Consider the following 57,303-nt stretch of genomic DNA (forward strand, 5'->3'; position numbering starts at 1 on the left):
ATTCTCCCGACATTCATTGAGCAACGCGTCAAACCGGCAGCCTTCATCGGCCAGATGCCGTTGCAAGCTGCGCAAACTCAAATGCAACGCCTGGGCGATCCGTTCGGCACTCGGCTCACCCTCAGGCAATTGCGCCTCGATGGCCGCGCGCACCTTGCGCTCCCAAGTCAGCGGTTGCAGCTGGGCGAGGGTGCGTTTGAGCACGGTTTCATTGTGTTCGGCCAACTCCGGGTTGGCGTCATCCAAGTGGCTGTCGAAGTCCCGCGCGGCAAACTCCAGGCGGTCTTCCTCGGCGCCAAAGAATACCGGTGCGCGAAACACCGTGTGCCACGGCGTGGGGTCGGCCGGCTCCGGGCGCTGCAGGTACACCGCCAGCGGCGCGTACTCACGGCCGAGCCGATTTCGGCAGGTGCGCACATAGATCGCTGCAAACGCATCAATCGCTTCCAGCGCCGGTGCCGGGCTGCCGGCGGGTTGCAGCAGGCGAAAGCAATAGCGCTCGCCCTCTCGACTAAGCTCCAGCGTCAGCGCATCGCTGACCACTTGGTGATAACGCACAATCCGCTCGAACACCTCGCGCAGGCTGCCGCTGGCCACCAACGCATAACCCAGCGCATGAAAGGTGGTCGGGCTGACAAACCGCGACACCCGCAAGCCGATGGCCGGGTCGCCGCTGGCCTGCACGGCCAGTGCCCATAACCGCGTGGTGGCCGACAACGGATAGCGCGCGTTGGGGTCGTCTATCTGCTGCGGGTCGAGCCCGGCTTGCGCACACAGGGCGGCGCTGTCGAGGTCCAGGGCGTCGAGCTGCTTGCGCAGGGCGCGGGTCCAGCTGGCGAGGGAAGTGGCTTCGGGCATGACGATTGGCGCTTGCGGTCAACAGGTTGGCGTGTGGGGCTGATGCCCTGGCGCACCGCTTGGGCCAGGATGCATCAATCAATAACCAAGAGGATGGAAGCATGGACGGTACTTCTGCAAGTCCCCAGCAGATGAACGCACAACAGCGTTCAGCGCATATCCGTGACGTGGTGCTCGCCGAAGGGGCCAGATTGCGCCAGCAACACCCCTGGTTGCGGCACCAGGACGCCCTGGGCGCGGGCATTCTGGCGTTTGCCTTGCTGGGCATGCTCGGCTCGGCGGCGCTCTACATCACCGGCCACATGGCGTGGTGGGTTTGCCTGCTGCTCAATGCCTTCCTCGCCTCGCTGACCCACGAGCTGGAACACGACCTGATCCACAGCATGTACTTTCGCAAGCAACGCCTGCCCCACAACCTGATGATGGGCCTGGTATGGCTGGCGCGGCCGAGCACCATCAACCCGTGGATACGCCGGCATCTGCACCTCAATCACCACAAGGTGTCCGGCACCGAGACTGATATGGAAGAACGCGCCATCACCAATGGCGAGCCGTGGGGCCTGGCGCGGTTGCTGATGGTGGGTGACAACTTCATGTCGGCGTTCATCCGCATGCTGCGCGCCAGGACCTGGAAGCACAAATTCAACATCCTCAAGCGCTCGCTGTTGGTGTACGCGCCCTTGGCGCTGCTGCATTGGGGCGCGTGGTATGTGTTTTTGGGCTTTCATGCGGCCAATGGCATCGCCAGCCTGATGGGCGCGCCGATCGCCTGGTCAGCCGGCACCTTGCAGGTGATGCAGGTGATCGACATCGCCGCCGTGGTGATCATTGCCCCCAACGTGCTGCGCACCTTCTGCCTGCACTTTGTCAGCTCCAACATGCACTACTACGGTGATGTGGAGCTGGGCAACGTGATCCAGCAAACCCAGGTGCTCAACCCCTGGTGGATGTGGCCGCTGCAAGCGTTTTGCTTCAACTTCGGCAGCACCCATGGCATCCACCATTTTGTGGTGAAAGAGCCGTTTTACATCCGCCAGATGACCGCCAGGGTGGCGCACAAGGTAATGCGCGAGATGGGCGTGCGCTTCAACGATTTCGGCACCTTTGCGCGGGCCAACCGCCTGGAACCGCAGGCCCGCACACAGGCCGGGCTCAATCCGGCTGAAACGGCGACGCGCTGAGCACCACGCCGGTCTCGTCCACGTACTGCTGCCAGTGGCCGATCAGGGTCTCGAGTTTGTCCGGGTGACTCAAGGCCAGATCATGGATTTCTCCGGGGTCCTGGCCCAGGTCATACAGTTGCCACGTCGCCGGCCCTGCCGGGCCTGGGATGTACACGGCTTTCCACTGGCCCTGGCGAATCGCGCGGCGGCCGAACAGCTCCCAGCCGGTGACGGTATGTTCGTCGTGCACCTGATTGGTCTCGCCGGACAAAAAGCCCAGCCACGACTTGCCCCGCAACGGCGCCACCGGCTTGCCGCGCCAGTGCTTGCCGGGGTGGCGTACACCGGCCAGGTCCAGAATCGTCGGCGTAATATCCATCACCGTGCCGAACCCATGGCTGATCCGCCCGTTGAGCGCCAGTGGCGGGTAGTGCACCAGCGCCGGCACCCGAATGCCACCCTCGGTGGTAAACGCCTTGAACAGCCGCGAGGGCGCGGTCGCCACCTGCGCCCATGACGGCCCGTACCAGACGTACGAGTTGGCACGGCCGATGTTTTCCAGGCTGTTGTCGTAATGCTGGTTGAGATAGGTCAACAGCTGCGGCCCGAACGTGGGGAAGGCTTCCAGCAGCGCGCCCTCGGCGCCGTTATCGGACATGAACACGATGAAGGTATTGTCCAGTTGCCCCTGGCGGCGCAGGTACTCCACCACCCGGCCGATGTTCCAGTCCATGCGCTCGACCATCGCCGCATACACTTCCATCGCGCGGGCCGAGAGCTGGCGCTGTTCATCGCTCAAGGCCGCCCATTGGGTGTTCAGCTCAATCAGCGGATGCGGCTCGACATGGGCGTCGATCAACCCCAGCGCCTTGAGCTTTTCCAGGCGTTCCAGGCGCAGCACTTCGGGGCCGGCGTCGTAGCGGCCACGGTATTTTTCGACAATGTCCGCCGGCGCCTGCAACGGCCAATGCGGCGCCGAAAACGGTAGGTAAGCGAAGAACGGCCGCGCCTGGTCGCGCTCCTTGAGGTACTGCAGCAGCTTGTCGCCAAACGCATCGGAGGAATAGAACCCCTCGGGCAGTTGCGCGACGAAGGTGTCGTCCTCGATGTACAGCGCCGGGGTGGATTTGAGCAAGCCTGGCGTGTCGTCGTCATAGGTCGGCTCAAAGCCATAGTGGTTGGCGGCGCCGGGCAACAGTGAAAACGACCGCTCGAACCCCCGCGCATGCGGCGCGAGTTCGGCGGTGAGGCCCAGGTGCCATTTGCCGCTCATCAAGGTCTGGTAACCGGCCTCGCGCAGCAGCTCCGGCAGCGCCACGACGTTGTCGTTGAGGTAGCCCTCGTAACCCGGTTTGCCGATCAGCTCCGGCGTGAGCGCCTCGGCCATGGTGCCGATGCCAGCGATGTGATGGTCGGTGCCGGTCAGCAGCATCGAGCGCGTGGGAGAGCAGGTCGGCGCGGTGTGGAAGTCGGTCAGGCGCAGACCCTTGAGCGCCAGGGCATCCAGGTGCGGCGTAGAGATTTCCCCGCCGAACGCGCCGAGGTCGGAAAAGCCCATGTCATCGGCCAGGATCACGAGAAAATTGGGACGTTGCGGCATCACGGCACTCCTCTTCAGCAGGCAATAAAGGCCAGCGGCAGGTCGCGAATCTGTTCGCGCACGGGCGGCTGATAGTGGTCATCGCTGATCAGTTCATGCAGCAGTTCTTCGCGCAGCTGGTGGAATTCGAAGCTGCTGCGCTGGCGCGGATGGGGCAGGGCGATATCGACGATTTGCTTGATCCGCCCAGGCCGGGGCTCCATCACCACCACGCGATCGGCGAGGAAAATCGCCTCTTCCACGTCGTGGGTCACCAACACCGTGGTGATCCTGGCGCGCGCGCGGATCGCCAACAGCTCTTCCTGCATTTGTTGGCGGGTCAGTGCGTCCAGGGCGCCGAACGGCTCGTCTAGCAGCAGGATGCGCGGGCTGGCGACCAGGCCACGGGCGATCGCCACCCGTTGCGCCATGCCGCCGGACAGCTGATGGGGATAGGCGCGGGTGAAGTCGCTCAGGCCCACCAGCTCGATAAAGTCGCTGATGCGGCGGTTGCGCTCGGCTTCGCTCAGCGGCTCGTTGACCAGACCCAGGCCGATGTTTTGCGCCACGGTCAGCCAGGGGAACAGGCGGTGCTCCTGGAACACAATGCCGCGCTCGCCGCCGATGCCGTCTACGGCCTTACCGTCGACCTGGATGTCGCCGCGAAACTGCGTATCGAGCCCCACCAACAGGCGCAGCAGGGTGGATTTGCCGCAGCCGCTGGAGCCGACAATCGCGACAAATTCGCCCTCGGCAATCTCCAGGTTGAATTCACGAATGGCTTCCAACGCGAAGCCGTCGACGTCGAAGGATTTGCCCACATGGTTGAAGCGGACGATAGGTGCGTTCATGCGTGTCTCCAGCGGGTGGCGCGGGTTTCGATGCGTTGGCCGATAACATTGAGCGTGGCGCCGGTAAGGCCGACCAGCAGCATGCCGCCCATGATCACGTCCATGCGCAGCAGTTGCTGGGCGCCGATCATCAGGCTGCCGATGCCGCCATTGGACGGCATGAAGTATTCCGCGCCGATGGTGCCGAGCCAGGCGTAGATCAGGCTCAGGCGCAGGCCGGCGAAAATCCCCGCCGCCGCGCCCGGCAACACCAGACGGCGCAGGCCTTGCAACAGGCTCAGGCGCAGCACTTGCGCTGCCTCGCGCAGTTGCGGCGACAGGTTCAGCACGCTGCGTTGGGTGGCGATAAACAGCGGGAAAAACGCGGCGAGTGCGATAAACACCGACTTGGCCAACTCGCCCAGGCCGAACCACGCGGTGAGCAACGGCACCCAGGCAAAAATGGCGATCTGGCGCAGTGCGGCCAAGGTCGGGCCGAGTACGCGCTCACTGCGTCGCGACAGCCCCAGCCACAGGCCCATGGCAAAGCCCAGGCCGCCGCCCAGCAGCAGGCCGCCCAGTGTGCGGCCCAGGCTTTTGCCCAGGGCGCCGGACAGGCTGCCATCCCGCACGCCGGCGCCTGTGGTTTGCAGCACCGTCCATGGGCTGACCAGAATATTGGCGTCCACCCAGCCCTGCTGCGTCGCCGCCTGCCACAACGCTACCAACAGCAGCGGCAGTAACCACGGTTGCAGGCGCTGCCAGCCTTGATAGCGCGGCCCGCGACGAATCTGCGCGGTGGCCGGGTGCGGCCAGTGCACCCATTTGCGATCCAGCCAGCCGATGCCGCGGTCCATCACCACGCCCAGCACGCCGATGACCACGATGCACACGAACACGATGTCGAGCATGAACAACTGGCGCGCCCAGACCATCAGGTAGCCGATGCCTTCACTGGACGCCAGCAACTCCACCGCCAGCAACGACGTCCAGCCGGCCGCCAAGGCCAGGCGTACCCCGGCCATGAATGCCGGCAGCGCGGCGGGCAGGATCAGGCGGCGGATCAGCAGGTGCGGGGGCAGGCGCAGCACGTGGGCGGCTTCACGCAGGTTGGGCTGGGCATCACGCACGCCGACCAGGGTATGCAGGGTGACGGGCACTACGATTGCCTTGACCAGCACCACCAGTTTCAGGGTTTCGCCGATGCCGAAAAACACCATGAACAGCGGAATCCATGCCAGGGTCGGCACTTGCGACAGCGCGCTGAAGGTTGGAAATATCAGGCGCTCCGCGCGGGCGCTGAACCCCAACAGCGCGCCCAAAAGGGCGCCTGCGCCGACACCGGCCAGCAGCCCCCAGAACAAACGCTGCACGCTGATCGCCAGATGGCTCCACAACTCGCCGCCGGCCAGTTCCACGGCGCTGCTCCAGACCAGCGAGGGCGGCGGCAGAATCTGCTCGCTCATCCAGTGATTGCGGCTGGCCAGCCACCACAGCGCAAACAGTCCCAGCGGCAGCAGCCAGGGTATGAGGCGTTCGCTCAATGTCGGCCAGCGCGGCGCGGCGTCTTTGCCGGTGGCCGCCAGAGGTAGGCTCAGAAGTGAAATTCGGGCCATGGAGGACCTCCGTTGTCGCCGTGGGCGTTATTTGATTTCGATCTTAGAAAAATGCAATCAAGATGATTGTGGGATAAGAAAAATCATTTAAAGCCTCTGCCCGACACGCATCCAATGCATTCGAAGAATATTTTCGATGCTGTTTATGCATATCCCTCTGGAGCCTGCGTTTTAGCTCGCATAGTCCAAAAAGCTATTAAATTGTGAATTTATAGTATTTAAAGTTTTGATCGGCCTGTGCCTACTTTCTGCTCCCCAGGCGACCGTCGCCCACCAGGAGCTGCGCTTATGAAACTGCCCTTCAAACGTCTGATCAGCCTGTTCGCCGGCACCGCCCTGGCCGGGTTGGTGCACGCTGCCGATCTCACGGAAATTCGCATCGCCGTGCCCGACCTCAGTGCGGGCAGCCAGCACAGCGGCGGTGGGGTGACCGATGTACTGCAAAGTCAGCAGATCTTCGAAAAGGCCTTTGCCGACCAAGGCATCAAGATTCAATGGAATTACTTCAAGGGCGCAGGCCCGGTGATCAATGAGGCCTTTGCCAACGGCCAGGTGGACCTGGCTTACCTGGGCGACCTGGCGGCGATCATCGGTCGCTCCAATGGCCTGGACACGCGCTTGCTCAGCGCCTCGGCGCGCGGCGTCAAGCATTACCTCGCCGTGGTGCCAGGCTCCGGCATCAAGACCTTGCAAGACCTCAAGGGCAAGCGCGTCGCTGTGTTCCGCGGCACGGCCAGCCAGTTGTCATTCGACACCGCGCTGGCCAGCCAGGGCTTGAGTGAGAAGGATCTGAAAGTCATCAACCTGGACTTCAGCGCCGCCATTGCCGCCTTGGCCGCCAAGCAGATTGACGCCACCTGGGGCGGTTCAGGCCTCACGGCGCTGCAAGCCAAGGGCCTGGCCGAAATACCGCTGACCACCAAGGACATCGGTGGCGCCGGCAGCGTGCAGGCGGTGCTGGTGGGCAGTGCCAAGTTTGTGGATCAGCACCCGCAAGCCGTGGCCACGTTGCTCAAGGCCCAGCAGCAGGCGGTGCAGTGGTTGACCGATGACAACAACAAGCAGGCTTACATCGACCTGGTGTCGGGGCTGGCCAGTTACCCGCCGGTGATCCTGACCAACGATCTGAAAGACCAGAAACTCAGCGAGATTTTCCCCTCGACCCTGGACCCGGTGTTCCTCGGCAAATTGCAGGACGCGGTGGACTTGGCGTCCAAAGAGCGGCTGATCCGCAAGTCGTTTCAGGTGAGTGATTGGGTGGCGCCGAACCTGGCGGCGGCGGGGCTCTGAGGCTGGTGGTGGCTGGGTTATCGCTATCGCGGGCAAGCCCGCTCCCACAGGGGAACGCCTTCCAACTGTGGGAGCGGGCTTGCCCGCGATGAGGCCTTCAAACCGCCACACTCACCTCCTGCCTGTCCACCGCCACCAACGTCTCGATCATCGCCTTGGCCGCCGGCGACAACCGCGACCCGGTGCGGCTGACAATCCCGCAACGCGCGCTCATGGTCTCCAGGTTTTGCGGCAGGTTGCGCCAGTGCAGCAGCACCAGCGAGCCCTGGGCGATGTCTTCGGCAAACGCCTCTTCAGTGCCCACGCCAATCGCATCGGACTGCAGCACGATCTTCACCAGCGCCGGGAAATGCTCGGTCTGAATGCTCGGTGAAAAGTCCATGCGCCCACTCAGGTTCGCCAGCAGTTTGCGAATGCCCTGGGAGATCAACGGTGAGGCCAGCGGGTAGTCGAACATGTCGTTGGTCGACAAGCTGTCCTTGGCCAATAGCGGGTGCCCCGGTCGGCAAAAAAACACCCCGCGCTTGGGCGTCAGTGCGCGGGTCTGGAAGTTCGGGTCGGCTTCGAACTGGCGAATGTCGGCGATAAAAAATTCGATCTCTTCACGGCTCAAGGCGCGGCTGAGTTTCTCCCAGTTGTCCACCTGGAAACTGGTACGGATTTTCGGGTGTGCACCGATAAACCGTGCCACCGCATCCGGCACCAGTTTCACGGCCGGCGCCGGGCCGGTGCCAAAGCGCAGGTCACCGGCATCGAGTTTGGTCATGCGCGTCACTTCACTGCTCAGCAGGGCGGCGCCATGCACCAGGCTCAAGGCGTGTTGCAGCACCACCTGGCCCTCGGGCGTGGGGCGTAGATCCTTGTTGCCGCGATCGACCAGCACACAGCCGAACTCCTGCTCCAGCCCTTGAATGCTGCGGCTGAAGGCGGGTTGGGTGATACCCATGGCGTCCGCTGCGCGCACGAAACTGCGGTGTTCGTTGAGGGCGATGAAGTAGCGCAGTTGGCGAAGATCCATATGCTTTCCCGGCATTTGAAAAATAGGTCGAAGGCATTTGCGACCCAGGGAGCTGAGGTTTTAAATGCAAGCTCTTATTCCGTCAACGAAGCATTGATTCATTTGCTAGATCTAAAATGCATATCAATAGAGCGTTGCCGGAAAGCATCCCCACCATCAGCAGGCACATGAGGGTCTTCACCATGAGCAACGCCGCATTAGCCGTTCAACCCGTCGCCCAGGCGCTGGACATCCACCCGGTTGCTGGCCGCATCGGCGCCGAAATCCGTGGCATCAAACTGTCCGGTGGCCTGGATGCCGCCACCGTCGACGCCATCCAGCAAGCGCTGGTGCAGTACAAAGTGATCTTCTTTCGCGAGCAGACCCACCTTGATGACCAGAGCCAGGAAGCCTTCGCTCACCTGCTCGGTGAGCCGATTGCCCACCCGACCGTGCCGGTGCGCGACGGCACGCGGTTCCTGCTGGAACTGGACGGCACGCGCGGCCAGCGCGCCAACTCCTGGCACACCGACGTGACCTTCGTCGACGCCTACCCGAAAGCCTCGATCCTGCGTTCGGTGCTGGCGCCAAAATCCGGTGGCGATACGGTATGGGCCAACACCGCCAGTGCCTACAACGACCTCAGCGTCGAGCTGCGCGCCCTGGCCGACAACCTGTGGGCGATACACAGCAACGAATACGATTACGCCGGGCGCAAGCCGGACGTATCGGTGGAAAAGCTTGAGGAGTACCGCAAAATTTTCACCTCTACGGTGTACGAAACCGAACATCCAGTGGTGCGTGTGCACCCGGTCAGCGGCGAGAAAACTTTGCTGTTGGGGCACTTCGTCAAGCGCCTCAAAGGCTATTCCCAGGCGGACTCGACGCAGCTGTTCAACCTGCTGCAAGGCCACGTCACGCGCCTTGAAAACACCGTGCGCTGGCGCTGGAATGCCGGCGACGTGGCGATCTGGGACAACCGCGCCACCCAGCATTACGCGGTGGATGACTACGGCACCCAGGAACGCATCGTGCGCCGGGTGACGCTCAAGGGCGACGTGCCGGTGGGTGTGCAAGGGCAATCCAGCAAAACCACCAAAGGTCTCTAAGCGAACCCAGTTCCAAATGTCGGAGCAGGTCTGTGTGGGAGCTGGCTTGCCTGCGATAGCATCGCCGGGGTGTGTCTGATACACCCAGGTGCCGGCATCGCAGGCAAGCCCGCTCCCACATTTGTTTTGTGGTGTTTACCAGACGCCTATCTGCACGACCTTCTCTGCCTCTGGCTCACCATACCGAAAGCGTTGGCCACGCAGCGCGATCTCTGCATGGCTGATAGTGGTGCGCCGCTTCAACCCGCGCAGCCAATCAAACAAATACCCCACGTGCGTCTCGCGCACCGCCGCATAGGCCGGGTCGGCGCCCAGGTCGTGCAACTCCTGTGGATCATTTTCCAGATCAAACAGCTGTGGGCGAAAGCCGTCATACGCGAGGTACTTCCAGTGCTCGCTGCGCACCATGGTCATGCGGCAGCGGTCGATGGGCTGCTCCAGACGCTCGCGGGCCGGGGCCTGGAACGCATAGTCGTATTCGGCGATGGCGTAGTTGCGCCAAGTGATGTCCTTGCCGTGCAACAGCGGGATCAGCGAGCGGCCCTCCAGGCGGTGGTCAGCCGCTGGCAGTCCCAGGGCGTCGAGGAAGGTTGGCAGGGCGTCGATGGTTTCCACCAGGCGTGCGTCCACTGAACCACGGCTGATGTCGGCGCTGGCGCGCGGGTCGCGCACGATCAGCGGAATGCCCACCGCAGGCTCCAGCAGAAATTCTTTTTCACCGAGGAAGTGATCGCCGAGGAAGTCGCCGTGGTCGCTGGTGAACACGATCAGCGTGTCGTCCCAACGGCCGTTGCTTTGCAGAAAATCGAACAGCCGCCCGAGTTGATCGTCGACCTGTTTGATCAGGCCCATGTAGGTCGGAATCACCGTCAGCCGCACCTCATCACGGGAGAAATTCAGGCTCTCCTGGTGCTGGCGGAAGGCGTGGTAAACCGGGTGATCGCTCGTGTGTTCAGGTTGAATGGGCGCCTGGATATGCTCGGCGCCATACAGCGCGTGGTACGGCGCCGGGGCGATATAGGGCCAGTGCGGCTTGATGTAGGACAGGTGCAGGCACCACGGCTGCTCGCCGTGTTCGGCGATAAAGTCGATGGCGCGGTCGGTGGTGTAGACGGTTTCCGAATGCTCCTGCGCCACGCGCGCAGGCTTGCCTGAGTGACGCATGTGCCAGCCGCTGAGGATTTCACCGTTTTCACCGGCGGCGGCATTGGCCCATTCATGCCACGGGTTGCGGCCGTCGTAGCCCTGGTCACGCAGGTAATGGGTGTAAGGCGCGGACTCGCGTTTGTCGTCGAACAGCGGGCTGTCGGGGTAAATGCCGTCGTGGCGCATGTACGCGTCAAACCCGACCTCATTCAGCGGCTCGGCCTGCGCGCTGTCGGGGTCGATCTTCAGGCGCTGCAGGGCGTCCAGATTCGGCGTGGCGTGGGTCTTGCCGACCAGTGCGGTGCGGATGCCATGGGGGCGCAGGTAATCGCCAATGGTCAGCTCTTCGAGCGGCAGCGGCACCGCGTTCCACGCCACCTGATGGCTGCTGACATAGCGCCCGGTGTAGGCCGACATCCGCGACGGCCCGCAAATGGTGCCCTGGGTGTAGGCCCGGCTGAAGCGCACGCCGGCAACGGCGAGGCGGTCGATATTCGGCGTGTGCAAATGCGCATGGCCGTAGCACGACAGGTAATCGCGGCGCAGTTGGTCGCACATGATGTACAGCACATTGCGCACGGGGTTTGGTTGAGACATGGGGCTTCACCGAACAGAACAAAGGTGACGGTTTTCGCTGTTCGGGTGGTGGGCTGGCAAGTGCATTTGAGGACTGGGTTTTATGCAGGGAATGCATGGGTGCTACTCAAACAGCGACATTCTCCAATGCACACACATCCTCATCCAACTCATCAATCTGCTTGATCTGCTCAATCATCGCCTCCGCCAACGGCGACAATCGATACCCCGCGCGGCTGACAATGCCATAGCGGGTGTAACGCTCCTCCAGGTCTTCCGCCAGCCCATCAATCGTCAAACACACCAGTTCACCCCGCGCCATGTGCAGCACATCGCTGTTGGCACTGACGATGCCGATAGCGTCCGAACGCAGCACCACGCCCATCAGGCTGTAGCCGTTTTCGCATTCCACATTGGGCAGGTAATCCGGCCGGCCGCTGAGGTCGACAATGACCTTGCGCAGGTTCGGCGGGCGGATGGTCACGGCCAGTGGATAGCTCATCAGCTCGGCGGCGCTTACGCTGTCGCGGCTTGCCAACGGGTGCCCGACGCGGCAGCAGAAATACCAGCGCCGCGCGCGCAGGCGGTGGGTGTGGTAGTCCGGGTTGGCCTCGAAATGGCGGGTGTCGGCGACGAAAAATTCGAACTCTTCGCTGAGCAGGCGCTTGCTCAGGCTTTGCCAGTCATCCACCTGGAACTGCACACGTGCCTTGGGGTAACGCCCGATAAAACTGCCGATGGCGCGCGGGATCAACCCGGCCGCCGGTGCCGGGCCGCAGCCGAAGCGCAATTCACCGGCCTCAAGGCCATTGAACTGGCTGATCTCGTTGGCCAGTTGCTGCGCGCCGCTGACCAGCCGACGCGCATGTTCGAGCAGCACCTGGCCTTGCTTGGTGGGCGCCAGGTCCTTGCGGCCACGGTCCACGAGTTGGCACCCGGCGCTGTGTTCCAGCGCCTGGATGCTGCGGCTGAACGCCGACTGCGAGAGGTTCACGGCCAACGCCGCCGCGACAAAACTGCGCTGTTCAGCGAGGGCGATGAAGTGGCGAAGTTGGCGCAGATCGATATGCATTTTTCACATCAAAAATATCCGGGAAATGCATTGGCTATGCATTAGGTCGACTCCTTATAAAGGCTATCTCTTATGCAGTAAATGTTCGTAAAAACATAAATAAATAACCTAATGGAATATTCGATAGGGAATATTTCCGAGGTCCGGAGCCGCTTATGAGTCTGTTGAAGTCCTTGCCGATGGCCATGTTACTGGCCGGCAGCACCAGTTGGTCGCCGACCCAGGCCGCCGAAACACCCGCGCCGGCAAGCAAGGGCGAAAACGCCAGCGGCCAGCTTGAGACCGTCACTGTGACCGCCCGGCGGCGTACCGAAAGCGCCCAGGAAGTGCCCACGCCCATGAGCGTCATCGGCGGCCAGGCGCTGGAGAGTCAGCGGGTCTATCGCATTCAGGATTTGCAGCAGTTGGTGCCCAGCGTCAACGTCGCCTATATGCATGCGCGCCAGTCCAGCGTGTCGATTCGCGGCTTGGGCAACAACCCGGCCAGCGACGGCCTGGAAGGCAGCGTAGGGCTGTACATCGACAACGTGTACCTGGGCCGGCCGGGCATGGCGGTGTTTGATTTGATGGACATCGAACAGCTGGAAGTGTTGCGCGGCCCGCAAGGCACGCTGTTCGGCAAAAACACCACCGCCGGCGTGATCAATATCAGCACCCGCGCGCCAAGTTTTACCCCGGAGCGCAGCATCGAAACTTCGTTGGGCGAGGACGGTTATTTCCAGACCAAGGGCACCATTTCCGGCCCGCTCACCGATGACCTCGCCGGGCGTTTCTCGGCCTATCGCACGCGCAGCGACGGCGACATCAAGAACGAATACAACGGCCACGACCTCAATGGCGGCTCACGCCAGGGCTTTCGCGGGCAGTTGCTGTACAAGCCCAGCGAGACGTTCAACCTGCGCTGGATCGGCGACTACAACGAGGAAGATTCCAGCGCCGGCACGCGCGTGCTGTACAGCACCGGGCCGACCATCAATGGCACCAACCTGTATCAATCGCGGGCAACGGCGGCGGGAGCGACACTGGTGGATGGCACCCACCGCAAGGTCAATCTGGACAACGACCAGCACGTCACCGTGTTCCAGGGCGGCACCTCTGTAGAGGCCAACTGGACCCTGCCCAGCGACTTCACCCTGACCTCGGTCAGCTCGTATCGCTGGTGGAATTTCACCCCGCGCAACGATGACGGCCTCAACGTGCCGGCGGCGTATAACGCCGGGGTGTCGGTGGAAGATAAACAATGGTCCCAGGAATTCCGCCTGGCCTCGCCTACCGGTGGCTTCTTCGACTATGTGCTCGGCGCCTATTACTTCGGCAATTCGCTGGATAACAAATCCTTCGCCTATTACGGGCCCAAGGCGGATATCTGGAATGGCACGCCAACCGGCGCGTTGAACAATGTGAGCAGCGTTGGCAACGGGCATATCCGCACCGACAGTTTTGCCCTGTTCGCCCAAGGCACCTGGCACCTCACCGAGCGCCTGGATTTCACCGCCGGCCTGCGCGGCACCTATGAAGAGAAAAGCGCCTGGGTCACGCGCAATGCGCCAGTGGGTGGCGCGGCAGTGACCGGCGCGGCGGCCACAGCGCGGCGCGGGCGTGCCGGGGTGTACGACTCGGGCGACCTCAGCCAGTACAGCGCAACGCCGTCGGGGCTGCTGAACCTCAGCTATCACTTCAATGAGAACCTGCTGGGCTACGCGACCTTGTCTCATGGCGAGAAATCCGGTGGGGTCAACCTGGCCGTGGGCTCCGCGCCGACCGCCGGGGCCGACTCACTGTTGATCGGCACCGAGCGCGCCAACAACGCCGAGCTGGGCTTCAAGAGCACGCTGTGGGACCGCCGCCTGCAGCTCAATGCCAACCTGTTCTGGACCCAGGTCAACGGCTACCAGACCAATGCCTACGACCAGGACAACCGCGTGCAATACCTGACCAACGCCGGCTCCGTGCGCTCGCGCGGGGTTGAAGTGGAAAGCACGCTGGTGCCGCTCAAGGGCCTGACGCTGAACCTCAACGGTTCGTTCAACGATGTGAGTTACCTGTCTTACAAAGATGCGCCGTGCCCACCGGAAGTCAGCCTGCGTCCGGGCGCGCCGGCGTCCTGCGACCTGACCGGCCACCAGGTGGTCGGCGCGTCCAAGTGGATCGCCAACGCCAACGGTGAGTACAAGTGGAACCTGGATAACGGCTTCGAACCCTACGTAACTGCCAGCTACGCGTTCCGCTCCAAAGCGGTGGGCACCGTGGAGGATTCCGACTACGGGCAGATCCCCGCCTACGCCGTGGTCAACCTCTCTACCGGCCTGCGCGGCAACTATCAGCAAGGGCAGTGGGACGTGTCGTTGTGGCTGAAAAACGCCTTCGACAAAACCTACTACACCACCCTGTGGACCGGCGGCAACGGCGGCTACGAAGGCCTGCTGGGCACACCGCGCACGTTAGGCGTGACCGGGCGCTATGACTTCTGATGTGCTGCGATAGGTGGCCGGGCTGAACACCCGTGTCACCAGCAGCATCGCCACCGCGGTTACCGTCAGCACCACCCAGGCGCTGACAAAGCCGCCGGTGAGTTGGCGCAGCCAGCCGGTGAGCCACGGTGAAATCGCGTTGATCAGAAAGCCCACGCCTTGCACGAAGGCGGCCAGTTGCCCAGCTTGGCGTGGGTCGCGGTGATGGTCGAGGGTCAGCAGCAGGCTCAGGGCGAAACACGCGCCCAGGCCGAAGCCGCACAGCGCCACCCACAGGTGCGGATAGTCCAGCGGCGCGATGATCAGGCCCAGATAGCCGATGGTTTGCGCCAACAGGCTGATGCCCAGCAACGGACGACGGTCGACACCGCGTTGCGCCAGCACCGGCATCAACAGCGCGGCGATCACCTGGAAGATGGTCATGAAGGCCAGCAACGAACCGCTCGGCAACACGCCCCAGCCCAGTTGCTGATAGTACGCAGGCAGCCACGCCACCAGGCTCATGTAGCCGCAGTTCACCAAACCGAAATACAGCGCCAGCAGCCACGCGCGACGATTGCGCAGGCCTTTGAATGCGGGCGCCATGTGAGGATTGCGCGGCGCACCCAACGGCAACCAGGCCCACAACAGCAACGCCCCCAGCGCCGGCAACAGCCACACGCCCAACCCCGCCTGCCATTGCTGGAAATGCGTGGCCACCACCGGGCTGAGCAGTGCGGCCAGCCCGCCGCCGGCCATCAACGACGCTGAATACACACCCATCGCCACCGGCACCCGGTGATGGAATTCACGTTTGATCATCGCCGGCACCAACGCCTGGATCAGCGCCACACCGGCGCCGCCGAGCAAGGCCGTGACCAGCAACGCCGACGCCTGGCCCATCAACCAGCGCGCCAGGCACGCCAGCAAAATCATCATCAAGCCCAGGGCGATACCGCGCCGCTCGCCCAGTCGCGCCTCTACGCGTACGCCGACCAGCGCCACCAGGCCCATGCACACCACCGGCAGGCTGGTAAGCAGGGCGCTGCTCTGGAAACTCAGGCCCGTGGCCTGGCGAATCTCGCCGAGCAACGGGCTGATGGAACTGAGGATCGGCCGTAGGTTCAGGCCAAGCACGACCAGCAGGCCCCAACCGGCGAGTCTGCTCATGAATGAAGGGTTGAGCGGCATGCAGGACCTTTTCGGTGTGCAAAAGAGGCAGGAAGTATGGGCAGCTCGCGAGGTATTCTGAAATTAAATATAACCATGCCAATCAGTGGCAAACGCAATGGTGAAGCGCCATGTTCGACCCCGTGTTGTTACGCAGTTTTGTCGCCGTGGTGGATTGCGGCAATTTCACCCGCGCCGCCGAGCGCCTGCACGTGACCCAGTCCACCGTGAGCCAGCAGATCCGCCGCCTGGAAGAGGCCGTGGCGTGCCAGTTGCTCGACCGCGATCAGCGCCGCGTGGTGGCCACCGCCGAGGGTGAGCGCTTGCTGGCGTACGCGCGGCGCATCCTCGCGCTGCATGAAGAGGCTGCCGACGTGCTGATCACTCAGCAAAGCGACGGCGTGCTGCGCCTGGGGGTGCCAGAGGACTTTGCCGCTGAACGGCTGATGCCGTTGCTGTCGTCGTTCGTGGTGGCCTACCCGCGCGTGCGCCTGGAAGTCACCAGCGGCCTCGGCCCGGAGCTGCAGCGTCAATACCGTGCAGGTGAGTTCGACGTGTTGCTGGTCAAGCAAATGGGTGACAGCGACGACTGCCTGGCGTCGTGGCCGGAGCCCCTGTGCTGGGTCGACAGCCGCAGCATGCCGTCCCTAGGACGCGACCCGTTGCCCTTGGTGGCGTTTCCGGTGGGTGGGTTGTATCGCAATGAAATGCTGCATCACCTGGAAGTGGGTGGCTGGCGCTGGCGCATCGGCTATTCCAGCGCCGGCCTGGCCAGCGTGTGTTCGGCAGTGGCGGCGGGGCTCGGCATCAGCCTGTTACCACGCCGGGTGGTGCAGCCTGGGCACGTGGTGCTCGGCGAGGACAGTGGGTTGCCCACGGTGCAAGGCGTGCGCCTGGCGTTATACGGCCGCAGCGGGTTGGGCGCAGCCGGGCAGACGTTGCAACGTCAATTGCTCGAGTTATGCGCCAACAGCCCAGCGTAAAGCTGTCGCCGAGCGCCGCGTTCGTGGCGAGCGGGCTTGCCCCGCGTTGGGCTGCATAGCCGCCCCAAAACCTGCCAAACCGATATGCCTGACACCGCGTTATCTCCCAGTGGGTCTGCTACGCAACCCAACGCGGGGTAAGCCCACCCCACAATCGATGCCTTCACTGAATATTTTTTATGCCTGAAAAGCATCGAAAAACAGCACCTTCGCCACAGGCCGCGCAGGCCGTGGCTTTGGCGTTTCAGGATGTTTCTCATATTCAGTTTAGATCTATGTATAACTTTAAAGATTACTTTAAGAGATAAGCGTCTGGCCCCGATGATTCAGCCCTCGACGGCCGCCAAGGCAGGCCTGTCGGTTTTTTTGTGTGAAGACCGTAGGGAGTGAATCAATGGGCAATGTCCAGACCGCCGCCAGTGCACCCGAGGCGCAATGGCGCCTGGCACCGGGTGGTGAGTTGGTCGACCTTGGCCGGCCGCATCGGGCGCCGTTGGGGCAGTTGCGTTTGCAGAAAACCCCGAAGCGCTTCTCGAGCCGTCGCGAAGGGCTGCTGCTCGGCTTGCTGGTGTTGGCGCTGCACGGTGCGGTGATCTATTGGGTGAGCCAGAAGCCGACGCCGGTATTGCCGATTGTGCCGCCGGAAATCCCGCCGATGACGATCGAATTTTCCCAGCCGGCGCCGCCGGTGGTTGAACCGCCACCACCCGTGCCGCCACCACCACCGCCACCTGTGGTCGAGCCACCGCCGCCGGTGGTGGATGAGTTGGCTGCCAAGCCGGCGCCGCCAAAACCGATTCCCAAGCCTAAACCCAAACCGGTGCCCAAGCCCGAGCCCAAGCCTGCACCTAAACCGGTCGAGCAACCGCCCGCGCCACCTACGCCGGCGCCACCTGCACCGCCCGCGCCAGCCGCGCCACCGTCGCCGGCCCCGGTTACACCCGCTTCGGCGAACGCCGCGTACCTGAAGAACCCGGCGCCGGAGTACCCGTCACTGGCCCAGCGTCGCGGTTGGGAAGGCACGGTGTTGCTCAGGGTGCATGTGTTGGCCAGCGGCAAGCCGGGCGAGATCCAGGTCCAGAGAAGCAGCGGTCGCCAGCAACTCGATGACGCCGCACTGACCGCCGTGAAGCGTTGGAGCTTCGTGCCGGCCAAGCAGGGCGATGTGGCCCAGGACGGCTGGGTCAGCGTACCGATCGATTTCAAGATTCACTAACTATTCGGCAGCGGTGTGTTGGACACGCCGCGACCTGCACAGAGGGAAAACATCATGGCATTAGCATCTCCAGTTGAATCCATCGAAAGCGCGGTGATCTGGCTGCTGGTGGCCTTTTCGGTCGCCACCTGGGGCTTCGCCTTGCTCAAGGGCGTGCAGTTCGGTCGCCTCAAGGCCCAGGATCGCAAATTCCACAAACAGTTCTGGGCGGCGTCGAGTCTCGACTCGGCCGCCGAACTGGCCGAAACCCAGCCCGGCGCCGCAGCGCGCGTGGCCCAGGCCGGTTATGCCGCGATCCAGGTCGGTGACACGCCACACGCCGCGGACCTGAGCCAGGCCATCAACCATCAGGACCGCCTCGAACGCGCCCTGCGTCAGCAGATCGTGCGTGAGCGTCGCTCGCTGGAAACCGGCCTGGCCGTGGTCGCCAGTATCGGCAGCACCTCGCCGTTTATCGGCCTGTTCGGCACCGTGTGGGGGATCATGGAAGCGTTGAAAGGCATCAGCGCCGCCGGCTCCGCCAGCCTGGAAACCGTGGCCGGCCCGATTGGTGCGGCGCTGGTGGCCACCGGTGTGGGGATCGCCGTCGCGGTGCCGGCGGTGCTGGTCTACAACTATTTCCTGCGCCGCCTGAAGCTGACGGCTGCTGACCTGGATGACTTTGCCCACGACTTCTACAGCCTGGCGCAGAAAAACGCCTTCCGCGTGCTGCTGCACCCTGCGCTGACCAAAAGCGCAGCCGGCAACCCGCAGAAAGTGAAGGAGGCGTCCTGAGATGGCCTTTTCCACACAAGACAGTGACGAGGTGCTGAGCGAGATCAACGTGACGCCGCTGGTGGACGTGATGCTGGTGCTGTTGGTGGTGTTTATCGTCACTGCGCCGCTGTTGACCAACGCGATCCCGATCAACCTGCCCAAGACCCAAGCCGTGGCGCCGGTTGAGCAAAAGGACCCGCTGGTGGTGAGTATCGACGGCGCCGGCAAACTGTTTATCAACAAGGACGAAATCCAGCCGGACCTGCTGGAATTCAACCTGCAGGCGGCCAAGGCCAAGGACCCCGATGTGCGGGTGCAACTGCAGGCTGACAATGGAGTGAACTACGGCGAAGTGGCGCGAGCCATGGCGTCTATCGAACGCGCGGGGATTACCAAGTTGTCGGTGATTACTGCACGTTAGTTTCAAATGCCTCGACAATTTTTTGGCCGTTTCCTTGGCAGGGTGCGGCCTTTTTTTTGCCTGGAATTCCGTTGAAGCTCGATGTGAAATGAGGTCTATGTGGGAGCGGGCTTGCTCGCGAATACGGTGGGTCAGTAGCAGATGCGCCGACTGATGCACCGCATTCGCGAGCAAGCCCGCTCCCACATTTTGATCTGCGATGGGTTTGAGATTTTGGTTATTAATAAATAGCTTCTTATTCCTTAACGAATATAACCCCCATCCCTATACTGGTCAGCAACGTTAAACGCTGCAGGAGGGCACACCCATGCACAGCGAGTCGATTCGTTATCTGATCGTGCCGGGCTGGCAAGGATCGCCAGAAGATCATTGGCAAACCCATTGGCAGAACAGCCTGCCCAACAGCGCGCGGGTGGAACAGGCCGATTGGCTGACGCCGCGTCGCGAAGACTGGGTGGCCGCACTCGCCGAGGCCATCGCCGCCGACAGCACGCCGGTGATCCTGATCGCCCATAGCCTGGGTTGCATCACCGTCGCGCATTGGGCCGCCACTGCGCCGGTGCACTTTTTGCGTCAGGTCCGCGGCGCTTTGCTGGTGGCTCCGGCGGATGTCGAACGCCCGGCCTGTTCACCGGCCTTGCGCAACTTCGCACCGATCCCGAGCGACCTGCTGCCGTTTCCCAGCCAAGTGGTCAGCTCCGACAACGACAGCGCGGTCAGCGCCCCGCGGGCTCTGGAGCTGGCGCGCAATTGGGGCGCGGAGGCCGGGATTCTGTCCGGCGCCGGCCATATCAATGTGAAGTCCGGCCACCAGCGCTGGGAGCAGGGCTTCGCCTACCTCTATCGCCTGCAAAACCGCCTTGAGCACCACGCCCGGCGTACTGCCTGAACATTTTTCAACGCCCCGTCCCTGAGTGGATTTGGGGCGGGAGCCTGCCATGAGTCATGAAACCTTCGGCCAGCCCTTGCTGACCTTCCCCGACGCCGAAAAAAGCCCGCTGAGCATCCGTGCCAAGGCCCTGGTGTTTGTCGACCCGCGCTCGCGCCAATTGCGTGAAGACTTGGAAAGCCTGGCGCCGCGCGCCTTGCCGGTGTTGATTCGCGGTGAGACCGGCAGCGGCAAGGAGCTGCTGGCGCGGCATATTCACCGTGGCAGCGACCGCACCGGGTTGTTTGTCTCGGTCAACTGCGGCGCGATCAGCCCCACTTACGCCGATGCCGAGCTGTTTGGCTACGCGGCCGGCAGCCACAGCGGCGCGGCGAGCAGTCGGGCCGGGTGGTTCGGGTCGGCCAACGGCGGCACCTTGTACCTGGATGAGATCGGCGACTTGCCGTTGCCGATCCAGGTGAAATTGCTCGCCGCCCTGGAAAATCACGAAGTCACCCGCGTTGGCGCCCACCAGCCCAGCCCGGTGGATGTGCGCCTGGTTGCGGCCACCAGCATCGACCTCGCCCAGGCCGTGGCGGCGGGCAAGTTTCACGAGCGTCTGTTCCATTATTTGAGTGAAGGCCAGCTCGACCTGCCCGCGCTGCGCGAGCGCGTGGGCGATATTCTGTCGCTGGCTGAATATTTTCTCGGCATCTACAGCCAGCGCCTGGACCTGCCGGTTCCGCTGATCAGTGATGCCGCCCAGCGTGTGTTGGAACTCCACAGCTGGCCGGGCAATACCCGCGAGCTGGAAAACGTTATTCACTTTGCGTTGCTGGTGAGCAGTGGTGATGAGATTTTGCCCGAACATCTCAACCTGCCGGTGGCGGGCTCGCCACTGGAACAGGTGCAGCGGATCTTCGCGAGTGCCAGCGCCGCCGAGCGGCAAACCTTGCTCAGCTTTCTAAATGAACAGCAGCTACATGAGCAAAATGGAATATCAAAGTGAATAAAAGATATTGTTCGGGAATAAAAAATCTAGGTATTGTCCACTCCACGCCGCGATAGCACTTCGCTGGCACACCATAAAAACGGTCGTCAGAGACGCCCCGGAATTTCGATAAGGACACTGCATGAAAAAGGTTCTGTTGTTTACCGCACTGGCGGCTGCCCTGACTGCAAGCTTCGCCCAGGCCAACGAGAAACTGGTGGTTGCCGCCACGCCGATCCCGCACGCCGAGATCCTTGAGCTGGTCAAACCGACCCTGGCCAAAGAAGGCGTAGACCTGGAGATCAAAGTATTCACCGACTACGTGCAACCTAACGTGCAAGTGGCCGAGAAGCGTCTGGATGCCAACTACTTCCAGACCCTGCCGTACCTGGAAAACTTCAACAAGGGCAAGGGCACCAACCTGGTCACTGTGGTCGGCGTGCACGTTGAACCTTTCGGCGGTTACTCGAAGAAGATCAAGAATATTTCCGAGCTCAAAGATGGCGCCACCGTGGCCATCCCGAACGAAGGCTCCAACAGCGGCCGCGCCCTGTTGCTGCTGCAAAAAGCCGGTGTGATCACCCTCAAAGACCCAAGCAACGCCCTGGCCACGCCGAAAGACATCGCCAGCAACCCGAAACACCTGAAATTCAAAGAGCTGGAATCGGCGCTGCTGCCACGCGTGCTCGACCAGGTTGATCTGGACTTGATCAACACCAACTACGCGCTGGAAGCCGGCCTGAACCCAGCCAAAGATGCGCTGATCATCGAAGACGCCAAGTCGCCGTACGTGAACTTCCTGGTGGCACGCCCGGACAACAAGGACAGCGACGCTATCCAGAAGCTGGCCAAGGCCCTGACCAGCCCTGAAGTCAAAGCGTTCATCGATTCCAAGTACAAAGGCGCCGTCGTACCGGCGTTCTGATGTAAACCAAACCCCCTTCAAGGTTTGAACGCCGACGGCTCACATAGCGTCGGCATTTTTTTTATGCCTGGAATTTGGAGTGCAATAAATGTGGGAGGGGGCTCGCCCCCGATAGCAGTGGTTCAGTCAATGCATCTGTGGCTGACATACCGCTATCGGGGGCAAGCCCCCTCCCACATTTGATCTGCGCAGGCTTACATGTTTTGTGTGTGGATCGCCCGGCGCAACGCCATCAGCCACTTCACCAGCTCCTGCGGATCAATCGGCTTCACTTCGTTCATGGTCAATCCCTCGAATCTCAGACCCCCCAACCATAGCCGCCACCCGGACAACCCGCGAATCCGGCGGTTATCTTTTTGGGTGATATCAATATGCTATTTGGGTATTTAAATTTTACTTTTTATACCTTTAAAGTTCGCGCTACCCGGCGTTACCCACGCCGGATCGGACTGCGCCCGCTGCATTACCCTTGCGGCGTCATGGACTCAAGATGACCTTCGATTTCACTTTTATCCTCAGCACCTTGCCGGCGTTTCTCAGCGCCGTGGGGGTGACGCTGCAAGTGGGCCTGATCGCTATTGCCACCTCGTTGCTGGTGGCACTGATCAACGCAGCGCTGCTGGTGTTTCGCACGCCGTACCTGTCGCGCCTGGTGGCGCTGTATGTGGAGCTGGCGCGCAACACGCCGCTGCTGATCCAACTGTTCTTTGTGTACTTCGCCTTGCCGGCGCTGGGGTTCAATATCTCCGGGTTCTGGGCGGCGATCATCACCATGACCTTCCTCGGCGGCGCCTACCTCACCGAAGTGCTGCGCGCCGGTGTGGAAGCGGTGCCGCTGGCGCAGATCGAGTCGGGCAAGTCCATCGGCCTGTCCGACTGGCAGCTGCTGCGCCATGTGATCCTGCCTCAGGCCGGCATCCTCAGCCTGCCGGCGCTGTTCGCCAATTTCATCTTTCTGCTCAAGGAGACCACGGTGGTGTCGGCCGTGGCGGTGCCGGAGATTCTCTACACCACCAAGAGCTACATCGCGCTCTACTACAAAACCTACGAAATGCTCGCCGTGCTGACGCTGATTTGCGTGCTGTTGTTTTTGCCGCTGTCGCTGCTGCTCAGTCGCCTGGAAAGGAGGCTCCAGCATGGCCAGTTCGGGTCTTGAGTTGTTGTGGGTGTCGTTGCCGCAACTGGGCAAGGGCGCTGCGCAGACGCTGTCGATTTCTTTCCTGAGCATCGCCTTCAGCACCGTCGGCGGGGTGTTGTATGGCGTGCTGCGCACGCTGAATAACACGCTGATCAACGCGGTGCTGCGGGTGTACCTGGAGCTGTTCCGGGCGATTCCGGTGCTGGTGTGGTTGTACCTGCTGTTTTTCGGTTTGCCGATTTTCTTTGGCCTGAGCATTCCGAGCTTCTGGTGCGCGGTGCTGGTGCTGTCGTTGTGGGGCGCCAGCGAGGTCGGCGAAGTGGTACGGGGCGCGCTGCATTCGCTGCCGCGTGGCCAGCGCGAGGCCGGGTTGTCGATTGGCCTGTCCGACCCGCAGCTGTACGGCTACGTGTTGCTACCCCAAGCCCTCAAGCGCATGACGCCGCCAACCATCAACGTCTACACGCGCATCATCAAGACCAGCTCGCTGGCGGTGCTGATCGGCGTGGTGGACGTGATCAAGGTCGGCCAGCAAATTATCGAACGCACCTATGAGTCAGTACTGATCTACGGCGTGCTGTTCCTGTTTTTCTTCTTTATCTGCTACCCGTTGTCAGCCGCCTCCAAGGTGCTGGAACGGCGCTGGGCCCAAGCATGAGCGTATTGATCGAGTTCCAGGCTTTCAACAAATTCTTCGGCGAGCAGCAGGTGCTCAAGGGCATCGACCTGAGCGTGCAAAGCGGCGAAGTGGTGGTGATCCTCGGACCCAGCGGCTGTGGCAAAAGTACCCTGCTGCGCTGCCTTAACGGCCTGGAAGTGGCGCACAGCGGCAGCCTGCGTTTTGCCGGCAAAGAGCTGCTGGACAAAAATACCGATTGGCGCCAGGTGCGCCAGGACGTGGGCATGGTATTCCAGAGCTACCACCTGTTCCCGCACATGAGCGTGCTCGACAACATCCTGCTCGGCCCGCTGAAAGTGCAAAAACGCGCGCCTCGCGAAGCCCGTGCCCAGGCGGAAAAATTACTCGAACGTGTGGGCCTGGCCGACAAGCGCGACGCCTTCCCTCGCCAGTTGTCCGGTGGTCAGCAGCAACGCATCGCCATCGTCCGTTCGCTGTGCATGAACCCGCAAGTGATGCTGTTTGACGAAGTCACCGCCGCCCTCGACCCGGAAATGGTCAAGGAAGTGCTGGAAGTGATTCAGGGCCTGGCCCGCGACGGCATGACCTTGTTGATCGTCACCCATGAAATGGCCTTCGCCCGCGCCGTCGCCGACCGCGTGGTGTTCATGGAGGCCGGTCGCATCCTCGAACACAACACCCCCGAAGAATTCTTTACGAACCCGCAAACCGCACGCGCGCAGCAGTTTCTGGAGAAGTTCTCCTTTGTTTCAACACTGCCCAAAAAGACCAAGGAATTGGAGCTGATATGAAAAAACTACTGCTGCCACTGTTTGCCGTCGCCTTACTGGCCGGCTGCGATAAAAAGGCCGAAGAGCCTGCCAAACCCGTCGCTGCTGCCAGCTACATCGACAAGATCAAGGCGCGCGACAAGCTGATCGTCGGCGTGTTTACCGACAAGCCACCGTTCGGTTTTGTGAACGAAGCCGGTCGTTACGTCGGCTTTGATACGGATATCGGCCGCCAATTCGCCAAGGATTTGCTGGGCGATGAAAACAAGGTCGAGTTTGTTGCCGTCGAGCCGGCCAGCCGTATCCCGTTTCTGCAAAGCGACAAGGTCGACCTGATCCTTGCCAACATGACCGTAACGCCGGAGCGCAAGGAAGCGGTGGACTTCACCAATCCCAACCTGAAAGTGGCGGTACAGGCTTTGGTGCCGCAGGACAGCGCGGTGAAAAGCCTGGATGACCTGGCCACCCGCACCACCATCGTCACCACCGGCACCACCGCCGATATCTGGCTGACCAAAAACCACCCGGACTGGAAACTGCTCAAGTTCGAGAAAAACTCCGAGTCCCTGCAAGCGCTGTCGGCTGGCCGTGGCGATGCGTACGCGCAAGACAACCTGGTGCTGTTCAGCTGGGCCAAGCAGAACCCGGGCTACCGCGTGCTGGAAGAAAAACTCGGTGATGAAGCACCGATTGCGCCGGCCGTGAAGAAGGGCAACATCGAACTGCGCGACTGGGTGAATACCGAGTTGGCGAAGTTGGGCGAGGAGAAGTTCCTGCTCAAGCTGTACGACCAATATGTGCGTAAAGAGCTGAGCGATGACACCAAGCCTGAGAGTGTGATTGTTGAGGGCGGTAAGTGGCAGGGTTGATCCCGCGCTGACTGTTCTACCGCTATCGCAGGCAAGCCAGCTCCCACCTTTGAGTGTGTTCGCAAATCAAAATGTGGGAGCGGGCTTGCCCGCGAAGAGGCCAGTGCAGTCACTGCACCTACTCCGGCCAATGCCACGCCGGGGCATCCAGCATTCCTTGCCCCACAATCCGCGTCTCGCCCATCACCTTCTCCAGCACAATCGAATTACACCCTTCATTCTGTTGCAACGCTGCGATCAACCGGCTGGCATGCGACACCACCCACACCTGGCAATGCTGGGACGCCTGGATAATCAAACGCGCCAACGCCGGCAGCAAATCCGGGTGCAAGCTGGTTTCCGGTTCATTCAGTACCATCATGGTCGGCGGCCGAGGCGTGAGCAGCGCCGCGATCAGCAGCAAATAACGCAAGGTGCCGTCCGACAACTCCGCCGCCGACAAGGGCCGCAGCAAGCCTTCCTGATAAAACTCAATCGCAAAGCGCCCGCCCTGCAGCGGCTGGATATTCAGGCGTGCGCCGGGGAATGCATCGCTGACCGCACGCTGCAATGCCTCGGGGTCGCCGATTTCGCGGATGGTCTGCAACGCCGCGGCCAAATCGCGCCCGTCGTGATGCAACACCGGCGTGCGCGTGCCTAATTGTGGTTGGCGAACGGGCGCGTCCACGTCGCTGCGAAAGTGATCATAAAAGCGCCAGCCACGGATGCTTTCGCGCAGCAACAACACCTCCGGCGAGCCGCGCAGGCTGCCGACCTGATCAAACAGGCTGTGGTAATCGGGTGTGTGCTGGGCCAGTACATCCCAGTTGCGCCCCTCTCGGGCCCGAACCATCGGCCCGGAGCGCTGCACCAGCAGGCTGGCGGGGCGATAGAGGTGGCCGGCCCAGATGCATTCTTTTTTTATTTCGGGGTCCAGGGAGAAATAACTGATACCGGGTGACGGCAACCCCATGGAGATGGCGTAGCTGAAATCTTCCCCGGCAAATCCCAGGCGCAGACGCTTCACGTTCTGGCGGGTGGTGGCTTGTACGGCGACTTCGCCCTCACGCATGCGTCGGCTGATGGTTTCCGGCCCGGCCCAGAAGGTTGAATCCAGCCCGCCTTCACGGGCCAGCGCATTGATGACGCCGCCCTGGGCGGTTTCCGCCAGCAGGCGCAAGGCGCGATACAGGTTGGACTTGCCGCTGCCATTGGGGCCGGTGACCAGGTTCAACCGGTCCAGGGGCGCCACCAATTTATTGATCGAGCGGTAATTGGCCACCGCCAGGGTTTTCAACATAGGGTATTCAGTCGAGGTGGGAACCATTGGAGTATGGGATCCTCCATGCAGATAAGGAACCCTGATCTAAGCTCACAGTCGCATACACACTGGCAAGTCGGCATCACGCAAAAGGAGCCTGCATGGGCGGTCGCACTTCGATAGTTTTACTCAGCCTTGGCCTCTTGGCGCTGCTGAGCGGCTGTGGTCAGGAAAAGGCCGAGCCCAAGGAGCATTCGCGGGTTTTTGTGCAGACGGTGCAGCCGGCGGATTTCGCCGCGGCGGTGACCCTGACTGGCGATATCCAGGCCCGTGTGCAAACCGATTTGTCCTTTCGCGTGGGTGGCAAAATCATCCAGCGCATGGTCGACGTGGGTGACCGCGTGACCGCCAAGCAAGTGCTGGCCAAGCTCGATCCCAAGGACCTGCAGACCAACGTCGATTCCGCGCAGGCCCAGGTTGTGGCCGAGCAGGCGCGGGTCAAGCAAACCGCCGCCGCCTTCGTTCGCCAGGAAAAACTGCTGCCCAAGGGCTACACCAGCCGCAGCGAATACGACGCCGCCCAGGCCGCGCTGCGCAGCAGTCAAAGCGCCCTGGCCGCGGCGCAAGCCCAGCTCGCCAACGCCCGTGAACAACTCGGTTATACCTCGCTGATCGCCGATGCGCCCGGTGTGATTACTGCGCGCCAGGCGGAAGTTGGCCAGGTCGTGCAGGCCACCGTGCCGATTTTCAGCCTGGCCACCGATGGCGATCGCGATGCGGTGTTCAATGTCTATGAATCGCTGCTGGTAGAGCCGCCGCCGGATGCACCGATCACGGTCAGCCTGCTGGATAACCCGAACATCAAGGCCGTGGGCAAGGTTCGCGAGGTCACGCCGGCGGTGGCGGCCAATACCGGCACCGTGCAAGTCAAAATCGCCCTGCAATCGCTGCCCAAGGGCATGCAACTGGGCTCGGTGGTCAGCGCCACCGCCAATGGCCCGGCCAAGGCCAGCATCGAGCTGCCGTGGTCGGCCTTGACCAAAGACCTCAACGAACCCGCCGTGTGGCTGATCGACGGTGACGGCAAGGCGCAATTGCACAAGGTCAGCGTGGCGCGTTACCTCACCGGCAAAGTGATTATTGGCGACGGGCTCAAAGGCGGCGAAAAAGTCGTGGTGGCCGGCGGACAATTGTTGCACCCCGGCATGCTGGTCGAGATCGCCCAGCAAGGAGCCCAGCCATGAAGCGCCTGACGGCTCTGCTCGCCGCCAGCCTGTTGGTGGCCGCCTGCTCCAAGAAAGAACCGCCGCCCGAGCCCGTGCGCCCGGTGTTGTCGATGGAAGTCAAAGCCGAAGACCAGGAAAACCTCGGCCGCTTCGCCGGCACCATCCAGGCCCGCTATGAAAGTAACTTGGGCTTTCGCGTACCCGGCCGTATCGCCCGCCGCGCGGTGGACGTGGGCGCCGAAGTGGAGAAGGGCGCCTTGCTCGCCGTGCTCGATCCCACCGATCAGCAAAACCAATTGCGCGCCGCCCAAGGCGACCTCGCCCGCGTGCAGGCGCAGTTCATCAACGCCCAGGCCAACGCCCGCCGTCAGCAGGAATTGTTCAACCGTGGTGTCGGCGCCCAGGCTCAACTGGACGTGGCCCAGACCGACCTGAAAACCACCCAGGCCACCCTCGACCAGGCCAAGGCTTCGGTCAATCAGGCCAAGGACCAGCTCAACTACGCCGAACTGCGCACCGACCACGCCGGTATCGTCACCGCCTGGAACGCCGAGGCTGGCCAGGTCGTCAGCGCCGGCCAGCAAGTGGTGACCCTCGCGCGCCCGGACATCAAGGAGGCGGTAATCGACCTGCCGGCCGGCCTGGCTGAGCGCCTGCCCACCGATGTGGTGTTTGTGGTCGCAGGCCAACTCGACCCGAGCGTCAACACCACCGCCATCGTGCGTGAAATCGAGCCTCAGGCCCAAAGCGCCACGCGCACCCGTCGTGCGCGATTGACCCTGACCGAAACACCGCCAGCCTTCCGCCTGGGCACCGCTATCAGCGTGACCTTGAGCACCGCCATCGCCCCCCGTATCCAACTGCCGGTGAGCGCCTTGCAGGAAGTTGACGGCAAGACCCGCATCTGGCTGCTCGACACCCACAGCCAGACCGTGCAGCCGCGTGACGTCACGGTGGTCAGCCGCGATGCCGACGGCGCCGTGCTCAACGGCGGCGTCAAACCTGGCGAACGCATCGTCACCGCTGGCGTGAACAGCCTGAAACCCGGGCAAAAAGTCAAAATCGACGAGGACAGCCCGCGATGAAAGGGAGCTTCAACTTATCCGACTGGGCCCTCAAGCATCAGTCCTTCGTCTGGTACTTGATGTTCGTCGCGCTGCTGATGGGCGTGTTCTCCTACATGAACCTTGGCCGCGAGGAAGACCCCTCGTTCACCATCAAAACCATGGTGATCCAAACCCGCTGGCCGGGCGCGACCCAGGAAGAAACCCTCAAGCAGGTCACTGACCGCATCGAGAAAAAACTCGAAGAACTCGACTCCCTCGACTACGTGAAAAGCTACACGCGGCCGGGCGAGTCCACGGTGTTCGTGTTCCTCAAAGACACCACCAGCGCCAAGGCGATTCCGGATATCTGGTACCAGGTGCGCAAGAAGATCGATGACATTCGCGGCACCTTCCCCCAAGGCTTGCAGGGGCCGTCGTTCAACGATGAGTTCGGTGACGTGTTCGGTTCGGTCTACGCGTTTACCGGTGATGGCCTGTCGATGCGCCAACTGCGTGACTACGTAGAGCAAGTGCGCGCCGAGATCCGCTCGGTGCCGGGCCTGGGCAAGGTCGAGATGATCGGCCAGCAGGACGAAGTGATCTACCTGAATTTTTCCACGCGCAAACTGGCAGCGTTGGGGATTGACCAGCGCCAGGTCGTACAAAGCCTGCAGTCGCAGAACGCGGTAACCCCGGCCGGGGTAATCGAGGCCGGGCCGGAGCGGATTTCGGTGCGCACCTCGGGGCAATTTGCCTCCGAAAAGGACCTGGCCAACGTCAACCTGCGCCTCAATGACCGTTTCTACCGTTTGGCCGACATTGCCGACATCAGCCGTGGCTATGTCGATCCGGCGCGGCCGATGTTCCGTTTCAATGGCCAGCCGGCGATTGGCTTGGCCATCGCCATGCAGAAGGGCGGCAATATCCAGTCATTCGGCAAGGCCCTGCACACGCGCATGGATGAGTTGACGGCTGACCTGCCGGTGGGCGTTGGCGTGCACAAAGTCTCCGACCAGGCAGAAGTGGTGGAAGAGGCCGTCGGCGGCTTTACCAGCGCGCTGTTTGAAGCCGTCATCATCGTGCTGGTGGTGAGCTTTATCAGCCTCGGCATGCGTGCCGGGTTGGTGGTGGCGTGCTCGATTCCATTGGTGCTGGCGCTGGTGTTCGTGTTCATGGAATACAGCGGCATCACCATGCAGCGCGTGTCGCTGGGCGCGTTGATCATCGCCCTCGGCCTGTTGGTGGACGACGCGATGATCACCGTGGAGATGATGATCACGCGCCTGGAAAAAGGCGAAACCAAGGAGCAGGCGGCGACCTACGCCTATACCTCGACCGCGTTCCCGATGCTCACCGGCACGCTGGTGACCGTCGCCGGCTTTGTGCCTATCGGCCTCAACGCCAGCTCGGCGGGCGAATACACCTTTACGCTGTTTGCGGTGATTGCCGTGGCGATGCTGGTGTCGTGGGTGGTGGCGGTGCTGTTTGCGCCGGTGATTGGCGTGCATATCCTCAGCGCCAACGTTAAACCCGAAAACAAAGAGCCTGGGCGCATCGGTCGCGCGTTCAATGGCGGCATGCTCTGGGCCATGCGCAACCGCTGGTGGGCCATCGGCATCACCGTGGGGCTGTTTGCGGCCTCGGTGTTCTCCATGCAGTTTGTGCAGAACCAGTTTTTCCCGTCATCGGACCGTCCGGAAATTCTCGTCGACCTCAACCTGCCGCAAAACGCCTCGATCAACGAAACGCGCAAGGCGGTCGACCGCCTTGAGGCGATCATCAAGGACGATCCGGATATCGCGCGCTGGAGCACCTATATCGGCCAGGGCGCAATTCGTTTCTACCTGCCCCTCGACCAGCAGTTGGAAAACCCCTACTACGCGCAGTTGGTGATCGTCAGCAAAGGCCTGGAAGAGCGCGGCGCGTTGATTGCGCGCCTGCAAAAACGCCTGCGCGATGACTTTGTCGGCATCGGCAGCTATGTGCAGCCACTGGAAATGGGCCCGCCGGTTGGGCGGCCGATCCAGTATCGCGTGTCTGGCAAGGACACCGATCAGGTGCGCAAGCACGCCATAGAACTGGCGACCTTGCTGGATAAAAACACTCACCTGGGCGAGATCATTTACGACTGGAACGAGCCGGGCAAAGTGCTGCGCGTGGACATCGCCCAGGACAAGGCGCGGCAATTGGGGCTGTCGTCGGAAGACGTGGCGCAGTTGATGAACAGCGTGGTCAGCGGTGCGTCGGTGACCCAAGTGCACGACGATATCTACCTGATCAACGTGGTCGGCCGCGCCGAAGATGCCGAACGCGGCACCCCGGAAACCTTGCAGAACCTGCAGATTGTCACGCCCAACGGCACCTCGATTCCGTTGCTGGCCTTCGCCACCGTGCGGTATGAGCTGGAACAGCCGCTGGTGTGGCGTCGCGACCGCAAGCCAACCATCACCGTCAAGGCTTCGGTGCGTGATGAGATGCAGCCAACCGACCTGGTCAAGCAACTCAAGCCCGAAATCGACACGTTCAGCGCCGGCCTGCCGGTGGGTTACAAAGTTGCCACCGGCGGCACCGTCGAAGAAAGCGGCAAGGCCCAAGGCCCTATCGCCAAAGTGGTGCCGTTGATGCTGTTCCTGATGGCCACGTTCCTGATGATCCAGCTGCACAGCGTGCAGAAGATGTTCCTGGTGGCCAGTGTCGCGCCGCTCGGGCTGATCGGCGTGGTGCTGGCGCTGATCCCCACGGGCACGCCCATGGGCTTTGTGGCGATCCTTGGCATCCTGGCGCTGATCGGCATCATCATCCGTAACTCGGTGATTCTGGTGACGCAGATCGATGCCTACGAGCGCGACGGCTACACGCCGTGGGATGCCGTGGTGGAAGCCACCGAGCACCGGCGCCGTCCCATCCTGCTGACCGCTGCGGCAGCCAGCCTGGGCATGATCCCGATTGCGCGGGAAGTGTTCTGGGGGCCGATGGCCTACGCGATGATCGGCGGGATCATCATCGCCACCTTGCTGACGCTGTTGTTCCTGCCAGCGCTTTATGTGGCCTGGTACAAGATTCGCGAGCCGAAAAAAGAACAGGCCTGACCCTTGGCGCCTTCCTGCAAGGATGTGGGAAGGCTCCTGGAAACACTTTCCCTACATTCGTCTGGCAGTAAGTGTTTTACCCTCCGGGCCTGTTTGCGTTTTGGAAGGCCCGTGTCATGCGCCGTTTAGTGCTGATTTTTTGCCTGTTGCTGTCTCCCCGACTCTTCGCTGGCACCGTGCTGGAAAACGCCCTCTGGCGGGTCGAACTCGACCCCGCCACGCTGGCGCTGCGCGTCACCCCGGCGGGCGAGGCCGTAGTGCAGGCCTCCAGCGGTGTGGCGGCGCACGCGGTCACCGATGTGCAGGCCGATGCCGGGCAAGCCACTTGGCAGTGGGACAGCGGCGCCTACCAGCTGACCGCGCGCCTTGAGCAGCGCGACCTTGCCCTGACCATCAACGCACGCGAGCCGGGCCCATTGGCGCTGTTGCGCCAACCCGCCGAGGCCATGGGCAAAGGCTTGATCTGGCCCTTGGCCGAAGGGCATTACGTGCCGGCGGGTAACACCCTCTGGCAGGCGTTTTTGCTGGAACAGGGCGAGGTCAACACCACCCAGGATCTGAGCCTGCCGCTATGGGGCGTGGACCATGGGCGCTTTACGCTCAATTGGTTGCTGACCAACCCCTATAACAATCGCCTGGCGTGGCAGGCCGATGGCAACGGTCTGGCGCTGTTGGCATCCCATGAATTCACCGCACTGCAACCCACCGCGCCGATGACGCTGCGCCTGCACCTGGGCGATGCCGACCCGCTGGCCGGGGCCAAGCGCTATCGCCAATGGCTGGTGGAGCAGGGCCGTTATGAGCCACTGGCGGACAAGCTGCGTCAGACCCCCGAGGCTGAAAAGCTGCTGGGTGCCAGCCACGTCTATCTGTGGGGCAATGACCTGTTAGGGCCCCAGGATGTGCGCGACTGGCCGCTGCTGGTGAAGGTGCTGCGCGGCCACGAACTCAAGGGCTTGCTGGACAAAGAGACCACGCAGGTGCTGACGCAGGCCGGCACGTTGGATCGCTACCAAAAGACGGTTTTGCTGCGTGAGCTCAACGCGGCGATCAACAAAAAGGCCCGGCAAACCTGGCAGGCCAGCGACGAGCCGGACATGCGCCAACTTGCCGAGGGGTATGGTGCACTCCGGCATGAACTGGCCACGGCATTTGCCGGCGCCTTGACCGACAGCCCTGCCACTTGGGGCAGCACCCTGTCGGCCAAGACCCTGAAGTCGCTGCAAGACGCGGGGCTCAAGCGGCTGCTGCTGACGTTGGGCGAGGGTTGGGAAGGCGGCCTCTGGCACCCCGAAGCGATTCAGGCGGGGGTCAACGCGGGCTACTTGATGGCGCCCTACGACTCCTATGAGACCGCACTGTCCATCACCGAAAACCCGGACTGGACCACCGCGCACCTGGGCGCCAAGGCTTATCGCAACTGCGCCATCGTGTTGAAGGACGGCAAGCTCAAGACCGGCTTCCAGCAATCGGGCCATTACACCGACCCGCGCTGCGTGCGGCCGTTACTGGAAGCGCGGGTGAAAGCGGTGCAAGCCAAGGCCGGTTTTAACGCCTGGTTCCTGGATGCCTACGCCACCAGTATGGTTTTCGACAGTTACCGTGACGGCGCGCCAATGACCCAGGCGCAAAACGCTGAAGGCAATATCGACGCGTCCCGCTGGCTCAACACGGTGCTCAAGCTGCCCGCCGGCTCCGAAGACGGCAATGCGGTGACAGCCCAAGGCATTCTGTTTGCCCACGGCATGCAGACGCCAGTGATTGGCTGGGGTGATCGCGAGATGACCCAAGACAAGCAATCGCCTTACTACGTAGGTAACTGGTACCCGCCGGAGCAACCGACGGTCTTCTTCAAGCCCGTGCCGCTCAACGAGCCGTTTCGCAGCGTGTATTTCGACCCGACGATGCGCCTGCCGTTGTATCAGGCGGTGTTCCACGGCTCGGTGATCACCACGCATCATTGGTTGTTCGACAGTTTGAAGCTGAGCAATGTGCGGGCTGAAAATGAGTTGACCCAGCTGCTCTACAACGTGCCGCCGCTGTATCACTTGAGTGCGGCGACGCTTAAGCAGCGGATACCGTTGATACAGCGCCAGGACCAGTTTTTTCGGCCGTTGCATGAGCGCTTGGCGACACAGGCAATGACCGATTTTCGTTGGCTGACGGCCGATCGGCAGATGCAGCAAACCACGTTTGCCGATGGCACGCGGTTGGTGGCGAATTTTGCTGCTGGGGACAAAGAAGGGTATGCAGGAAAGAGTGTGACGGCGTTGGTAGAGGGTGAAAAACCTAGGGTGTATCAGGTGGATTAGCTGGGCCGCTGACGCCTTCGCGAGCAAGCCCGCTCCCACATGGAAATGCATTCCAAATGTGGGAGCTGGCTTGCCTGCGATAGAGCCGGGCCAGACGACGAAAATCTACAGTTTGCGCCACACACTCGCCAACCAAGGCTGCTGTTCCCGCGGCAACCCGGCCGGCCGGTAGTAATGCTCCAGCTCCACAAACCCGGCCGCCGTCAGCAGACCCTGCCAGGTTTCAAGGTCGTGATAAGACCCATAGCGAGGCCCGTTCCAGCCTTCCAGGTTTTCACCGCGCGGGTTGGAACTGAACAGCACGCCGCCAGGCTTCAGCGCCCCACGCAACTGCTTGAGCACCCGTGGCAGCTCCTGCTTGGGAATATGAAACAACACCGCGTTGGCAAACACCCCGTCGAAGCGTTCGGTCGGCAGGTCCAGCTTGAGAAAGTCCTGCTGCAGCACTTCACAGCCACTGTCCTCGCGGGCCATTTGCGCAAACCGTTCGCAGCCATCGAGCCCCACGGCGATATGGCCCATACGCGTAAACGTCCGCAGATCACGCCCCGGCCCGCAGCCGAAATCCAGCACGGTAAACGGCGCTGTACCCTGGATATGGCGCAGCAGCGCGTCGATGTTCTGGCTGACATCGTGATCGCGGGTGCCTTCACGGAAGTCCTCGGCCACCTTGTTGTAGTGGCCGAGGGTGATGGAGGTGATCTGGTTGAGGTCGTCGGGCTTGAGGGTCATGGCGGGGAATACCGGGCGCTGAGATCGCCCGACTATACCTCACCGCTTGTTCAGCACCCGAGCCAGGCGATCGCCGCCCAACTGAATCACCGCGACGAGAATCACCAGCAACACAATCACGGTGAGCATGATCTGCGTATCGAAACGCTGATAGCCGTAGCGGTAGGCAATGTCACCCAGGCCGCCTGCGCCGATGGCGCCCGCCATGGCTGACGAGTTGATCATGGTCACCAGCGTGATCGTGAATCCGCCCACAATCCCTGGCAGTGCTTCTGGCAACAGCACGTGCCAGATGATGTGCCAGCGGCGGCAGCCCATGGCCTGCGCGGCTTCGATCAAACCGTGGTCCACTTCGCGCAGGCTCACCTCGGCGATCCGCGCGAAAAACGGCGTGGCGGCGATGGTCAGCGGGACAACGGCCGCCCACACACCATAGGTGGTGCCGACAATCAGCCGGGTAAACGGGATCAGCGCCACCATCAGGATCAGAAACGGAATGGAGCGGAACAGATTGACGAACGCGCCGAGCACGCGGTTCAGCGCCGGTGCCTGGTAGATGCCGCCCTTGTCGCTGGTGACCAGAAACACCGCCAGCGGAATACCTACCAACAGCGCGATCAACGACGACACGCCCACCATCAATAGGGTGTCGATGGCGCCCTGCAATAAACGCTCAAACCACATAGCCCAGCACCTCCACCTGTTGCGCCCAACGCCCGGCCAGGGTGCGCAGTGCTTGTGCGTTGTGCGGCGAGCCATTCACCGCCAACAGTAATTGCCCCAAGGCATGCCCCTGAATGCGTTCCACGCCGCCTTGCAGCAAGCGCACGCGTCCGCCAAGGGCGCCGAACAGCGCGGCCAGGTCTGGCTCATCGGTATCGCTGCCGGTGAACTGCAAACGCAGCACCAACGCGGCGTCGGCCGATGTCTGGGTGAGTTGCAGGCGGTTTTGCAGTTCTTCCGGCAGCCCGTGTTGCAGCGGCGCCAACAGGGTTTTGCTGACCTCATGCTGCGGGTTGCCGAATACTTGCCACACTGGGCCTTGCTCTACGATTCGACCGTGCTCAAGCACCACCACGCGGTCGCAGATTTCACGGATCACCGCCATCTCGTGGGTGATCAACACGATGGTCAGGCCCAGGCGTTTGTTGATTTCGCGCAGCAGGCCGAGGATCGACTGCGTGGTTTCCGGGTCGAGGGCCGAGGTGGCTTCGTCGCACAGCAGAATCTGTGGGTCGTGCACCAGCGAACGGGCAATGCCGACACGCTGTTTCTGCCCGCCGGACAGCTGCGCGGGATAAGCCTTGTGCTTGTCCTGCAAACCCACCAGCTCCAGCAGCTCACGCACCTTTTGCTCGCGCTGCAGCTTGGGCACGCCGGCGACCTTCAGCGGCAGCTCGACGTTCTGCCACACCGTTTTGGCCGACATCAGGTTGAAGTGCTGGAAGATCATGCCGATGCGCCGACGCAACGCGACCAGGCGGTCTTCGTCGTACTCGCCGATGTCCACCTGATCGATCAGCACGCGCCCGCTGCTGGGTTGCTCCAGGCGGTTGATGGTGCGGATCAGCGAGGATTTGCCGGCGCCGCTGCGGCCGATGATGCCGAATACCTCACCGCGCTGGATCGCCAGGTCAATGCCTTGCAAGGCATGCACGCTGCCGTCATAGGTTTTGCCCAGGTTGATAAGCCGCACATGGGCGCGGTTCAAATCCGGGTGCAGTTCTGTCTGCTCGGCGTCCCTGGGCGCGGTGCCCAGGTCGCGCAGTTGGGCGTTGGCGGCGGTCATTTTTTATCTTCCCAGCCGACTTGGTAGAGCTTGCCGAGGGATTTATCCAGCGCGGCGCGTACCACCGGCGAGTGCTGGTAGATGTCGACGAACTTGATCACGCGCGGGTCGGTCTTGCTTTTGGGCTGGATCACAAACTGGATCACGTATTCCGGGTGATCGAGGCCGTCGAACAGCAGCGCCGACTCGGCATCGAAGGTCTTGGACAGACGGATGTAGGCCGGGTAGCCCTGCACCAGATCGGCGTCGTCATAGGCGCGCACCAGCTGCACGGCTTCCACTTGCAGGATCTTGATCTTCTTCGGGTTGGCGATGATGTCTTCTTCGGTGGCCTTGTAACCCACGCCCGGCTTGAGCGTGATCAGCCCGGCCTTGGCCAGCAGTTGCAGGCCACGACCGCTGTTGATTGGGTCGTTGGCGATCGCCACGCTGGCGCCCTGAGGCAGGTCGTTGAAGTTTTTGTACTTCTTCGAATACAGGCCAACGTTATTGATGATGCCCGGCGCATACGGTACCAGGTCGAACCCGGCGGCAGCCTTGGCGTTTTCCAGGAACGGGATGTGCTGGAAGTAGTTCACGTCGATGTCGCCGGCGGCGAGGCTGACGTTGGGCGCGATCCAGTCGGTGAACTCCACCAGTTCGACCTTCAGGCCTTGCTTGTCGGCTTCGGCGACGGCGGCTTCCAGGGAATCGCGAAGGCGGCGGTGGTGCCGACTTTGAGCGGTGCATCGGCGGCGAATACCGCCGAGCTGAATAAACCAAGGGCCAGGGCCAGTGCTTTGACTGGGTGGGTGAGCAGGGTCTTTTTCATAATCGATTTCCAGTCATAAGGTGTGAGTGCAAACAACTCGGTCAACTGTGGGAGCTGGCTTGCCTGCGATAGCGGTGGGCCAGCAAAAAAAATGTGCCTGACAGACCGCCATCGCAGGCAAGCCAGCTCCCACAGTTTTGGTTCAGTGTCGGTAGGTGGAACCGGTGTGTTGTTCGGGTAAGCGCGCGGAGCCATGGAAGACTTTTTCGCGCAAGGTGCCGGCCTCATAAGCCGTCTTGTACGACCCACGCTTCTGCAACTCCGGCACCACCAGATCAATGAAGTCCACGTAGCTTTCCGGCGTGACAATGCGCGTCAGGTTGAAGCCATCCAGCCCGGTTTCGCTGATCCACGATTCCAATTCGTCAGCGACCTGTTCCGGTGAGCCGACCAAGGTGATGTAGCGCCCGCCGAGGGCGTGCTGCTCGAGCAATTTGCGCCGCGTCCAATCGTTGTTTTGCAGGTTCTTGGTGGCCGACTGAATCGCGTTGCTTTTCACGTACTGGATCGGTTCATCGATTTCGTATTGAGCAAAGTCGATTGCCGTAGAGGCCGAGAAGTGCGCCACACCGGCTTCCGGGCTGGCATAGCTCACGTACTCGGCGTGCTTGGCCCAGGCCAGTTCTTCGGTGGCGCCCACGATCACGTTGAGGCCCATGAACACCTTGATGTCCTCCGGGTTGCGCCCCGCCTGGGCCGCACTGGCGCGCACCTTGTCCACCTGGACCTTGGTGGCGGCCTTGTTCTGCCCGCTGATGAATACGCACTCGGCATGGCGCCCGGCGAACAGCAAGCCGCGCTCCGAGCTGCCGGCCTGGAACAGCACCGGCGTGCGTTGCGGCGACGGCTCGCAAAGGTGATAACCCTCGACCTGATAGAACTCGCCGTGGTGCTCAACCTTGTGCACCTTGCCGGGCTGCGCATAGACCCGTTGCTGTGGATCGTTGATGACCGCGTCGTCTTCCCAGCTGCCTTCCCAGAGTTTGTACAGCACTTGCAGGTATTCATCGGCCTGGTCGTAGCGCCGGTCATGCTCGACCTGTTCGGTCAGGCCCATGGCCTTGGCGGCGCTGTCGAGGTAGCCGGTTACGATGTTCCAGCCGACCCGGCCACGGCTCAGGTGGTCGAGGGTGGACATGCGTCGGGCGAACAGATACGGCGGCTCGTAGGTGAGGTTGGCGGTGAGGCCGAAGCCGAGGTTTTGGGTGACGGCCGCCATGGCCGAAACCAGCAGCAACGGGTCATTGACCGGCAGCTGGATCGACTCTTTGAGCGGCACGTCGATGGAGTTCTGGTAGACGTCGTACACGCCGACAATGTCGGCGATGAACAAACCGTCGAACAACCCGCGCTCCAGGGTCTGCGCCAGGTCGGTCCAGTATTGGAGGGTTTTGTACTGCGTCGAGGTGTCCCGTGGATGCGTCCACAGGCCGTGGTTGATGTGCCCGATGCAGTTCATGTTGAAGGCATTGAGCAGGATCTTTTTCTTCGCCATCAGATGGTCCCCCGCAGTGGCGGGTTTTCATCGTTGAGGTAGTAATTGCCCACCGCATGGTACTTCCAGCGCACCGGGTCGTGCAGGGTGTGCACGCGGGCGTTGCGCCAGTGGCGATCCAGGCCATGTTCGGCCAGGGTCGCCTGGCTGCCGGCCAGTTCGAACAAGGTGCTGCCGGCGGCCAGGGAAATTTCAGTGCTCAAGGCGCGCACTTCGGCGACGGCGATGGACGCTGCCGCGACGGTTTCGGCAGTGCTGTCGGCCTGGGCGCGGTCGAGGAACTCACCGGAGCGTTCCAGTAATGCCTCGGCGGCGTGCAGGCGAATGCTCAGGTGGCCGAAGCTTTTCAAGGTGAGCGGGTCTTCAGTGGCCTTGTCGTTGCCGGAGTCGATCCACGGCCGGGTCTTGGTGCGCACAAAATGCAGCGCATCCTCGAAGGCGGCACGGGCGATGCCGGTGTCGATGGCAGCGTGAAGGATCTGCGCCAATGGGCCGACTGTGGTCGGGCGCTCGAAGGCGCTCTGGAACGGGACCACATCCTGTGCGGCAACCCACACGTTGTCGAACACCACGGAGCCGCTGCCGGTGGTGCGCTGGCCGAAGCCGCTCCAGTCGTCGATGACCGTCAGGCCTTCGCTGTCGCGCGGCACAAATGCCAGTTGCTGCACGCCGTGTTCATCCACCACTGAGGTGGGGATGCGTTGCGCGTAGATGGCGCCGGTGGAGTAGAACTTGCGGCCGGTGATACGAAAACCGTCGCCGTCGCGGGTGATTTGGGTCACCCGGTCATGGGCAGTTTTGGTACCCAGCTCCGCCAAGGCGTTGCCGAAACGTTGGCCCGCGAGCACCTCGGCGTACAGGCGTTTTTGCTGCGCCGGGCTGCCATTCACGCGCAGCACTTCCAGGGCATAAAAATGGTTTTGCGGGATCTGGCCCAGCGAGGCGTCCGCCTGGGCAATCAGCGCAATGACCTTGGCCAGGGTGACGTTGGACACACCCGCGCCGCCGTGTTCCTTCGGCACGCTGATACCCCACAGGCCGGAGCGCGAAAACACGTCCAGCTCGGGCAGGGGCAGGCGGCGTTCGCGGTCGCGCTGGGCGCTGTCGCGACGAAAGTCTTCGGCCAGGTCGCTGGCGACAATAAGGGCTTGTTCGTCGCTGGTGATAACCGCGACGTTTGTAGAGAAAGTCATGATGTTCTCCAGATGTCTGGTCGGTCAGATCCAGGAATGACGAGCCGGCAACGTGCCGTTCAGGCGATAGGCGCCGATGGCGTGATACTTCCAGCGCACCGGGTCGTGCAGGGTGTGCACGCGGGCGTTGCGCCAATGACGGTCGAGGTTGAATTCGGCGAGGGTGGCGCGACTGCCGGCCAGCTCGAAGAGCTTTTCGCTGACCAGCAGCGAGACTTCGGTGGTCAGCACTTTCGCTTCGGCCACGGCAATCGACGCGCGCGCGGCGGATTGCGCGGTGATCGGCGCAGCGCTGACCTCGTCCAATACCTTGCCGGCCTTGCGCAGCAGTGCCTCGGCGGCATGCAGTTCGATTTTCAGCTTGCCGATATCGGCGATCACATACAGGTCATCGCTGGCGCGTTCGACCTTGGCGTCGATCCATGGGCGCGAGCGTTCACGCACGAAGGCGATGGTGTCATCCAGAGCGCCGCGGGCGATGCCGGCGTCGATGGCCGCCTGGATCAATTGCGAGACGGCGCCCTGGATGTTCGGGCTTTCGCCGATGCGCCAGTTCTCTATCACCAGCTCGGCGTCCACCGGTACCCGGTCAAGCAGCACGGTGCCGCTGGCGGTGGTGCGTTGGCCGAAGCCCGACCAATCGTCAACGATGCGCAGCCCTTGCGTGCCACGGCGCACAAAGGCCATGACTTGTTTGCCGTCATCGTTCAACGCCTTCACCGCCACCCAATGGGCAAACAGCGCGCCGGTGGAGTAGAACTTCTGGCCGCTGACCACGTAGCCATCGCCTTGGGCGGTGAGCCGCGCTTTGAGTTCCAGGGTGTTTTTGGTGCCGCGTTCCGGGCCGCCATTACCGATGCGCCAGCCGTCGAGGACGCTCTGGAACAGCTGTTTTTTCTGGCGTTCGGTGGCAGCGCCCTGCAGCAGATGCAGGATGCCGAAGTGGTTCTGCGGGATCTGCCCGAGGGCCGGGTCTGCCGCGCTGATGATCGCGAACACCTCGGCCAGGGTCACGAACGATACCTGTGGGCCACCGTATTCACGGGGAATGGAAATACTGCCGAGCCCGCTGCGGGTGAACTGCTCAAGCTGCGCCCAGGGCAGCTTGCGCTGCTGGTCGCGCTTGGCCGCTTGCAGGCGCGCGGCCTGAGCCAGTTCGTGGGCTGCGCTCAACGCTTGCGCGTCGTCGCGCAGCACAGCCGCCGGCAACAGCAGTGGGGCTACGTCCAGATCACTCTGGGGGGGTGTTAGAGCCAAGTTAGACATCAGCGCCGCTCCTTGGCTGCACGTAATGCCCTGGCGTTATGCACCGGGGTAATTCTGACCATACCGACCTCGCATTCAATGAAATAAAAACAGAAAAATCAGAGATGTCCGGTGGTCCGGTGCATATACCCTAAGCTTGTTAAATTTTTAAATAAACTAACTTTTAGGAATATGCATAGAAGGTCTGTTACCCAGGTTCGCAGGGAGAACCGGGCTGACGTGGTTGATAGGTCGACGTGGCCCCGGCCGGGCGGGCCGGCGCCTGCGCCGAGCAGGCGGCGATGTTCAACGTGCGCGCGGGTGCCCAGCGCGAATTATTGCCGACGCGGTCCAGAATGCAGTACGTCACGTCCAGCCGGCAGTCGTCGCCCGCTTCGACAATCACCGCAGAGGGCACCCACACCTGCACCGTCAGACCGACGTCTTTGCTCTGGATCGTCGGCAGGTCCAGACGCACGTCGCCCCAACGCAGGGTGATGGCGTCGCCGGTGGCCATATGCGCGTACGGCTCGATGCTCAGCGGAATGCCGCGCCGCACCTGGCTACCGTTGATGCCGTAGCGGCGGATCATGTCGGGCAGGCTGACGGGCGCAAGGTTCTGGTTTTCGTCACTGAACAGGGGCGACGGCTGGCCGCCGGGTGGGCAGGTCTTGACCCGCACGTGCGTGACCGCCGAACGGGCCGGGCCGTGGCCGATCTGCATGACCTGGTAGTGAATCTGCGCCGAGCCATCCTGCACAAAGCTTTGCGGGATGCGCAGGCGGGTGGGAGTACCGATTTTGCACGCGCTCACGCGCCGGGAGTCGGCAAAGCAGTTGTTCCAGAACAGCTCGATCAGGTCGCCTTCCTCCATGCCGGGGTAGGGGGCGATATCCACCTGCAGTTGGGCGGCGGCGAGGGCGTTGATACCGTATCGATTAGCCTGGGGCAGCGTCGGTGCGGTAAGCATGGCCGAGGGTGCAGTGCGCGTCATAAGTCATCTCCTTGATGCAGCCAGCAGCAATCGTTCCGGCGCCCGTGGCGCGAGTGTGCGCCGGGTGCCGAAAGGAACGATTCAGTGAATAGCCGGGATAGGATCCAATCCTCTGGGCCCTAGATAAGAGGGTTGGCCGGCGGGCGTCAATGGCGGCAAAGGGCTAAACGGCGGGTTGGAGCAGATTCAGAAAGAGCTGACGAGGCGGGGGATTTTAAGGTGGGTGCGGCGGTGCGTTTTATTCGTTATCGCGAGGATTTTATGTAGGAACGCGCTTTGGTGGGCGCTGGCTTGCCTGCGATAGCATCGCTGCGGTGTGACTGACACACCGAGGTGCCCGCATCGCACGCAAGCCAGCGCCCACCTAGGTTTTTTGGGGTGTCAGTGGGCCAGAAACTTGCTCAGGAACTGCTTGGTGCGTTCTTCCTTGGGGTTGGCAAACAGCGCCTTGGCCTCGCCCTGTTCGACGATCACGCCCTTGTCGAAGAAGATCACCCGGTTGGCCACACCCCGGGCGAAGCTCATTTCGTGGGTGACGATGACCATGGTGCGGTTTTCTTCGGCCAGGCTGCGGATGGTCGCCAGTACTTCACCAACCAGCTCCGGGTCGAGTGCCGAGGTGGGTTCGTCAAACAGAATCACCTCCGGCTCCATGGCCAATGCACGGGCGATTGCTACGCGCTGTTGCTGGCCACCGGACAAGCGCCGCGGGTAAGACCCTTCCTTGCCCGCCAGACCGACCCTGGCCAGCAGCGCGCGGCCCAGTTCGGTGGCTGCTTCGCGAGGCATCTTCTTGACCACCATCGGGCCTTCGATGACGTTTTCCAGCGCAGTGCGGTGCGGGAACAGGTTGAAGTTCTGGAACACAAAACCCACGTGCTGGCGCAAGCGCCGCACCAGGCCTTGCTGCTGGTTGAGCGGCTTGCTGCTGTCGATCTCGATGTCACCCACCTTGATGCGACCGCTGGTGGGTTCTTCGAGGAAATTCAGGCAGCGCAGGAAGGTGGTCTTGCCGGAACCACTGGGGCCAATGATGGCGACTACTTCGCCTTCCTTGACCTCAAGGTCGATCCCGTTGAGTACCACCTGACCCTTGAATTGTTTGGTCAGCTTTTCAACCACGATCATGCTTCAAGACTCCAGGTCATGCCGGTTGACCCGGTCTTCCAGGCGGTTCTGAAAATGCGCCAGGATGCTTGCCAGGATCCAGTAGATCAGGGCAGCGGAGAGGTACATGGTGAAAATTTCGAAGGTGCGCGCAGACACCAATTGGGCCTGGCGGAACAGCTCGGGCACCTGGATGGTAGCGGCCAGCGCCGTGTCTTTTACCAGCGAAATAAAGCTGTTGCCCAATGGCGGCAAGGCCGTGCGCATGGCCTGCGGCAGGATGGCCCGGCGCAGGGTCTGCGCACGGGTCATGCCGATACTGGCTGCAGCTTCCCATTGGCCGCGCTCGATGGAGCTGATGGCGGCGCGCAGGATTTCACAGGCGTAAGCCGCCATGTTCAGCGAAAAGCCAATCATGGCGGCCGGGATCGGGTCCAGCTCGATGCCCACTTGCGGTAAGCCGTAGTAGATCAGGAACAGCTGCACCAGCAAGGGCGTGCCGCGAAAGAACGACACGTAGACGCGGGCGATCCAACTGACCAACTTGAAGCGCGACAACCGCATCAAGGCCAGGCCGAAGCCCAGCAGCAAGCCGAAAAACATCCCGCCGAGGCTAAGAATCACCGTGTAGTACGCGCCCTTGAGCAGAAAGGGCGCGGAGTCCAGCGCGAGTTGGAAACCTGCTTCCATTATTGAGTGACGTCAGCGTTGAAGTATTTCTCGGACAGCTTCTTCAAGGTGCCGTCGGCACGCAGTTTGTCGAGGGCCTTGTTCACGGCGTCGAGCAGTTCAGGCTCGCCTTTGCGCAGGGCAATGCCGGCTTCCTGGCGGGAGAAAGCATCACCGGCGGCAGCAGTGTCCGGGGCTTTCTTGGCGTATTCCAGCGCGGCCAGACGGTCGATCAGGATGGCGTCGATGCGCCCGATGCGCAGGTCCTGGAACTTGGTAGGGTCATCGTTGTAGGTCTTGATGATGGCTTTGGGTTGGTTGTCCTTGAGCCATTGTTCGTAGTTGGTGCCCAGGCCTACGCCGACTTTCTTGCCGGCGAGGTCGTCGGCGGTTTTGATGGCGTCGACGTTTTTCTTCAGCACCAGCGCCTGGATACCGGAAACGGTGTAAGGCTTGGAGAAGTCGTACTTCTTCTTGCGCTCTTCGGAGATGGTCACTTGGTTGACCACGGCGTCCAGGCGCTTGGATTCCAGGGCCGCGAGGATGCCGTCCCACGGTGTGGCTTGCAGCTTGACCTTGACGCCCAGCTCTTTGGCCAGCGCTTCGGACAGCTCGACTTCGAAACCGCTGAGCTTGCCGCTTTCATCGACGAAGCTGAACGGCGGGTAGGTGCCTTCCAGGCCGATCTTGATCTCGCCGGCCTTCTTGATGGTGTCCAGCTGCTCACCAGCGATGGCCTGGCCCATCAGACCAGCCCCGAGTGCCAAGCCCAATGTGCCAACCAGCAACGTGCGACGGAATACAGAAATAGTCATGAACAGCCCCTGTGTTTTTTATGTTGAGCGAAGCAGGTGACGTAGTAGTCGTATCCTGCCTTAAAGCGCGAAGCGCGTCTTCGCCTTCGGCGCGACTATAAAGCCAGTTTCTAAGACTTGAAAATAATATAAATTCAATTTGTTATGCGATTTAAGAATATGTGGTGGATCTAATGTGGAAGCGGGCTTGCCCGCGATAGCGGTGTATCAGCCAACACTTTTGTAGCCGACTGACCGCTATCGCAGGCAAGCCAGCTCCCACATTTTGATCCGTGTTTATTCAGTTAAACACGGAGTCATACGCAAACAACGCCGGCGCTCCGCCGGTGTGCAGGAAAATAATCGGCCCGTCCTCAAACCGCTGGCGACCGATGCCATCGAGCAAGCCGGCCATGGCCTTGCCCGTATACACCGGGTCCAGCAGCAGGCCTTCCTGGCTTGCCAGTAACTTGACCGCCGCCAGGGTGCCGGCGTTCGGTTCGCCGTAGCGCGGGCCGAAATATTCGTCCCACAGGATCACTTTGAATGCGTCGGGAACGCCCACGCCGAGCAACTCGGCGGTGCGTTCGGCCAGGCCCTGCACTTTCGGGAACTGAGCTTGCTCGGTGCGCGACACGGTAATGCCCACCACCGGCAAATTTGGCAGCACTTCGCTCAACGCCAGGGCGAGGCCACTGTGGGTGCCCGCACTGCCGGAGGCGAGTACCACGGCGGCGAACTCAATGCCGCTGGCTTCGATCTGCCCGGCTAGCTCCAGCCCGGCGCGCACGTAACCCAGCGCCCCGAGTGCATTCGAACCGCCGATCGGCACCAGGTACGGCTTCTTGCCGTTGCTGCGCAGGCGATCGGCGAGGGCATTGAGCTGGTCGTCAACGTTGTCGAGGTTCTCGACCCGTTCTACTTTGGCGTCAAACAGCTCCAGCAACAGGCGATTGCCGTTGCCCAGGTAGTTCGGGTCTTCGGTGCCGGTCGGGTTCTCCAGCAGTGCCACGCAACCCAGGCCCAACTTGGCGGCCAGCGCAGCAGTCTGGCGCACATGGTTGGACTGGATCGCGCCGGCGGTCACCAGGGTGTCGGCGCCTTGAGCGAGGGCATCGGCAGCCAGGTATTCGAGTTTGCGCAGCTTGTTGCCGCCCATGGCCAGTGGCGTGGTGTCATCGCGCTTGACGTAAATGTCCCTGCCCAGCCAGGCCGACAGCCGCTCGAGTTTTTCCAGGGCAGTGGCACCGCCCAGCAGGTCCAGGCGGTTAAAACGGTCGAGCTGTTGTTTGATCATGGCGACGCACAGTGGCTAAGTGATGGGGCGACTATAGGCAGGCACTTTTCAACCGGCAACCGCCAATCGCTTATGTCGGTTAGTTCTTAGCATCACACCATTGGTTCTTAAGGGCCGTCTGGGTGCATACCGTAAAGTGATGGGCAATTCGTCAGGAGTGAATACCGTGAGTGAGCGTTCCAGCCATTGGCAATTGCAGACCATCGTCAGCCAGCTGCGCAGCGCCCGGGACCAGTGGCGAACGCGCAATGGCCGCTTGAGTGGCGAGCACGGCGGCCGCGAATTGCCGTCGCGCGAGGCCGTGGCGCAGATTCTTGAGTCGCTGTGCGGCGCGTTGTTCCCGATGCGCCTGGGGCCGGTGGACTTGCGTGAAGAAAGTGAAGACTTTTACGTCGGCCACACCCTCGACGTCGCCTTGAATGCCCTGCTCGGCCAGGCGCGCCTGGAGCTGCGCTACGCCGCACGCCAGGGCGGCAAGGATGACGGCGAGGTCGATGCCCTGGCGATCCGCCTGATCCAGGATTTTGCCCTGGCCCTGCCGTCGCTGCGCAGCCTGCTGGACACCGACGTGCTGGCCGCCTACCACGGCGACCCCGCCGCGCGCAGTGTGGATGAAGTGCTGTTGTGCTATCCGGGGATTCTGGCGGTGATTCACCATCGCCTGGCGCATCATCTGTACCGCGCCGGGCTGCCGCTGCTGGCGCGGATCAGCGCGGAGATCGCGCACTCGGCCACGGGTATCGACATTCACCCGGGCGCGCAGATCGGCCCGAGTTTCTTTATCGATCATGGGACGGGTGTGGTGATTGGCGAAACCGCGATCATCGGCGAGCGGGTGCGCATTTATCAGGCAGTGACGTTGGGCGCCAAGCGCTTCCCGGCAGATGAGGACGGGCAGTTGCAAAAAGGCCATCCACGCCATCCGATTGTTGAAGATGATGTGGTGATCTACGCCGGGGCGACGATCCTGGGGCGGATCACCATCGGCAAGGGCTCGACGATTGGCGGCAACGTGTGGCTGACCCGCAGTGTGCCGGCGGGGGCGAATATCACGCAGGCGAATTTGCAGCATGAGGATGGGGCGCAGAAATAGTTTTTGAGCCACGCGCTGATCGAAGGTGGGAGCTGGCTTGCCTGCGATGGCGGTGTATCAGGCGACAGACGTGTTGCTGACCCACCGCCATCGCAGGCAAGCCAGCTCCCACATTGGATCGCATTGCAAATCCGAGAAGGTTTCTTCCCGAAATCGCTGAACGATTTACCTCGCGCACCCGTCATACCAATCCCTGAGCTAGTGTAGGAATGACCTACCACTCAGCCCTGCGATTAGTCCCAAACCGCCTATTCATGTTTAACTTGAATGTTCGTTCAAGTTAAACCGGTGGTTCGCTGCCCGCTCACAACAGGAGGCTTACCTTTGCTGAGTCCGTTATTTACAGCCACATCCCACACCCTGGGGGTGCATCGTTCATGAGTGCATCGTCCACCCCATCCAGCGGCATGGTGCGCATGAATGCGCCCGTTTTCTACTTTGCCGCCAGTTTCATCCTGCTATTTGGCATCACCGTCATCGCTATCCCGCAACAGGCCGGTGCCTGGCTGCTGGCTGCGCAAAACTGGGCGGCCAACACGGTCGGCTGGTACTACATGCTCGCGATGACGCTGTATCTGGTCTTCGTGGTGGTCACCGCGCTATCGGGCTACGGCAAGATAAAACTCGGTGCCGACCACGACGAGCCCGAATTCAGCTACCTGTCCTGGGCCGGCATGCTGTTCGCGGCCGGGATCAGCATCACGCTGTTCTTCTTCTGCGTGTCCGAGCCGCTGACGCACCTGGTGCAACCGCCCCAAGGCGCGCCGATGAACGCCGATGCCGCGCGCCAGGCCATGCAGATCCTGTTTCTGCACTGGGGCCTGCACGGCTGGGGCGTGTTCGCGTTTGTTGGCATGGCCCTGGCGTATTTCGCCTACCGGCATAACCTGCCGCTGGCGCTGCGCTCGGCGCTGTACCCGCTGATCGGCAAACGCATCAACGGCCCCATCGGCTACGCAGTGGATGGCTTCGGCATCATCGCCACCGTGTTTGGCCTGGGCGCCGACATGGGCTTTGGCGTGTTGCACCTCAATTCCGGGCTGGATTACCTGTTCGGCATTGCCCACACCCAATGGATACAGGTCGGCCTGATCACGCTGATGATGGGCGCCGCGATCCTCGTCGCCGTCTCCGGTGTCGACAAGGGCGTGCGGGTGATGTCCGACATCAACATGCTGCTGGCCTGCGCACTGCTGCTGTTTGTGTTGTTCGCCGGGCCCACCCAGCACTTGCTCAACACCCTGATCCAGAACATCGGCGACTACCTTGGCGCCTTGCCGACCAAGAGTTTCGATGTGTACGCCTACGACAAACCCAGCGACTGGCTAGGCGGTTGGACGGTGTTCTACTGGGCCTGGTGGATTGCATGGTCGCCGTTCGTGGGCCTGTTCATCGCACGTATTTCCCGTGGGCGCACCATCCGTGAGTTCGTGTTCGGCGTGCTGCTGATCCCGCTGGGCTTTACCCTGGCGTGGATGTCGATCTTCGGCAACAGCGCCATCGACCAAGTGCTCAACCACGGCTTGACCGCCCTCGGCCAGTCGGCCATCGATGACCCGTCGATGAGCCTTTACTTGCTGCTGGAAACTTACCCGTGGAGCAAGACGGTCATCGCGGTCACGGTGTTCATCAGCTTCGTGTTCTTCGTCACCTCGGCCGACTCCGGCACCGTGGTGCTGTCGACCTTGTCGTCCAAAGGCGGTAACGCCGATGAAGACGGGCCGAAATGGCTGCGTGTGTTCTGGGGCGCGATGACTGCATTGGTCACCAGTGCCTTGCTGTTTGCCGGCAGCATCGACTCGCTGAAGTCGGCGGTGGTGCTGACCTCGTTGCCGTTCTCGCTGATCCTGCTGCTGATGATGTGGGGGCTGCACAAGGCGTTCCACCTCGAATCGCAAAAGCAGATTGCCCAGTTGCATTCGCTGGCGCCGGTATCGGGCTCACGCAAGGGCACAGGCGGTTGGCGCCAGCGCCTGAGCCAGGCGGTGCATTTTCCGTCGCGCGATGAGGTGTACCGGTTCCTTGAAACCACCGTGCGCCCGGCGATCGAAGAAGTGACGGCGGTGTTTGTCGAAAAAGGCCTCAGCGTCGTCACCCAGCCCGACCCGTCCAACGACAGCGTCAGCCTGGAAATCGGCCACGGCGAAGAGCATCCGTTCGTGTATCAAGTGCAGATGCGTGGCTATTTCACGCCGTCGTTTGCGCGCGGCGGCATGGGCTCCAAGCAGCTCAACAACCGCCGTTACTACCGGGCGGAAGTGCACTTGAGCGAGGGCAGTCAGGACTACGATTTGGTGGGCTACACCAAGGAGCAGATCATCAACGACATCCTCGACCAGTACGAGCGGCACCTGCAGTTCCTGCACTTGGTGCGCTAGTTCCCTCTCACCAAAAAAAGCCCGCAAAGCCCCGTTCTACGGGGCTTTCTTAAATTTAATTTCATTCGTTGAAGCCGCGCTTTGACGCGCAACTGTCATCTGGCCACTGCGTAATTGTGTGAAGCGTTTGACGCTTTCATTTCAGAACAGTGACGGAGACCGGTAACAATGAAGGCGTTAATAAGCCCCGTGGTGGGTGTCGCCATGGCGAGCTTTATGCTGTCCGCCCACGCCGATTTTATCGACGACAGCCACGCCGATGTGACCTTGCTCAACCGCTACCTCAACCAGCAAGGGCGTGATGTGGTGAACAGCAACGCCAAGGCCCACAGCATTCGTGATTGGGGCCAGGGTTTCGAGTTCAACTTCAAGTCGGGCTACACCGATGGGCCGGTTGGTTTTGGCCTTGATCTGCAGGCCTTCTATGGCTTGAAACTGGATTCCGGTGGTGACCTCAATGACAAGGATCACCAGGGCCGCTACCCCGGCAGCATGTTCCCGTTGGACGACGGCAAATCCGCCGACCAGTTTGGCGTGCTGAGCCCCACGTTCAAGATGCGCTTTGCCAAGGATGAGCTGCGCGTGGGCACGCTGTACGGCAACAACCCGGTGCTGGCCAACACCGACGGGCGCCTGTACCAGCAGACCAATACCGGCGTGCAGCTGGTGTCCAAGGACCTTAGCGATTTCACCTTCACCGGCGGCGATATCTTCAAGACCAAGATCCGCAACGAAACCGGCGACCAAGGCATGATCACCGCCGGTGGCACCAAAGAAAGCGACCGCTTCCTGTTCGGCGGTGCGGACTACACCGGCATTCAGAACACCACCGTCAGCCTGTGGTATTCCAACCTTGAGGATTACTACCAGCAGTTCTTCCTCGGTGCCAAACGTCATGACGCGGTGGCCGTGGGTGCATTCGACACCGACGTGCGCGTGTTCCGCAGCCTGAGTGTGGGCGCCAACGCCGATGGCGACAAAGACTTCGCCGGGGCCGGCCTCTACGGTGACGGCACCAGCAAAGGCCGCATCAACCAAACCACCGCCAGCTTGCTGGAGAGCTACAGCCTGGACGGCCATACCGTGGGCCTCGGTATCCAGAAAAACAGCGGCGACAGCGACTTCCCGTACCTGGATTCGGGTCTGAACAGTGGTGACGCACGCCAGGGCCCAGGTTCAGGTGCGGACACGCCAGCGCTGACCAACATGCAGCTGAACAAATTCCAGCACGCCGGCGAGCGTACCTGGCTGGCGCAGTACAAATATGACTTCGGCAAGCTGGGCCTCACCGGCCTGACATTCTCTGCCGCCTATGCCCACGGCGATGACATCCGCACTGCGCAGGGCGACAGCAGCGAATGGGAACGCAACATCGCGGTGGCCTACCAAGTACCCACCGGCACCCTCAAGGGCCTGGGCGTAACCTGGAAAAATGCCCACGCCAGCCCTGACATTACCGGTGCCACTGTGCAAGATGAAAACCGATTCTATGTCAGCTACGTCGTTCCACTTTGGTAGGAAATTGCTGTAAAAGAGACGGGCATAGTTAAGCGATTCAGCGGCTTAAAAGGCCTGGGAATAACCTTATTCCCAGGCCTTATTTGCCCCTAAGCCCAGAGAGGATTCGATGACGTACATTGCTGCCGAAAACCGCTATGAATCTATCCCTTATCGCCGCGTAGGCCGCAGTGGATTGGTGCTGCCTGCACTGTCCCTGGGGCTGTGGCACAACTTTGGCGACAGCACCCCGATCGACACCCAGCGCGCGTTGCTGCGCACCGCGTTCGACCTGGGCATCAACCACTTCGACCTGGCCAACAATTACGGCCCGCCCTACGGCAGCGCCGAGATCAACTTCGGCCGTTTGCTGCGCGAAGACTTCAAGCACTATCGCGACGAGCTGATCATCTCCAGCAAAGCCGGCTGGGACATGTGGCCCGGCCCTTACGGCCAGGGCGGCGGTTCGCGCAAATACGTATTGGCGAGCCTGGACCAGAGCCTGCAACGCCTGGGCGTCGACTACGTGGATATTTTTTACTCCCACCGTTTTGATGCCGACACGCCGCTGGAAGAAACCGCCAGCGCCCTCGCCACTGCCGTGCAACAGGGCAAGGCGCTGTACATCGGTATCTCGTCTTATTCCGGCGTGAAAACCCGCGAGATGGCTGCGCTGCTCCAGGAATGGAAAGTGCCGTTGCTGATCCACCAACCGGCCTACAACCTGCTCAACCGCTGGGTGGAAAAAGACCTGCTGGACACCACCGAAGAACTCGGTGCCGGGGTGATTGCGTTCACGCCGCTGGCCCAGGGTTTGCTCACCGACAAGTACCTCAACGGCGTGCCGGCGGATGCGCGGGTTAATCGTCCAGGGGGTGGTTCGCTGCAGGCCAAGCACTTGTCCGAAGCCAACATCGCCCACGTGCGCGCGCTGAATGAAATCGCCAAGCGTCGCGGCCAGAGCCTGGCGCAACTGGCGCTGGCCTGGACCCTGCGTGACCCACGGGTGACCAGTGCGCTGATCGGCGCAAGCCGGCCGGAGCAGATCATTGAAAACGTCGGGGCGCTGCAGAACTTGAGCTTCAGTGTCGAGGAACTGGCGGAAATCGATCGGTTTGCCCAGGAAGGCGGGATCAACCTGTGGGAAAAACCATCGACCGCTGAATAACCTGATAGCACCGGGTCAGTGTGGGAGGGGGCTTGCCCCCGATGGCGGTGTCAGCCAGGTGACCAGTTGACTGACCCAGCGCTATCGGGGGCAAGCCCCCCCCCACATTTGATGTGCAGTGTGGCGGCTAGAACGGCAAAACCCCAAGAATCGACTCGCCGCTGCGGCCGGTAGTCATCGACCGCTGAATAACCTGATAGCACCGGGTCAATGTGGGAGGGGGCTTGCCCCCGATGACGGTGTCAGCCAGGTGACAAGTTGACTGACCCAGCGCTATCGGGGGCAAGTCCCCTCCCACATTTTTGCTCTTCAGCGTGGCAAATTTATTCGCCACGACTTGATCACTGTGGGAGCCGGGCTTGCCCGCGATGGCGGTGGGTCAGTCGATGAATGTGGTGCCTGGCTTAAAAGGGCGCGTCGCCCAGAATCGTTGCGCGGTGCATCACCCGCCGTTGTGGCCGGTAGTCATCGACCGCGTAATGCTGGGTCACGCGGTTGTCCCAGAACGCTACGTCATTCTCCTGCCAGCGCCAGCGGATGGTGAACTCTGGCCGTGTCGCATGAGCAAACAACAGCTTGAGAATCGCTTCGCTTTCGGCCGGCTCCAGCTCATTGATCTTGGTGGTAAACCCATCACTGACAAACAGCGACTTGCGCCCACTCACCGGGTGCGTGCGCACTACCGGGTGCGACAGCGGCGGGTTTTTCTTGCGGGTTTCTTCCCAGCGCGCCAGGTCTTCGGCGGTGTTGCCAAAACGCTCCAGCGGGAAGGATTTGGTGAAGTCGTGTGTGGCGGTCAGGCCATCGAGCAAGCGCTTGAACGGCGCCGACAGCGCCTCATACGCCGCAATGCCACTGGCCCACAACGTGTCGCCACCAAACGCCGGCAGCAGCTTGGCGCTGAGCACCGCGCCGAGGGCCGGCGTGGGCAGGAAGGTCACGTCGGTGTGCCATACGGCATTGTCACGCACGTCGGTCACGGCGGTATCCAGGATCAGCACTTCGGGCTGCTCCGGCACGTTGGGGTAAATCGGGTGAATGTGCAGGTCGCCAAAATTTGCCGCGAACCGCGCCTGTTGCTGTGGGGTGACGGCTTGTCCACGGAAGAACAGCACCGAGTGGGTGAGCAACGCCTGCTCGATGGCGTCGCGCTGTTCCAGGTTCAGCGGCTGGGTGATATCGACGCCACTGATCTGGGCGCCCAGGGCGGTGCTTAATGGCGTAACGGTCAGGCTGCTCATGCTCTTCTCACTCAATGTGCCTGGCCATGCCAGGGCACCCATTTACGCTGCAGGGCACGCAGGCCCATTTCCATGGCGAAGGCGATCAGGGCGATCACCAGAATCCCCAGCACCACCACATCGGTGACCAGGAACTGCGCCGCCGACTGCACCATAAAACCCAGGCCGCTGGTGGCGGCGATCAACTCGGCCGCAACCAAGGTCGACCAGCCTACGCCCAGGCCGATACGCACACCGGTGAGGATCTCGGGCAGGGCGCTCGGCAGGATCACGTGGCGAATCAATTGGGCACGGGTGGCGCCCAACGACTGTGCGGCCCGCAGCTTGGCCGGGTCGACGGTGCGCACGCCGGTCGCGGTGGCGATGGCGATAGGCGCGAAGATCGCGAGGTAAATCAGCAGCACCTTGGACAACTCGCCGATGCCGCACCAGATCACGATCAGCGGCAGATAAGCCAGCGGTGGAATCGGCCGGTAAAATTCAATCAGCGGGTCGAGAATGCCGCGCGCAATACGGTTGGCACCGATGGCAATGCCCACCGGCACGGCGGTCAGCACCGCAAAACCCAGACCCAGGCCGATGCGCTGCAGGCTCGCGCCCAAGTGCTGCCACAAGGTGGAATCCATGTAGCCAGTGGTCGCCAGCAGCCAGCCTTTTTGCAGCACGGCGGACGGTGGCGGCAGGAACAGCGGTTCGATCAAACCGGTGGCAGTCACCGCCCACCAGAGTGCCAACAAGGCAAACAAAGTGAGCACGCTGATCCACCGTGTGCTCAGGCTGCGACGCACCGGAATAACGGCGTGAGCCACCGGCTTGGTGGCGGTGGCGGGGAGTTCGTAACTGCTCATGCGGACACCTGCCGTTGCGAGAACACTTTGCCCAGCACGTGCTCGCGGGTTTCGATAAAGCGCGGGTCGGACTTGATCGCACGTGCCGATTCACCGGCGGCGTAGCGCTGGCCGAAGTCCAGGTGCAAGCGCTCAACGATCTGGCCCGGGTTGGGCGCCAACAGGATCAAATCGGTGGCGAGGAACACCGCCTCTTCGATGTCATGGGTGATCAGGAACACCGGCTTGGCTGTGCGCCGCCAGACTTGCAGGAGCAATTCCTGCATCTGTTCGCGGGTGAAGGCATCGAGGGCGCCGAAGGGTTCGTCCATCAGCAGCACACGCGGGTCGGCCGCCAGCGCGCGGGCCAGGCCCACGCGTTGCTTTTGGCCGCCGGACAGTTGCCAGATACGGCGGCTGTCGAAGCCTGCCAGGTCGACCAGGGCGAGCATTTCCCGGGCGCGGATTTCGCGCTGGGCCTTGGGCACGCCGGCCAGTTCAAGGCCGAAACCGACGTTGGCCAACACGTCCTGCCAGGGCAGCAAGGCGTCGTCCTGGAACACCACGCCGCGCTCGGCGCTGGGGCCTTTGATCGGCACGCCGTCGAGGGTGATGCGCCCGGCAGAGGGTTCGACGAAACCGGCAATCAGGTTCAACAGCGAGGTCTTGCCACTGCCGGACGGGCCGAGGGCCACCAGCAATTGCTGGGGCCCAAGGTCCAGTGAAATATCAGACAGTACCGGTTCTGTGGCGCCTGGGTACTGTGCGCTGATGCGCTCCAGTTGTAGCAAGGCCATCGCAATGAACTCCTTGAATCAGTGAGTGATGAACTTGGCGCTGACGTAAGGGGCGTAGTCCGGCAGCACGGCGTCGACCTTGCCTTGCTCCTTGAGAAACGCGGCGGTGTCGGTCACAGCCTTGGTGGTCGGGGCGCCCAGCAGGGTCACCTGATCAGCGGCCAGCGGGTAGACGTTGCCTTGCAGCAGCAGCGGGATATCAGTGGCCTTGGCGCCGGAAAGCTTGACAAGCTTGTCGACGTTGCCTGTGTCGGCGAGCCACGCTTGTGGGTCTTTGCGGTATGCGGCGTAGGCGTCCAGCGTGACTTTGGCGAAAGCGGTGACGATTTCCGGGTGCTTCTCGGCGAAGTCTTTGCGCACGATCCACGCATCGAAAGTCGGCGCGCCGAACTTGGCCAGTTCGCCGGAGGTGATCAGCACCTTGCCGTTTTCCTTGGCCACGCCCAGGGCGGGGTCCCACACGTAGGTGGCGTCGATGTCGCCGCGCTTCCAGGCGGCGATGATGGCCGGTGGCGCGAGGTTGAGGATGGTCACTTTCGAAGGGTCGATGTTCCAGTGCTTCAGCGCGGCCAACAGGCTGTAGTGGCCGGTGGACACGAACGGCACGGCGATCTTTTTGCCGATCAGGTCCTGCGGGCTGTTGATCCCCGAACCATTGCGCGCCACCAAGGCTTCGGCGCCGCCGATCTGGGTGGCGACGAGGAAGGTTTCCACTGGGACTTTGCGGGTAACAGCAGCGGTCAGCGGGCTGGAACCCAGGTAGCCGATCTGCACGTCGCCGGAGGCGATGGCGGCGATGATGTCGGCGCCATTGTCGAATTTGCGCCAGTCGATCTTGGCATTGGTGGCTTTTTCGTACGCGCCGTCGGCCTGGGCGACTTTCGCCGGGTCCACGGTGGTTTGATAAGCGATGGTGACATCTGCCGCCTGGGCAAACAGGCTGGCACCGGCCAGGGACAATGCAGCCAAGAGGCGCAGAGGGGTGGGCAGTTTCAAGGGGAAGCTCCTCAATCAGGCGGCCGAGGGTCGGCGTGTGAGGAGACTAAATGATCTAAGAACTCGAAAATAAATAACGTTTTCGAATTAGCTTATTAGAAGAAGAGTGACCGCAGGTATTCAATCAGACGAGGGCAAATGTGGGAGGGGGCTTGCCCCCGATGGCGGTAGATCAATCACTGATGGGTGACTGACACTCTGCTATCGGGGACAAGCCCCCCCACATGTTGAGCCGGGTTCGGCTTCAGTTAGTTACTGATCGCCAGGATGCTCGCCTGGTACGACCCGACGAACACATCAAAGTCGCCGACCTCGTTCTGCTCCAGTTCCGCCTGTTGCGCCAGCGACGTGCGCGCCAGTTCTTCAAAACGCGCCTGCTCGTCGGCTGGCAGCGGCTCTTTACGGAAATGCTCGGCGTGCACCTCGCTCTGGTGCAGGGAGAATTGCGCAAAGCTTTCCTTGCGCTCGGCCATCGCCGCCAACACTAGGGCCGACGGCGTCAGGGACGGATCCTTGACCTTCGCCAGCTGAGCGTCCAGCGCCTCGCTGTGCTCGGTAATGCCATGGCTCTGATCCAGCAACGCCGCCAACGGCGCAATCTGCTCCAGCAGCTCGGTGGCCCATTCCTTCATGTCCACAGGCTGGCCCTGACGCTGCAATTGCAGGCCCGGACGGCGACCTTCCTTGACCACGCTGAGGAAGTTGGAGGTGGCATTGCCGCACTCGTTGTTGGCGAACAGCGGGCTGTCGTTCAGTGCGCAATACAGCAGGAACGCATCGAGGAAGCGCGACTCCGGCAGGTCGATACCCATCGGCAGGAACGGGTTGATGTCC

General features: G+C 62.0%; 48 protein-coding genes and 1 pseudogene (2 of these 49 running past the window's edge). 23 read left to right on the forward strand and 26 right to left on the reverse strand.

Annotation, left to right across the window (positions count from 1 at the left end; genetic code table 11):
* Positions 1 to 858: the 5' portion of an AraC family transcriptional regulator gene (locus AB5I78_RS01005; protein WP_369301811.1), read on the reverse strand. The gene continues 147 nt to the left of window position 1, outside the view; only the first 858 of its 1,005 coding nucleotides appear in the window; the start codon lies at positions 856 to 858; its stop codon lies off the left edge, out of view.
* A gap of 101 nt (positions 859 to 959) precedes the next feature.
* Here AB5I78_RS01005 and AB5I78_RS01010 point away from each other — a divergent pair, with 101 nt between their 5' ends.
* The gene (locus tag AB5I78_RS01010) at positions 960 to 2,039 is read left to right on the forward strand and encodes a fatty acid desaturase (protein ID WP_369301810.1); all 1,080 of its coding nucleotides are present in this window, start codon (positions 960 to 962) and stop codon (positions 2,037 to 2,039) included.
* Here the strand turns inward: AB5I78_RS01010 and AB5I78_RS01015 are convergent.
* From AB5I78_RS01015 to AB5I78_RS01025, 3 genes are read right to left on the reverse strand one after another with little or no spacing between them, the layout of a single operon-like run.
* A complete protein-coding gene (locus AB5I78_RS01015; protein ID WP_369301809.1) occupies positions 2,011 to 3,621 on the reverse strand; it encodes an arylsulfatase in 1,611 nt (536 codons plus the stop codon). The two genes, AB5I78_RS01010 and AB5I78_RS01015, sit on opposite strands and share 29 nt — an antisense overlap.
* A 14-nt stretch (positions 3,622 to 3,635) precedes the next feature.
* Positions 3,636 to 4,451 (reverse strand): ABC transporter ATP-binding protein, encoded by an 816-nt coding sequence (locus AB5I78_RS01020; RefSeq protein ID WP_369301808.1) that lies wholly within the window; start codon positions 4,449 to 4,451, stop codon positions 3,636 to 3,638.
* Positions 4,448 to 6,046, reverse strand: a complete 1,599-nt coding sequence (locus AB5I78_RS01025) for an ABC transporter permease (protein WP_369301807.1) — start codon at positions 6,044 to 6,046, stop codon at positions 4,448 to 4,450. The genes AB5I78_RS01020 and AB5I78_RS01025 overlap by 4 nt, the downstream gene beginning before the upstream one ends.
* Before the next feature lie 288 nt (positions 6,047 to 6,334).
* On the opposite strand from AB5I78_RS01025, the gene AB5I78_RS01030 reads away from it, so the two are divergent.
* Positions 6,335 to 7,336 (forward strand): ABC transporter substrate-binding protein, encoded by a 1,002-nt coding sequence (locus AB5I78_RS01030; protein ID WP_145159720.1) that lies wholly within the window; start codon positions 6,335 to 6,337, stop codon positions 7,334 to 7,336.
* Positions 7,337 to 7,433: 97 nt separating this feature from the next.
* Here the strand turns inward: AB5I78_RS01030 and AB5I78_RS01035 are convergent, their stop codons facing one another.
* Entirely contained in the window at positions 7,434 to 8,354 is a 921-nt protein-coding gene (locus AB5I78_RS01035; RefSeq protein ID WP_145159722.1) for a LysR family transcriptional regulator, read from the reverse strand.
* A 182-nt stretch (positions 8,355 to 8,536) separates the two neighbouring features.
* Between AB5I78_RS01035 and AB5I78_RS01040 the strand changes: the two genes are divergently transcribed.
* Positions 8,537 to 9,442: a TauD/TfdA dioxygenase family protein gene (locus AB5I78_RS01040; RefSeq protein WP_369301806.1), complete on the forward strand. Its 906-nt coding sequence runs from the start codon at positions 8,537 to 8,539 to the stop codon at positions 9,440 to 9,442.
* 135 nt (positions 9,443 to 9,577) lie between these two features.
* Here AB5I78_RS01040 and AB5I78_RS01045 read toward each other — a convergent pair whose 3' ends face one another.
* Together AB5I78_RS01045 and AB5I78_RS01050 are read right to left on the reverse strand one after the other, a co-directional pair.
* Entirely contained in the window at positions 9,578 to 11,185 is a 1,608-nt protein-coding gene (locus AB5I78_RS01045) for an alkaline phosphatase family protein (protein WP_369301805.1), read from the reverse strand.
* Positions 11,186 to 11,291: 106 nt separating this feature from the next.
* Positions 11,292 to 12,236, reverse strand: coding sequence for a LysR family transcriptional regulator (locus AB5I78_RS01050; protein ID WP_369301804.1), 945 nt, complete (start codon positions 12,234 to 12,236; stop codon positions 11,292 to 11,294).
* 155 nt (positions 12,237 to 12,391) lie between these two features.
* On the opposite strand from AB5I78_RS01050, the gene AB5I78_RS01055 reads away from it, so the two are divergent.
* Entirely contained in the window at positions 12,392 to 14,707 is a 2,316-nt protein-coding gene (locus AB5I78_RS01055) for a TonB-dependent receptor (protein WP_145159730.1), read from the forward strand.
* Here the strand turns inward: AB5I78_RS01055 and AB5I78_RS01060 are convergent.
* On the reverse strand, positions 14,678 to 15,877 hold the full coding sequence (locus tag AB5I78_RS01060) for a CynX/NimT family MFS transporter (protein WP_242201430.1): 1,200 nt from the start codon (positions 15,875 to 15,877) through the stop codon (positions 14,678 to 14,680). The genes AB5I78_RS01055 and AB5I78_RS01060 overlap by 30 nt on opposite strands.
* A gap of 110 nt (positions 15,878 to 15,987) precedes the next feature.
* Here AB5I78_RS01060 and AB5I78_RS01065 point away from each other — a divergent pair, with 110 nt between their 5' ends.
* From AB5I78_RS01065 to AB5I78_RS01115, 11 genes are all read left to right on the forward strand, one after another.
* Positions 15,988 to 16,839: a LysR family transcriptional regulator gene (locus AB5I78_RS01065; protein ID WP_262208169.1), complete on the forward strand. Its 852-nt coding sequence runs from the start codon at positions 15,988 to 15,990 to the stop codon at positions 16,837 to 16,839.
* 394 nt (positions 16,840 to 17,233) lie between these two features.
* On the forward strand, positions 17,234 to 18,055 hold the full coding sequence (locus AB5I78_RS01070) for an energy transducer TonB (RefSeq protein WP_369301803.1): 822 nt from the start codon (positions 17,234 to 17,236) through the stop codon (positions 18,053 to 18,055).
* A gap of 51 nt (positions 18,056 to 18,106) precedes the next feature.
* Entirely contained in the window at positions 18,107 to 18,829 is a 723-nt protein-coding gene (locus AB5I78_RS01075) for a MotA/TolQ/ExbB proton channel family protein (protein WP_369301855.1), read from the forward strand.
* A gap of 1 nt (position 18,830) precedes the next feature.
* Complete coding sequence (locus AB5I78_RS01080) at positions 18,831 to 19,232, forward strand: biopolymer transporter ExbD (RefSeq protein ID WP_145159738.1); 402 nt, start codon at positions 18,831 to 18,833, stop codon at positions 19,230 to 19,232.
* Positions 19,233 to 19,539: 307 nt separating this feature from the next.
* Entirely contained in the window at positions 19,540 to 20,121 is a 582-nt protein-coding gene (locus AB5I78_RS01085; RefSeq protein ID WP_119738240.1) for an alpha/beta hydrolase, read from the forward strand.
* A gap of 49 nt (positions 20,122 to 20,170) precedes the next feature.
* Positions 20,171 to 21,109 carry a sigma 54-interacting transcriptional regulator gene (locus AB5I78_RS01090; RefSeq protein ID WP_145159740.1) on the forward strand — a complete coding sequence of 313 codons (939 nt, stop codon included), beginning with the start codon at positions 20,171 to 20,173 and terminating at the stop codon, positions 21,107 to 21,109.
* A 124-nt stretch (positions 21,110 to 21,233) separates the two neighbouring features.
* A complete protein-coding gene (locus tag AB5I78_RS01095; protein ID WP_145159742.1) occupies positions 21,234 to 22,016 on the forward strand; it encodes a MetQ/NlpA family ABC transporter substrate-binding protein in 783 nt (260 codons plus the stop codon).
* A 490-nt stretch (positions 22,017 to 22,506) separates the two neighbouring features.
* Positions 22,507 to 23,172, forward strand: a complete 666-nt coding sequence (locus AB5I78_RS01100) for an amino acid ABC transporter permease (RefSeq protein ID WP_369301802.1) — start codon at positions 22,507 to 22,509, stop codon at positions 23,170 to 23,172.
* Complete coding sequence (locus AB5I78_RS01105; RefSeq protein ID WP_032884905.1) at positions 23,153 to 23,812, forward strand: amino acid ABC transporter permease; 660 nt, start codon at positions 23,153 to 23,155, stop codon at positions 23,810 to 23,812. Before AB5I78_RS01100 ends, AB5I78_RS01105 begins: the two co-directional genes overlap by 20 nt.
* Positions 23,809 to 24,585, forward strand: a complete 777-nt coding sequence (locus tag AB5I78_RS01110; RefSeq protein WP_369301801.1) for an amino acid ABC transporter ATP-binding protein — start codon at positions 23,809 to 23,811, stop codon at positions 24,583 to 24,585. The genes AB5I78_RS01105 and AB5I78_RS01110 overlap by 4 nt, the downstream gene beginning before the upstream one ends.
* A complete protein-coding gene (locus AB5I78_RS01115; protein ID WP_369301800.1) occupies positions 24,582 to 25,433 on the forward strand; it encodes a transporter substrate-binding domain-containing protein in 852 nt (283 codons plus the stop codon). Before AB5I78_RS01110 ends, AB5I78_RS01115 begins: the two co-directional genes overlap by 4 nt.
* A 118-nt stretch (positions 25,434 to 25,551) precedes the next feature.
* On the opposite strand, the gene AB5I78_RS01120 is transcribed toward AB5I78_RS01115, so the two are convergent.
* On the reverse strand, positions 25,552 to 26,712 hold the full coding sequence (locus AB5I78_RS01120; RefSeq protein ID WP_369301799.1) for an AAA family ATPase: 1,161 nt from the start codon (positions 26,710 to 26,712) through the stop codon (positions 25,552 to 25,554).
* Between the two features lie 122 nt (positions 26,713 to 26,834).
* Between AB5I78_RS01120 and AB5I78_RS01125 the strand changes: the two genes are divergently transcribed.
* From AB5I78_RS01125 to AB5I78_RS01140, 4 genes are all read left to right on the forward strand, one after another.
* Positions 26,835 to 27,917 carry an efflux RND transporter periplasmic adaptor subunit gene (locus AB5I78_RS01125; protein ID WP_145159750.1) on the forward strand — a complete coding sequence of 361 codons (1,083 nt, stop codon included), beginning with the start codon at positions 26,835 to 26,837 and terminating at the stop codon, positions 27,915 to 27,917.
* A complete protein-coding gene (locus AB5I78_RS01130) occupies positions 27,914 to 28,984 on the forward strand; it encodes an efflux RND transporter periplasmic adaptor subunit (protein WP_369301798.1) in 1,071 nt (356 codons plus the stop codon). The genes AB5I78_RS01125 and AB5I78_RS01130 overlap by 4 nt, the downstream gene beginning before the upstream one ends.
* Positions 28,981 to 32,034, forward strand: a complete 3,054-nt coding sequence (locus AB5I78_RS01135) for an efflux RND transporter permease subunit (RefSeq protein ID WP_369301797.1) — start codon at positions 28,981 to 28,983, stop codon at positions 32,032 to 32,034. The genes AB5I78_RS01130 and AB5I78_RS01135 overlap by 4 nt, the downstream gene beginning before the upstream one ends.
* 116 nt (positions 32,035 to 32,150) lie before the next feature.
* Positions 32,151 to 34,346 carry a glycoside hydrolase gene (locus tag AB5I78_RS01140; protein WP_369301796.1) on the forward strand — a complete coding sequence of 732 codons (2,196 nt, stop codon included), beginning with the start codon at positions 32,151 to 32,153 and terminating at the stop codon, positions 34,344 to 34,346.
* Positions 34,347 to 34,451: 105 nt separating this feature from the next.
* Here AB5I78_RS01140 and AB5I78_RS01145 read toward each other — a convergent pair whose 3' ends face one another.
* The 12 genes and pseudogenes from AB5I78_RS01145 to AB5I78_RS01200 all read right to left on the reverse strand — a co-directional run bounded on the left by AB5I78_RS01145 (position 34,452) and on the right by AB5I78_RS01200 (position 46,472).
* Entirely contained in the window at positions 34,452 to 35,078 is a 627-nt protein-coding gene (locus AB5I78_RS01145) for a class I SAM-dependent methyltransferase (protein WP_369301795.1), read from the reverse strand.
* 39 nt (positions 35,079 to 35,117) lie between these two features.
* On the reverse strand, positions 35,118 to 35,762 hold the full coding sequence (locus AB5I78_RS01150; protein ID WP_145159760.1) for a methionine ABC transporter permease: 645 nt from the start codon (positions 35,760 to 35,762) through the stop codon (positions 35,118 to 35,120).
* Positions 35,752 to 36,867 carry a methionine ABC transporter ATP-binding protein gene (locus AB5I78_RS01155; RefSeq protein WP_369301794.1) on the reverse strand — a complete coding sequence of 372 codons (1,116 nt, stop codon included), beginning with the start codon at positions 36,865 to 36,867 and terminating at the stop codon, positions 35,752 to 35,754. The genes AB5I78_RS01150 and AB5I78_RS01155 overlap by 11 nt, the downstream gene beginning before the upstream one ends.
* Positions 36,864 to 37,678 (reverse strand): annotated as a pseudogene (locus tag AB5I78_RS01160) (MetQ/NlpA family ABC transporter substrate-binding protein). The gene AB5I78_RS01155 and the pseudogene AB5I78_RS01160 overlap by 4 nt, the downstream one beginning before the upstream one ends.
* A gap of 142 nt (positions 37,679 to 37,820) precedes the next feature.
* Entirely contained in the window at positions 37,821 to 39,173 is a 1,353-nt protein-coding gene (locus tag AB5I78_RS01165; RefSeq protein ID WP_145159766.1) for an LLM class flavin-dependent oxidoreductase, read from the reverse strand.
* Positions 39,173 to 40,366, reverse strand: a complete 1,194-nt coding sequence (locus AB5I78_RS01170; protein ID WP_369301792.1) for an SfnB family sulfur acquisition oxidoreductase — start codon at positions 40,364 to 40,366, stop codon at positions 39,173 to 39,175. The genes AB5I78_RS01165 and AB5I78_RS01170 overlap by 1 nt, the downstream gene beginning before the upstream one ends.
* A gap of 24 nt (positions 40,367 to 40,390) precedes the next feature.
* Positions 40,391 to 41,632 (reverse strand): SfnB family sulfur acquisition oxidoreductase, encoded by a 1,242-nt coding sequence (locus AB5I78_RS01175; RefSeq protein ID WP_369301791.1) that lies wholly within the window; start codon positions 41,630 to 41,632, stop codon positions 40,391 to 40,393.
* Between the two features lie 187 nt (positions 41,633 to 41,819).
* Positions 41,820 to 42,605, reverse strand: coding sequence for a hypothetical protein (locus AB5I78_RS01180; protein WP_369301790.1), 786 nt, complete (start codon positions 42,603 to 42,605; stop codon positions 41,820 to 41,822).
* Between the two features lie 381 nt (positions 42,606 to 42,986).
* Positions 42,987 to 43,733 (reverse strand): L-cystine ABC transporter ATP-binding protein TcyN, encoded by a 747-nt coding sequence (tcyN, locus tag AB5I78_RS01185; protein WP_369301789.1) that lies wholly within the window; start codon positions 43,731 to 43,733, stop codon positions 42,987 to 42,989.
* 3 nt (positions 43,734 to 43,736) lie between these two features.
* Positions 43,737 to 44,402 carry a cystine ABC transporter permease gene (tcyL, locus tag AB5I78_RS01190; protein WP_106577395.1) on the reverse strand — a complete coding sequence of 222 codons (666 nt, stop codon included), beginning with the start codon at positions 44,400 to 44,402 and terminating at the stop codon, positions 43,737 to 43,739.
* Positions 44,402 to 45,196, reverse strand: coding sequence for a cystine ABC transporter substrate-binding protein (gene tcyJ, locus AB5I78_RS01195; protein WP_145159776.1), 795 nt, complete (start codon positions 45,194 to 45,196; stop codon positions 44,402 to 44,404). Before tcyJ ends, tcyL begins: the two co-directional genes overlap by 1 nt.
* Before the next feature lie 280 nt (positions 45,197 to 45,476).
* Complete coding sequence (locus tag AB5I78_RS01200) at positions 45,477 to 46,472, reverse strand: D-cysteine desulfhydrase (protein ID WP_369301788.1); 996 nt, start codon at positions 46,470 to 46,472, stop codon at positions 45,477 to 45,479.
* 166 nt (positions 46,473 to 46,638) lie between these two features.
* Here AB5I78_RS01200 and epsC point away from each other — a divergent pair, with 166 nt between their 5' ends.
* The 4 genes from epsC to mgrA all read left to right on the forward strand — a co-directional run bounded on the left by epsC (position 46,639) and on the right by mgrA (position 52,608).
* On the forward strand, positions 46,639 to 47,565 hold the full coding sequence (gene epsC / locus AB5I78_RS01205; protein ID WP_242201411.1) for a serine O-acetyltransferase EpsC: 927 nt from the start codon (positions 46,639 to 46,641) through the stop codon (positions 47,563 to 47,565).
* A gap of 416 nt (positions 47,566 to 47,981) precedes the next feature.
* Entirely contained in the window at positions 47,982 to 49,943 is a 1,962-nt protein-coding gene (betT, locus tag AB5I78_RS01210) for a choline transporter BetT (protein WP_178119672.1), read from the forward strand.
* 168 nt (positions 49,944 to 50,111) lie between these two features.
* Positions 50,112 to 51,461 carry an OprD family outer membrane porin gene (locus AB5I78_RS01215; RefSeq protein WP_369301787.1) on the forward strand — a complete coding sequence of 450 codons (1,350 nt, stop codon included), beginning with the start codon at positions 50,112 to 50,114 and terminating at the stop codon, positions 51,459 to 51,461.
* A gap of 109 nt (positions 51,462 to 51,570) precedes the next feature.
* Positions 51,571 to 52,608: an L-glyceraldehyde 3-phosphate reductase gene (gene mgrA / locus AB5I78_RS01220; RefSeq protein WP_369301786.1), complete on the forward strand. Its 1,038-nt coding sequence runs from the start codon at positions 51,571 to 51,573 to the stop codon at positions 52,606 to 52,608.
* Positions 52,609 to 53,012: 404 nt separating this feature from the next.
* Here mgrA and tauD read toward each other — a convergent pair whose 3' ends face one another.
* The 5 genes from tauD to gshA form a co-directional block, all read right to left on the reverse strand.
* The gene (gene tauD, locus AB5I78_RS01225) at positions 53,013 to 53,849 is read right to left on the reverse strand and encodes a taurine dioxygenase (protein WP_369301785.1); all 837 of its coding nucleotides are present in this window, start codon (positions 53,847 to 53,849) and stop codon (positions 53,013 to 53,015) included.
* Positions 53,850 to 53,860: 11 nt separating this feature from the next.
* Complete coding sequence (gene tauC / locus AB5I78_RS01230; RefSeq protein ID WP_369301784.1) at positions 53,861 to 54,697, reverse strand: taurine ABC transporter permease TauC; 837 nt, start codon at positions 54,695 to 54,697, stop codon at positions 53,861 to 53,863.
* Positions 54,694 to 55,473 (reverse strand): taurine ABC transporter ATP-binding subunit, encoded by a 780-nt coding sequence (tauB, locus tag AB5I78_RS01235; RefSeq protein WP_369301783.1) that lies wholly within the window; start codon positions 55,471 to 55,473, stop codon positions 54,694 to 54,696. The genes tauC and tauB overlap by 4 nt, the downstream gene beginning before the upstream one ends.
* Before the next feature lie 18 nt (positions 55,474 to 55,491).
* Entirely contained in the window at positions 55,492 to 56,469 is a 978-nt protein-coding gene (tauA, locus tag AB5I78_RS01240; RefSeq protein WP_369301782.1) for a taurine ABC transporter substrate-binding protein, read from the reverse strand.
* 248 nt (positions 56,470 to 56,717) lie between these two features.
* On the reverse strand, positions 56,718 to 57,303 hold the end of the coding sequence (gene gshA, locus AB5I78_RS01245; RefSeq protein ID WP_145159796.1) for a glutamate--cysteine ligase. 998 nt of this gene lie beyond the right edge of the window; the window shows 586 of its 1,584 coding nt (coding positions 999-1,584); its start codon lies off the right edge, out of view — the gene reads right to left on this strand; it ends in the stop codon at positions 56,718 to 56,720.

It is taken from the genome of Pseudomonas sp. N2-3-1-14, from assembly GCF_041228395.1.
In the GTDB taxonomy this organism is placed as follows: Bacteria; Pseudomonadota; Gammaproteobacteria; order Pseudomonadales; family Pseudomonadaceae; genus Aquipseudomonas.

Excerpts from the sequence above, each read along its gene's own strand:
- AB5I78_RS01010 (WP_369301810.1), top strand. The coding sequence starts at position 960 with ATGGACGGTACTTCTGCAAGTCCCCAGCAGATGAACGCACAACAGCGT.
- AB5I78_RS01015 (WP_369301809.1), bottom strand. The coding sequence starts at position 3,621 with ATGCCGCAACGTCCCAATTTTCTCGTGATCCTGGCCGATGACATGGGC.
- AB5I78_RS01020 (WP_369301808.1), bottom strand. The coding sequence starts at position 4,451 with ATGAACGCACCTATCGTCCGCTTCAACCATGTGGGCAAATCCTTCGAC.
- AB5I78_RS01025 (WP_369301807.1), bottom strand. The coding sequence starts at position 6,046 with ATGGCCCGAATTTCACTTCTGAGCCTACCTCTGGCGGCCACCGGCAAA.
- AB5I78_RS01030 (WP_145159720.1), top strand. The coding sequence starts at position 6,335 with ATGAAACTGCCCTTCAAACGTCTGATCAGCCTGTTCGCCGGCACCGCC.
- AB5I78_RS01035 (WP_145159722.1), bottom strand. The coding sequence starts at position 8,354 with ATGGATCTTCGCCAACTGCGCTACTTCATCGCCCTCAACGAACACCGC.
- AB5I78_RS01040 (WP_369301806.1), top strand. The coding sequence starts at position 8,537 with ATGAGCAACGCCGCATTAGCCGTTCAACCCGTCGCCCAGGCGCTGGAC.
- AB5I78_RS01045 (WP_369301805.1), bottom strand. The coding sequence starts at position 11,185 with ATGTCTCAACCAAACCCCGTGCGCAATGTGCTGTACATCATGTGCGAC.
- AB5I78_RS01050 (WP_369301804.1), bottom strand. The coding sequence starts at position 12,236 with ATGCATATCGATCTGCGCCAACTTCGCCACTTCATCGCCCTCGCTGAA.
- AB5I78_RS01055 (WP_145159730.1), top strand. The coding sequence starts at position 12,392 with ATGAGTCTGTTGAAGTCCTTGCCGATGGCCATGTTACTGGCCGGCAGC.
- AB5I78_RS01060 (WP_242201430.1), bottom strand. The coding sequence starts at position 15,877 with ATGCCGCTCAACCCTTCATTCATGAGCAGACTCGCCGGTTGGGGCCTG.
- AB5I78_RS01065 (WP_262208169.1), top strand. The coding sequence starts at position 15,988 with ATGTTCGACCCCGTGTTGTTACGCAGTTTTGTCGCCGTGGTGGATTGC.
- AB5I78_RS01070 (WP_369301803.1), top strand. The coding sequence starts at position 17,234 with ATGGGCAATGTCCAGACCGCCGCCAGTGCACCCGAGGCGCAATGGCGC.
- AB5I78_RS01080 (WP_145159738.1), top strand. The coding sequence starts at position 18,831 with ATGGCCTTTTCCACACAAGACAGTGACGAGGTGCTGAGCGAGATCAAC.
- AB5I78_RS01085 (WP_119738240.1), top strand. The coding sequence starts at position 19,540 with ATGCACAGCGAGTCGATTCGTTATCTGATCGTGCCGGGCTGGCAAGGA.
- AB5I78_RS01090 (WP_145159740.1), top strand. The coding sequence starts at position 20,171 with ATGAGTCATGAAACCTTCGGCCAGCCCTTGCTGACCTTCCCCGACGCC.
- AB5I78_RS01095 (WP_145159742.1), top strand. The coding sequence starts at position 21,234 with ATGAAAAAGGTTCTGTTGTTTACCGCACTGGCGGCTGCCCTGACTGCA.
- AB5I78_RS01100 (WP_369301802.1), top strand. The coding sequence starts at position 22,507 with ATGACCTTCGATTTCACTTTTATCCTCAGCACCTTGCCGGCGTTTCTC.
- AB5I78_RS01105 (WP_032884905.1), top strand. The coding sequence starts at position 23,153 with ATGGCCAGTTCGGGTCTTGAGTTGTTGTGGGTGTCGTTGCCGCAACTG.
- AB5I78_RS01110 (WP_369301801.1), top strand. The coding sequence starts at position 23,809 with ATGAGCGTATTGATCGAGTTCCAGGCTTTCAACAAATTCTTCGGCGAG.
- AB5I78_RS01115 (WP_369301800.1), top strand. The coding sequence starts at position 24,582 with ATGAAAAAACTACTGCTGCCACTGTTTGCCGTCGCCTTACTGGCCGGC.
- AB5I78_RS01120 (WP_369301799.1), bottom strand. The coding sequence starts at position 26,712 with ATGTTGAAAACCCTGGCGGTGGCCAATTACCGCTCGATCAATAAATTG.
- AB5I78_RS01125 (WP_145159750.1), top strand. The coding sequence starts at position 26,835 with ATGGGCGGTCGCACTTCGATAGTTTTACTCAGCCTTGGCCTCTTGGCG.
- AB5I78_RS01130 (WP_369301798.1), top strand. The coding sequence starts at position 27,914 with ATGAAGCGCCTGACGGCTCTGCTCGCCGCCAGCCTGTTGGTGGCCGCC.
- AB5I78_RS01135 (WP_369301797.1), top strand. The coding sequence starts at position 28,981 with ATGAAAGGGAGCTTCAACTTATCCGACTGGGCCCTCAAGCATCAGTCC.
- AB5I78_RS01140 (WP_369301796.1), top strand. The coding sequence starts at position 32,151 with ATGCGCCGTTTAGTGCTGATTTTTTGCCTGTTGCTGTCTCCCCGACTC.
- AB5I78_RS01145 (WP_369301795.1), bottom strand. The coding sequence starts at position 35,078 with ATGACCCTCAAGCCCGACGACCTCAACCAGATCACCTCCATCACCCTC.
- AB5I78_RS01150 (WP_145159760.1), bottom strand. The coding sequence starts at position 35,762 with ATGTGGTTTGAGCGTTTATTGCAGGGCGCCATCGACACCCTATTGATG.
- AB5I78_RS01155 (WP_369301794.1), bottom strand. The coding sequence starts at position 36,867 with ATGACCGCCGCCAACGCCCAACTGCGCGACCTGGGCACCGCGCCCAGG.
- AB5I78_RS01165 (WP_145159766.1), bottom strand. The coding sequence starts at position 39,173 with ATGGCGAAGAAAAAGATCCTGCTCAATGCCTTCAACATGAACTGCATC.
- AB5I78_RS01170 (WP_369301792.1), bottom strand. The coding sequence starts at position 40,366 with ATGACTTTCTCTACAAACGTCGCGGTTATCACCAGCGACGAACAAGCC.
- AB5I78_RS01175 (WP_369301791.1), bottom strand. The coding sequence starts at position 41,632 with ATGTCTAACTTGGCTCTAACACCCCCCCAGAGTGATCTGGACGTAGCC.
- AB5I78_RS01180 (WP_369301790.1), bottom strand. The coding sequence starts at position 42,605 with ATGACGCGCACTGCACCCTCGGCCATGCTTACCGCACCGACGCTGCCC.
- tcyN (WP_369301789.1), bottom strand. The coding sequence starts at position 43,733 with ATGATCGTGGTTGAAAAGCTGACCAAACAATTCAAGGGTCAGGTGGTA.
- tcyL (WP_106577395.1), bottom strand. The coding sequence starts at position 44,402 with ATGGAAGCAGGTTTCCAACTCGCGCTGGACTCCGCGCCCTTTCTGCTC.
- tcyJ (WP_145159776.1), bottom strand. The coding sequence starts at position 45,196 with ATGACTATTTCTGTATTCCGTCGCACGTTGCTGGTTGGCACATTGGGC.
- AB5I78_RS01200 (WP_369301788.1), bottom strand. The coding sequence starts at position 46,472 with ATGATCAAACAACAGCTCGACCGTTTTAACCGCCTGGACCTGCTGGGC.
- betT (WP_178119672.1), top strand. The coding sequence starts at position 47,982 with ATGAATGCGCCCGTTTTCTACTTTGCCGCCAGTTTCATCCTGCTATTT.
- AB5I78_RS01215 (WP_369301787.1), top strand. The coding sequence starts at position 50,112 with ATGAAGGCGTTAATAAGCCCCGTGGTGGGTGTCGCCATGGCGAGCTTT.
- mgrA (WP_369301786.1), top strand. The coding sequence starts at position 51,571 with ATGACGTACATTGCTGCCGAAAACCGCTATGAATCTATCCCTTATCGC.
- tauD (WP_369301785.1), bottom strand. The coding sequence starts at position 53,849 with ATGAGCAGCCTGACCGTTACGCCATTAAGCACCGCCCTGGGCGCCCAG.
- tauC (WP_369301784.1), bottom strand. The coding sequence starts at position 54,697 with ATGAGCAGTTACGAACTCCCCGCCACCGCCACCAAGCCGGTGGCTCAC.
- tauB (WP_369301783.1), bottom strand. The coding sequence starts at position 55,473 with ATGGCCTTGCTACAACTGGAGCGCATCAGCGCACAGTACCCAGGCGCC.